The 57671-nt window shown below is 77.3% G+C and carries 47 protein-coding genes, 1 tRNA gene and 1 pseudogene (1 of these 49 running past the window's edge); 12 read left to right on the top strand and 37 right to left on the bottom strand.

Features of this window, described 5'->3' with window-relative positions:
* From ftsR to ACYQBY_RS00215, 7 genes are all read right to left on the bottom strand, one after another.
* Positions 1 to 66: the start of a transcriptional regulator FtsR gene (ftsR, locus tag ACYQBY_RS00245; RefSeq protein ID WP_459642420.1), read on the bottom strand. Its footprint begins 636 nt before the window's first position; the window shows 66 of its 702 coding nt (coding positions 1-66); the start codon lies at positions 64 to 66; its stop codon lies off the left edge, out of view.
* Positions 67 to 152: 86 nt separating this feature from the next.
* On the bottom strand, positions 153 to 674 hold the full coding sequence (locus ACYQBY_RS00240; protein WP_459641807.1) for an FHA domain-containing protein: 522 nt from the start codon (positions 672 to 674) through the stop codon (positions 153 to 155).
* Positions 675 to 840: 166 nt separating this feature from the next.
* The gene (gcvH, locus tag ACYQBY_RS00235) at positions 841 to 1227 is read right to left on the bottom strand and encodes a glycine cleavage system protein GcvH (protein ID WP_459641806.1); all 387 of its coding nucleotides are present in this window, start codon (positions 1225 to 1227) and stop codon (positions 841 to 843) included.
* A gap of 129 nt (positions 1228 to 1356) precedes the next feature.
* Positions 1357 to 2190 (bottom strand): DUF881 domain-containing protein, encoded by an 834-nt coding sequence (locus ACYQBY_RS00230; RefSeq protein WP_459641805.1) that lies wholly within the window; start codon positions 2188 to 2190, stop codon positions 1357 to 1359.
* A gap of 13 nt (positions 2191 to 2203) precedes the next feature.
* Positions 2204 to 2536, bottom strand: coding sequence for a small basic family protein (locus ACYQBY_RS00225; RefSeq protein ID WP_459641804.1), 333 nt, complete (start codon positions 2534 to 2536; stop codon positions 2204 to 2206).
* The gene (locus ACYQBY_RS00220; RefSeq protein ID WP_459641803.1) at positions 2533 to 3495 is read right to left on the bottom strand and encodes a DUF881 domain-containing protein; all 963 of its coding nucleotides are present in this window, start codon (positions 3493 to 3495) and stop codon (positions 2533 to 2535) included. The genes ACYQBY_RS00225 and ACYQBY_RS00220 overlap by 4 nt, the downstream gene beginning before the upstream one ends.
* Positions 3492 to 4127 carry a CDP-alcohol phosphatidyltransferase family protein gene (locus tag ACYQBY_RS00215; RefSeq protein WP_459641802.1) on the bottom strand — a complete coding sequence of 212 codons (636 nt, stop codon included), beginning with the start codon at positions 4125 to 4127 and terminating at the stop codon, positions 3492 to 3494. The genes ACYQBY_RS00220 and ACYQBY_RS00215 overlap by 4 nt, the downstream gene beginning before the upstream one ends.
* Positions 4128 to 4321: 194 nt before the next feature.
* On the opposite strand from ACYQBY_RS00215, the gene ACYQBY_RS00210 reads away from it, so the two are divergent.
* The 9 genes and pseudogenes from ACYQBY_RS00210 to ACYQBY_RS00170 all read left to right on the top strand — a co-directional run bounded on the left by ACYQBY_RS00210 (position 4322) and on the right by ACYQBY_RS00170 (position 15623).
* Positions 4322 to 5998, top strand: a complete 1677-nt coding sequence (locus ACYQBY_RS00210; RefSeq protein WP_459641801.1) for a carbamoyltransferase family protein — start codon at positions 4322 to 4324, stop codon at positions 5996 to 5998.
* Complete coding sequence (locus tag ACYQBY_RS00205; protein ID WP_459641800.1) at positions 5995 to 7584, top strand: HAD-IIIA family hydrolase; 1590 nt, start codon at positions 5995 to 5997, stop codon at positions 7582 to 7584. The genes ACYQBY_RS00210 and ACYQBY_RS00205 overlap by 4 nt, the downstream gene beginning before the upstream one ends.
* Positions 7581 to 8717: a glycosyltransferase family 9 protein gene (locus ACYQBY_RS00200; protein ID WP_459641799.1), complete on the top strand. Its 1137-nt coding sequence runs from the start codon at positions 7581 to 7583 to the stop codon at positions 8715 to 8717. Before ACYQBY_RS00205 ends, ACYQBY_RS00200 begins: the two co-directional genes overlap by 4 nt.
* Positions 8714 to 9700, top strand: a complete 987-nt coding sequence (locus ACYQBY_RS00195; RefSeq protein WP_459641798.1) for a glycosyltransferase — start codon at positions 8714 to 8716, stop codon at positions 9698 to 9700. Before ACYQBY_RS00200 ends, ACYQBY_RS00195 begins: the two co-directional genes overlap by 4 nt.
* Positions 9697 to 10917, top strand: a pseudogene (locus ACYQBY_RS00190) (glycosyltransferase); the annotation flags it as partial. The gene ACYQBY_RS00195 and the pseudogene ACYQBY_RS00190, both read left to right, overlap by 4 nt.
* Positions 10915 to 11628: a D-sedoheptulose-7-phosphate isomerase gene (locus ACYQBY_RS00185; protein WP_459642419.1), complete on the top strand. Its 714-nt coding sequence runs from the start codon at positions 10915 to 10917 to the stop codon at positions 11626 to 11628. The pseudogene ACYQBY_RS00190 and the gene ACYQBY_RS00185, both read left to right, overlap by 3 nt.
* Positions 11625 to 13127, top strand: coding sequence for a PfkB family carbohydrate kinase (locus ACYQBY_RS00180; RefSeq protein ID WP_459641797.1), 1503 nt, complete (start codon positions 11625 to 11627; stop codon positions 13125 to 13127). Before ACYQBY_RS00185 ends, ACYQBY_RS00180 begins: the two co-directional genes overlap by 4 nt.
* Positions 13124 to 14173: a glycosyltransferase family 9 protein gene (locus ACYQBY_RS00175; RefSeq protein ID WP_459641796.1), complete on the top strand. Its 1050-nt coding sequence runs from the start codon at positions 13124 to 13126 to the stop codon at positions 14171 to 14173. Before ACYQBY_RS00180 ends, ACYQBY_RS00175 begins: the two co-directional genes overlap by 4 nt.
* Positions 14174 to 14366: 193 nt before the next feature.
* Positions 14367 to 15623 carry a glycoside hydrolase 5 family protein gene (locus ACYQBY_RS00170; protein ID WP_459641795.1) on the top strand — a complete coding sequence of 419 codons (1257 nt, stop codon included), beginning with the start codon at positions 14367 to 14369 and terminating at the stop codon, positions 15621 to 15623.
* A gap of 44 nt (positions 15624 to 15667) precedes the next feature.
* Here ACYQBY_RS00170 and ACYQBY_RS00165 read toward each other — a convergent pair whose 3' ends face one another.
* From ACYQBY_RS00165 to ACYQBY_RS00155, 3 genes are all read right to left on the bottom strand, one after another.
* Positions 15668 to 16594, bottom strand: a complete 927-nt coding sequence (locus ACYQBY_RS00165) for a right-handed parallel beta-helix repeat-containing protein (protein WP_459641794.1) — start codon at positions 16592 to 16594, stop codon at positions 15668 to 15670.
* 89 nt (positions 16595 to 16683) lie between these two features.
* Positions 16684 to 17574 (bottom strand): right-handed parallel beta-helix repeat-containing protein, encoded by an 891-nt coding sequence (locus ACYQBY_RS00160; RefSeq protein WP_459641793.1) that lies wholly within the window; start codon positions 17572 to 17574, stop codon positions 16684 to 16686.
* A gap of 60 nt (positions 17575 to 17634) precedes the next feature.
* A complete protein-coding gene (locus ACYQBY_RS00155; RefSeq protein ID WP_459641792.1) occupies positions 17635 to 18654 on the bottom strand; it encodes a UDP-glucuronic acid decarboxylase family protein in 1020 nt (339 codons plus the stop codon).
* A 142-nt stretch (positions 18655 to 18796) separates the two neighbouring features.
* On the opposite strand from ACYQBY_RS00155, the gene ACYQBY_RS00150 reads away from it, so the two are divergent.
* Together ACYQBY_RS00150 and ACYQBY_RS00145 are read left to right on the top strand one after the other, a co-directional pair.
* Positions 18797 to 19702 (top strand): glycosyltransferase family 2 protein, encoded by a 906-nt coding sequence (locus tag ACYQBY_RS00150; RefSeq protein WP_459641791.1) that lies wholly within the window; start codon positions 18797 to 18799, stop codon positions 19700 to 19702.
* 145 nt (positions 19703 to 19847) lie between these two features.
* Entirely contained in the window at positions 19848 to 20750 is a 903-nt protein-coding gene (locus ACYQBY_RS00145; protein WP_459642418.1) for a glycosyltransferase family 2 protein, read from the top strand.
* A gap of 105 nt (positions 20751 to 20855) precedes the next feature.
* On the opposite strand, the gene hrpA is transcribed toward ACYQBY_RS00145, so the two are convergent.
* Together hrpA and ACYQBY_RS00135 are read right to left on the bottom strand one after the other, a co-directional pair.
* A complete protein-coding gene (gene hrpA, locus ACYQBY_RS00140) occupies positions 20856 to 25106 on the bottom strand; it encodes an ATP-dependent RNA helicase HrpA (RefSeq protein ID WP_459641790.1) in 4251 nt (1416 codons plus the stop codon).
* 72 nt (positions 25107 to 25178) lie between these two features.
* The gene (locus ACYQBY_RS00135) at positions 25179 to 26321 is read right to left on the bottom strand and encodes a pentapeptide repeat-containing protein (protein WP_459641789.1); all 1143 of its coding nucleotides are present in this window, start codon (positions 26319 to 26321) and stop codon (positions 25179 to 25181) included.
* Positions 26322 to 26475: 154 nt separating this feature from the next.
* Here ACYQBY_RS00135 and ACYQBY_RS00130 point away from each other — a divergent pair, with 154 nt between their 5' ends.
* Positions 26476 to 27423: a CARDB domain-containing protein gene (locus ACYQBY_RS00130; protein WP_459641788.1), complete on the top strand. Its 948-nt coding sequence runs from the start codon at positions 26476 to 26478 to the stop codon at positions 27421 to 27423.
* 114 nt (positions 27424 to 27537) lie between these two features.
* On the opposite strand, the gene ACYQBY_RS00125 is transcribed toward ACYQBY_RS00130, so the two are convergent.
* The 25 genes from ACYQBY_RS00125 to ACYQBY_RS00005 form a co-directional block, all read right to left on the bottom strand.
* Positions 27538 to 29868 (bottom strand): putative bifunctional diguanylate cyclase/phosphodiesterase, encoded by a 2331-nt coding sequence (locus ACYQBY_RS00125; RefSeq protein WP_459641787.1) that lies wholly within the window; start codon positions 29866 to 29868, stop codon positions 27538 to 27540.
* 333 nt (positions 29869 to 30201) lie between these two features.
* Positions 30202 to 30275 (bottom strand) — tRNA-Pro (locus ACYQBY_RS00120).
* 48 nt (positions 30276 to 30323) lie between these two features.
* Positions 30324 to 31886, bottom strand: coding sequence for a ribosome biogenesis GTPase Der (gene der / locus ACYQBY_RS00115; protein ID WP_459641786.1), 1563 nt, complete (start codon positions 31884 to 31886; stop codon positions 30324 to 30326).
* Positions 31883 to 32608, bottom strand: coding sequence for a lysophospholipid acyltransferase family protein (locus ACYQBY_RS00110; RefSeq protein ID WP_459641785.1), 726 nt, complete (start codon positions 32606 to 32608; stop codon positions 31883 to 31885). The genes der and ACYQBY_RS00110 overlap by 4 nt, the downstream gene beginning before the upstream one ends.
* Positions 32605 to 33351 (bottom strand): (d)CMP kinase, encoded by a 747-nt coding sequence (gene cmk / locus ACYQBY_RS00105; protein ID WP_459641784.1) that lies wholly within the window; start codon positions 33349 to 33351, stop codon positions 32605 to 32607. The genes ACYQBY_RS00110 and cmk overlap by 4 nt, the downstream gene beginning before the upstream one ends.
* A 77-nt stretch (positions 33352 to 33428) precedes the next feature.
* Entirely contained in the window at positions 33429 to 34523 is a 1095-nt protein-coding gene (locus ACYQBY_RS00100) for a prephenate dehydrogenase (protein WP_459642417.1), read from the bottom strand.
* Between the two features lie 125 nt (positions 34524 to 34648).
* Complete coding sequence (locus ACYQBY_RS00095) at positions 34649 to 35458, bottom strand: pseudouridine synthase (protein WP_459641783.1); 810 nt, start codon at positions 35456 to 35458, stop codon at positions 34649 to 34651.
* A 662-nt stretch (positions 35459 to 36120) separates the two neighbouring features.
* Positions 36121 to 36780 carry an SMC-Scp complex subunit ScpB gene (gene scpB / locus ACYQBY_RS00090; protein ID WP_459642416.1) on the bottom strand — a complete coding sequence of 220 codons (660 nt, stop codon included), beginning with the start codon at positions 36778 to 36780 and terminating at the stop codon, positions 36121 to 36123.
* A 128-nt stretch (positions 36781 to 36908) separates the two neighbouring features.
* Positions 36909 to 37925, bottom strand: a complete 1017-nt coding sequence (locus tag ACYQBY_RS00085) for a segregation and condensation protein A (RefSeq protein WP_459641782.1) — start codon at positions 37923 to 37925, stop codon at positions 36909 to 36911.
* A gap of 4 nt (positions 37926 to 37929) precedes the next feature.
* On the bottom strand, positions 37930 to 40506 hold the full coding sequence (locus tag ACYQBY_RS00080) for an AMP-binding protein (protein WP_459641781.1): 2577 nt from the start codon (positions 40504 to 40506) through the stop codon (positions 37930 to 37932).
* A 335-nt stretch (positions 40507 to 40841) separates the two neighbouring features.
* Positions 40842 to 41678: a ParA family protein gene (locus tag ACYQBY_RS00075; RefSeq protein ID WP_459642415.1), complete on the bottom strand. Its 837-nt coding sequence runs from the start codon at positions 41676 to 41678 to the stop codon at positions 40842 to 40844.
* 738 nt (positions 41679 to 42416) lie between these two features.
* Positions 42417 to 43373 carry a site-specific tyrosine recombinase XerD gene (locus ACYQBY_RS00070; protein WP_459641780.1) on the bottom strand — a complete coding sequence of 319 codons (957 nt, stop codon included), beginning with the start codon at positions 43371 to 43373 and terminating at the stop codon, positions 42417 to 42419.
* A 94-nt stretch (positions 43374 to 43467) separates the two neighbouring features.
* Positions 43468 to 44151 (bottom strand): NUDIX domain-containing protein, encoded by a 684-nt coding sequence (locus ACYQBY_RS00065; protein WP_459641779.1) that lies wholly within the window; start codon positions 44149 to 44151, stop codon positions 43468 to 43470.
* Positions 44148 to 45860: a CTP synthase gene (locus tag ACYQBY_RS00060; RefSeq protein WP_459641778.1), complete on the bottom strand. Its 1713-nt coding sequence runs from the start codon at positions 45858 to 45860 to the stop codon at positions 44148 to 44150. Before ACYQBY_RS00060 ends, ACYQBY_RS00065 begins: the two co-directional genes overlap by 4 nt.
* An 11-nt stretch (positions 45861 to 45871) precedes the next feature.
* Complete coding sequence (locus ACYQBY_RS00055; RefSeq protein ID WP_459641777.1) at positions 45872 to 47041, bottom strand: glycosyltransferase; 1170 nt, start codon at positions 47039 to 47041, stop codon at positions 45872 to 45874.
* Entirely contained in the window at positions 47038 to 48711 is a 1674-nt protein-coding gene (locus tag ACYQBY_RS00050) for a lipid II flippase MurJ (protein ID WP_459641776.1), read from the bottom strand. Before ACYQBY_RS00050 ends, ACYQBY_RS00055 begins: the two co-directional genes overlap by 4 nt.
* 5 nt (positions 48712 to 48716) lie before the next feature.
* A complete protein-coding gene (locus ACYQBY_RS00045) occupies positions 48717 to 49619 on the bottom strand; it encodes a hypothetical protein (protein ID WP_459641775.1) in 903 nt (300 codons plus the stop codon).
* Between the two features lie 11 nt (positions 49620 to 49630).
* Positions 49631 to 50623, bottom strand: a complete 993-nt coding sequence (locus ACYQBY_RS00040) for a copper transporter (RefSeq protein WP_459641774.1) — start codon at positions 50621 to 50623, stop codon at positions 49631 to 49633.
* Entirely contained in the window at positions 50620 to 51843 is a 1224-nt protein-coding gene (gene steA, locus ACYQBY_RS00035; protein ID WP_459642414.1) for a putative cytokinetic ring protein SteA, read from the bottom strand. The genes ACYQBY_RS00040 and steA overlap by 4 nt, the downstream gene beginning before the upstream one ends.
* 55 nt (positions 51844 to 51898) lie before the next feature.
* Entirely contained in the window at positions 51899 to 53755 is a 1857-nt protein-coding gene (recN, locus tag ACYQBY_RS00030; RefSeq protein WP_459641773.1) for a DNA repair protein RecN, read from the bottom strand.
* 124 nt (positions 53756 to 53879) lie between these two features.
* Positions 53880 to 54785: an NAD kinase gene (locus ACYQBY_RS00025; protein ID WP_459641772.1), complete on the bottom strand. Its 906-nt coding sequence runs from the start codon at positions 54783 to 54785 to the stop codon at positions 53880 to 53882.
* Positions 54782 to 55591 carry a TlyA family RNA methyltransferase gene (locus ACYQBY_RS00020; protein WP_459641771.1) on the bottom strand — a complete coding sequence of 270 codons (810 nt, stop codon included), beginning with the start codon at positions 55589 to 55591 and terminating at the stop codon, positions 54782 to 54784. The genes ACYQBY_RS00025 and ACYQBY_RS00020 overlap by 4 nt, the downstream gene beginning before the upstream one ends.
* 7 nt (positions 55592 to 55598) lie before the next feature.
* Positions 55599 to 55796: a hypothetical protein gene (locus ACYQBY_RS00015; protein WP_459641770.1), complete on the bottom strand. Its 198-nt coding sequence runs from the start codon at positions 55794 to 55796 to the stop codon at positions 55599 to 55601.
* Positions 55797 to 55844: 48 nt separating this feature from the next.
* Positions 55845 to 56936 carry an HAD-IIA family hydrolase gene (locus ACYQBY_RS00010; RefSeq protein WP_459641769.1) on the bottom strand — a complete coding sequence of 364 codons (1092 nt, stop codon included), beginning with the start codon at positions 56934 to 56936 and terminating at the stop codon, positions 55845 to 55847.
* Positions 56933 to 57370, bottom strand: a complete 438-nt coding sequence (locus ACYQBY_RS00005) for a tetratricopeptide repeat protein (protein ID WP_459641768.1) — start codon at positions 57368 to 57370, stop codon at positions 56933 to 56935. The genes ACYQBY_RS00010 and ACYQBY_RS00005 overlap by 4 nt, the downstream gene beginning before the upstream one ends.
* Positions 57371 to 57671 lie beyond the last annotated feature (301 nt).

Here is a 57671-nt window from a genome sequence, read left to right as displayed (position 1 = left end):
GATCTTGGAGATGGTGACGTCGGGGAACTCCCCCGACAGCTGCGCCATGACCTCCCCGATGGTCATGGCGCGCCGCGAGCCGCCGGAGCGGGCGGGCGCGGGCCCCGGACGGTCGGCGGCACCGCTCACCGCAGCGCTCCCGCCGGCACCGCTCAGCGCCCGGACCCGCCGGCGGGCGGGTCGTCGGAACGCCTGCTCGCGTGGAAGACCATCCGGAACTTGCCGATCTGGACCTCGTCGCCCGTGCGCAGCACCTTCTCGTCGATGCGCTCGCGGTCCACGTAGGTGCCGTTGAGGCTGCCGACGTCCCGCACCCGGAAGGTCCGGGTGTCCCCCGTCTCGTCCCCGCGGACGAACTCCGCGTGCTTGCGGGAGACCGTGACGTCGTCGAGGAAGATGTCGCTGCTCGGGTGCCGGCCCGCGGACGTGCGGGGCGCGTCGAGCAGGAAGCGGGCCCCGGTGTTCGGGCCCCGGCGCACGATCAGCAGCGCCGAGCCCGGGGGCAGCGCGTCGACGGAGGCCTTCTCGTCCGCGGACAGCCCCGCCTCGCCGTCGTGCGTCTCGACCGGCACCAGGCCGGCGAACGACATGGTCGTCTCGACCTGGCGCTCGGTCCCGGCCGGCGGACGGGCGCCCGGGCCGTGCGGTTCAGCACCGCCACCCTGCGGCGACATGGCACCACCCTCTCGCGACGCTGGCACTGGTGTGACCTGTCGGTGCTCCCCGTGGCACCGCGCGGCGATCACCGGACATCAGACTATCCACGGCACGACCGCCCGCTCCAGCGAGGCCCGGGAGCGGACCCGGCCGGAGCAGCACCCCGGCCGGCACGGTGCCTCCTCAGCCGACGTGGGCGGTGTACGCCTCCGCGTCGAGCAGTCCCTCCACCGCGGAGGCGTCCTGCGGTCGCAGCGTGAACATCCAGCCCTCGCCGTACGGGTCGGAGTTCACCAGGTCCGGGCGCGTCTCCAGGCCCGGGTTGTGCGACAGCACCGTCCCGGACACCGGGGCGGTGACCTCCGAGACGCTCTTGGTGGACTCCACCTCCCCGCAGGAGGAACCGGACTCCACGACCTCGCCCTCGGCGGGCAGGGAGACGTACACGACGTCCCCGAGCGCGGACTGGGCGTAGTCGGTGATGCCGATCGTCAGGGTGCCGTCCTCCAGGACGCGCACCCACTCGTGCTCGCTGGTGTAGCGCAGCTCGGCGGGCACGTCGTGCGGCATGGCGGCTCCCGGGTCACGCGGTGGTCTGGCTGCGCCCTGCACGCTACCCGCCCCGCCGCCGGGCCGCAGCAGGCCCTCCCCCCGCCGCGTGGCGGGACGCGCGGCGCGGCGGGCGCACCCGTCCGGTGCTCAGGGCGCCGGGGCCCGCGGTACCGGGCTCGCCCACCGCAGCGCCGGCGCGTCGGTCACGGCGTCGACGACCACCCGCTCCGCGGTCGTCACCTCGGCGCCGCCCCCGCGCGAGCGCACCGCCTCCAGGACACCGCCCGGGATGTCCAGGGCCGGGGCCAGGGTGTCCGGCTCGCCGATGGCGACGACCTCGTAGGGCGGGCGCACCAGCCGCGAGCCCACCAGGACACCGGCGGGGTCGTCGGTCAGCGCGGTGGAGGCCACCACCCGCGCCGGCCCGATCTGCAGGGCCTCCGCGCCGGCGTCGCGCAGCTCCTGCACGGCGTCCAGCAGCGTGCTGGCCCGCACCGCCGACACGCCGCCCTCCAGCCGCAGCACGATGCCCGGCCCCTCCGCCGGCACGGTGCCGGCGAGCAGCGAGTACGTCTCCAGGCGCTGGCGCGCGGCGCGCTCGGCGGCCTCGGCCCCGCCACCGGCGGTGAGCTCCGAGCGGGTCCGCTCCAGCTGCCGCGCCTCCTCCTCCAGCCGCTCGGCGCGGTCGGAGGTGTCGGAGAGGATGCGCACCAGCTCGCTCTCCCCGAGCTGCTCCAGGCCCTGCGCCTGCGTCTGCCGGACCTGCGCGACCACGGCGAACCCCAGGGCTGCGCACAGCACGCCCGCCAGCAGCTGCCCCCGGCTGGCGCGCGGGCGCGCGGCGCGGGCCAGGCGCGCCCACGGTGGGCGCCGCGTCCGCGGCGGGGCCGCCTCCGGCTGCGGGGCGGGCTCCGGTCCGGGTCCCGGCCGGGCGGCGTCCGCCCCGCCCACGTCCCCGCCCACGTCCCCGGGCCCGCTCACGCGCTCGCCCCGCTCACGCCGACAGCAGGTGCCGCCGGATCGAGGCGACGTTGGAGAAGATGCGCACCCCCAGCACCACCACCACGCCCGTCGAGAGCTGCGCGCCCACCCCGAGCTGGTCGCCCAGGTACACGATGAGCCCGGCGACCACGGCGTTGCTGGCGAAGGACGTGACGAACACGCGGTCGTCGAAGATGCCGTCCAGCACCGCGCGCAGCCCCCCGAAGACCGCGTCCAGCGCCGCGACGACCGCGATGGGCAGGTACGGCTGCAGCGCCGGGGGCACCTCCGGGCGCAGCAGCACACCGGCGACGACGCCCACGAGCAGGCCGAGGGCGGCGATCACGGGCGCTCCTGCCGCGAGGGGTCCACGGGCGGGAACGCTAGCGTCCCGGGCCCCTGCGCCGGGGCGGGGCCCGCCGGGACCGCCAGGCGCAGGTCCACGCTGTCCGCCGCCGGCAGCAGCAGCTCCTCGCGCCCGGCGACGGTGACGCCGATGCCGTAGTTGTCCTGCAGGGCGCTGAGGTAGCTGCCCGCCGGCGAGGCCGCCAGGCGCGTCTGCAGCGCCGTGGGGTCGCCGATCGCGCGCACCTCGTAGGGCGGCACCAGCGGGCGGTAGCCCACCAGGACCGCCGGGCCCGCCGAGCGGATCGCGGCCAGGGCGGTCAGGCGCTGCCCGTCGACCGCGACGGCCTCGGCCCCGGCGGCCCACAGCCCGTTGACGAGGACCTGCAGGTCCCGGTCGACCACGCGGCCCTCCCCCTCGCCGGCGCCCGCCGGGGCCTCACCCGCCTCCGCGCCCAGCGGGGCGGAGGCCGCGTCGGAGAGCACCACCTCCACCCCCGGCCCGCTCACCGCCGCGGCCCCCACGGCCGGGGCGAGCGCGTCGGCGCGGCCGGCGTCCGCGGCGGCCCCGGCACCGGCCACGCGCGACTGCAGCTCCTCGCCGGCGGCTCGCAGGGCGGCGGTGCGGCGGGCCAGCTCGTCGGCCTCGGCGGCGCGCTCGGCGACCCGCGCACGCAGCTCCTCCCGGCCGCGGTCGGCCTCCGGCCGCCCGGCGGCCTCGCGCGCCGCGGTGACCAGCAGGACGCCCAGCAGCGCCGCCAGCACGGCCGAGGTCGCGGCGCGGGCCCGCCGCGCGGCGGGGCGCACCCCTCCGGCGCGGCGGCGGGCGGCGTCGGCGTAGCCCGGGTCCAGCGGGGCGTCCATGAGGCCGTTGAGCAGGCTCATGGAGGCGTCGGGCCCGTCCCAGGGCGCGGCCGGGGTGCGCCCGCCCGCCGGCGCGGGCGGGCGGGCGGGTGTCACCCCGCGCCCCGGGCGGCCCCGCCCGCGACGAGGTCGCGCACCTGCCGCACGTACAGCAGCCCCGCCCACCAGTACAGGCCCGTGCCCCACAGGGCGAAGGCCCAGCCGAAGGAGCCCGCCACCTCCGCCAGCGCCGGCACGGCCTCCCCGAGCAGCAGCAGCGGGAAGGCGTACAGCAGGCAGAAGGTGCCCAGCTTGCCGAGGAAGTGCACCGGCAGGGGACCGTACCCCGCGCGGGTCAGGAACGGCACCGTCGCCGCGAGCACCAGGTCCCGCCCCACCAGGACCGCCACCAGCCACCACGGCACCATCCCCCGGTACGCCAGCCCGAGCAGCGCGGTGAGGATGTAGAGCCGGTCCGCGAAGGGGTCCAGCAGCTGCCCGAGGCGCGTGATCTGCTGCCAGCGGCGCGCCAGGAAGCCGTCGAGCCAGTCGCTGAACCCGCTGACGGCCAGCACCACCAGCGCCCAGCCGTCCTGCTCCCAGGCGATGAGGAAGGCGAAGACCGGCACGAGCAGCAGGCGCAGGAAGCTCAGCACGTTGGGGAGGGTCAGCACCCGGTCGCTGACCAGCCCGGGCCCGGGCAGCGGCACGCCCGCTGCGCCGCGGTGGTCGGCCGCGTCGGCCCCCATCTCCCCCTCCGTCCCCCTCCGCCGCGGCCTGGCGCCGCTCCGCGACACGCTCATGATCTCGCCGGGCAGGTGCACAGCGCGTCTGGCAGCCTACGTCGCAGCCGGCGGGCGGGGGGTGGCACGAGCTCCCCGCGGCGCCGCCGGCGTGGACCACGTGCGCACCGCGGAGGCGGTGGGCGGGACGGAAGGCACCCATGCGGATCCTCGGTGTGAACGCGATCTTCCACGACCCCTCGGCGGCGCTGGTCGTCGACGGGCAGATCGTCGCCGCCGCGGAGGAGGAGCGCTTCAGCCGGCGCAAGCACGGCAAGCGGCCCGTGCCGTTCTCGGCGTGGGAGCTGCCCGAGCAGGCGATGCGCTGGTGCCTGGCCGAGGCGGGCCTGCGCCCCCAGGACCTCGACGCGGTCGGCTACTCCTTCGACCCGGGGCTGACCAAGCCCGCGGAGGAGCTGGGCCTGCAGGACCCGTGGGACCACCTGCGGGTGACGTACGCGCAGGAGGCGCCCTCCGCCCTGGCCACGGCGCTGCGGGGCCTGTCGCCCGAGCAGGTGCGCTTCGTGCCCCACCACGTCGCGCACGCGGCGTCGGCGGCGCTGGCGGCCCCGGCGGCGGCCGCGGCGGGCGGCAGCAGCGTCCTGGTCCTCGACGGGCGCGGCGAGCGGGCCTCGCACCTGGCCGGGCGCTACCGCGGCGGGCGGCTGGAGGTCCTGGCCAGCCAGGAGCTGCCGCACTCCCTGGGCCTGCTGTACGAGACGCTCACCAGCCACCTGGGCTTCCTGCACTCCTCCGACGAGTACAAGGTCATGGCGCTGGCCTCCTACGGCACGCCGCGCTTCGCCGACGAGATCGCCGAGTTCGTGCACGCCACCGGCGACGGCGGCTTCGTCACCGAGGTCCCGGACTGGTCGCGCTGGGCGCAGGCGCTGGCCGACGGGGAGAAGTGGGACCCGCGCCGCGACACGGCGCAGGCCGACCTGGCCTCCTCCGTGCAGGAGGTGCTGGAGCGCACCCTGGTGGACCTGGCGCGCTGGGTCCACGCCCAGACCGGCGACCGGGTCCTGACGATGGCCGGCGGCACCGCCCTGAACTGCGTGGCGAACAGCCGCATCTGGCGCGAGACCCCCTTCGAGGAGGTGTTCGTGCAGCCCGCCGCCGGGGACGCCGGCACCGCCCTCGGCGCGGCGCTGCAGCTGTCCGCCGACGGCGGGGAGCTGCCCGAGCCGATGACCGACGCGGCGCTGGGGCGGGGCTGGTCCGACGACGACCTCGCCGCGTGGCTGCGCCGGGCCGCCGTGCCGTTCACCACCCCCGACGACCTGGCCGGGGAGGTCGCGGACGTGCTGGCGCGCAACGGGGTCGTGGCCTGGTTCGACGGCCGCGCGGAGTTCGGCCCGCGCGCCCTGGGGCACCGCTCCCTCATGGCGCACCCGGGGCACCGGGACAACCTGGAGCGCCTCAACGACGTCAAGGGCCGCGAGCAGTTCCGCCCCGTGGCGCCGATGGTGCTGGCCGAGCGCGCGCAGGAGATCTTCACGGGCGGGCCGTTCCCGAGCCGGTACATGCTCTTCGTGCACGACGTGCTGCCCGCGTGGCGCGAGCGCATCCCCGCCGTGGTGCACGTCGACGGCACCGCCCGCATCCAGACCATCCACGAGGAGCAGACCCCGCGGGTGGCGGCGCTGCTGCGGGCCTTCGAGCAGCGCACCGGCCTGCCGGTCGTGGTGAACACGAGCCTGAACACCGCGGGGCGGCCCATGGTGGACGACCCGCGTGACGCGCTGGAGCTGTTCGGCTCCGCGCCCGTGGACGCCCTGGTCCTGGGCCCGCACCTGGTGCTGCGCTCGCGGATCTTCGCCCGGGCCGGCGCGTGAGCGCACCCGCAGGGGCGGACGGCGCGGCGGCGGCGGGCGGCGGCACCGCGTACGCGGTGGTCGTGCCCACGGTCGGGCGCCCGAGCCTGGCGCGGCTGCTGGACACCCTCGCCGCCCAGGACGGCCCTGCGCCCGAACGGGTGGTCGTCGTGGACGACCGGCGCCCCGGTCCCGGCGGCCTGCGCGCCCCCGCGGCGCAGGACCCGTGCGAGCAGGCGTGCGCGGCGGCCCGGGACGCGGGCCTCGACGTGCTGCTCGTGCGCTCGGGCGGGCGCGGGCCCGCCGCCGCCCGCAACGCCGGCTGGCGCCGGGCGCGCACCCCGTGGGTGGCGTTCGTCGACGACGACGTGGAGCTGCCCTCCGGGTGGGCCACCGCCCTCGCGGCGGACCTGGCCGGCTGCGCGCCGGACGTCGGCGGGTGCCAGGGCCGCCTGGAGGTCCCCCTGCCGCCGGGGCGGCGCCCCACCGACTGGGAGCGCGGCACCGCGGGGCTGGCGACGGCCTCGTGGATCACCGCGGACATGGCGTACCGGCACGAGGCCCTCCAGGCCGTCGCCGGTTTCGACGAGCGCTTCCCCCGGGCGTTCCGGGAGGACTCCGACCTCGCGCTGCGCGTGCAGGACGCCGGCTGGCGGCTGGTGCGCGGCGGGCACACCGCCGTGCACCCGGTGCGCCCGGCGGACGCGATGGCCAGCGCCCGCCAGCAGCGCGGCAACGCCGACGACGTCCTCATGGGCGCGTTGCACGGGCCGCGCTGGCGCGAGCGCGCCGACGCGGCGGTGGGCCGCCTGCCCTGGCACGCGGCGACGGTGGCCGCGGCCGCGGCGGGCCTGGCCGGTGCCGCGGCGCGCCGGCCGCGCCTGGCCGCGGCGGGCGCCCTGGCGTGGGCGGGCCTGTGCGCGGACTTCGCGTGGCGGCGCATCGCCCCGGGCCCGCGCACCGGCGGGGAGGTGGGCCGGATGCTGCTGACGAGCGCCGTGATCCCGCCGCTGGCGGTGTGGCACCGGGTTCGGGCGGAGCTGCGCCTGCGCGGCGCGGGGGCACCGGCACCGTGGCCGCCGCCGGTGCGGGCGGTGCTGTTCGACCGCGACGGCACCCTCGTGCACGACGTCCCCTACAACGGCGACCCGGAGCTCGTGAAGCCGGTGGACGGCGCGGCGGAGGCGCTGCAGCGGGTGCGCGCGGCCGGGCTGGCCACGGCGGTCGTGAGCAACCAGTCGGGCATCGCCCGCGGCCTGCTCACCGCGCAGCAGGTGGACGCCGTGAACGAGCGCGTCGCGGAGCTGCTCGGCGGGTTCGACGCCGTCCTCTACAGCCCCCACGGCCCCGACGAGCCCTCCAGCACCCGCAAGCCGGAACCCGGCATGGTGCTGGAGGCGGCCCGCCGCCTCGGGGTGTCGCCCGCGGAGTGCCTGCTGATCGGGGACATCGGCGCCGACGTGGAGGCCGCGCTGTCCGCGGGGGCCCGGGCGGTGCTGGTGCCGACGCCGGTGACGCGGCCGGAGGAGGTCGCGGCCGCGCCGGTCGTGGCCGCCACCCTCACCGGGGCGGTCGAGGTGGCCCTGGCCGCGGCGGGCACCGCGTGAGCCGCATCCTGGCCGCGCGGCTGGACAACGACGGCGACGTGCTGGTGACGGGCCCGGCGCTGCGGGCGCTGGCCGCCACGGCCCGCGCGGGCGGGGGCCGGCTGGACGTGCTGGCCTCCCCGGCCGGTGCCGGGGCGGCGCGGCTGCTGCCGGGGGTGGAGGAGGTGCTGGTGTTCGACCCGCCGTGGAGCGGCTTCTCCCCCGCGCCGGTGGACCCGGCGGCGGTGGAGGCCCTCGTGGCGCGGGTGCGGGCGGGCGGCTACGACGAGGCCGTGGTGTTCACCTCCTTCCACCAGAGCCCGCTGCCGCTGGCGCTGCTGCTGCGCCTGGCCGGCGTGCCGCGCGTGTGCGCCACGAGCGAGGACTACCCCGGCTCGCTGCTGGACGTGCGCCACCGCCGGGAGGTGCCCGGCGCGCCGGAGCGCCACGAGGTGGAGGCCGCGCTGGACCTGGTGCGGGCGGCGGGGCACGACCTGCCCGCCGGCGACGACGGGCGCCTGCGGCTGCGCGGGCCGCTGCCGCAGGTGCCGGCCGGGCTGCCGCACGCGGGCGGGTTCGTGGTCCTGCACCCGGGCGCCTCGGTGCCGGCGCGGGCGCCCTCCCCCGAGCAGGCCGCGCAGGTCGTGGCGGCCCTGGCGGAGGCGGGCTGGACGGTCGCGGTCACCGGCGGGCCGGGCGAGCGGGAGCTGACCGCCCGGGTCGCCGGCGGCGCCGGGGTGGACCTCGGGGGCCGCACGAGCCTGCCGGAGCTGGCCGCGGTGCTGGCCGCCGCGGCGGTCGTCGTCGTCGGCAACACCGGCCCGGCGCACCTGGCCGCGGCGGTGGGCACGCCCGTGGTCTCGCTCTTCTCCCCCGTGGTGCCCGCCGCCCGGTGGGCGCCCTGGGGCGTGCCGGTGGAGCTCCTCGGCGAGCAGGGCGCGCCGTGCCGGGGCAGCCGCGCCCGGGAGTGCCCGGTGCCGGGCCACCCGTGCCTGACGGGCGTGCCGCCGGCGGCGGTGGTGGCGGCGGTGGCCCGGCTGGCTGCGGTCGCGGATCACGCGGCCACGGGGCAGCCTTCGCAGTTCGATCACCCCGGCCCGGCATCGGGCACGGCGGTGCACCAGCAGACGATCTCGGCAGGAGGACGGCGATGAGGATCCTCGCCTGGCACGTGCACGGCTCGTGGATGACGGCGTTCGTGCAGGGCCGCCACGACTACCTCCTCCCCGTGGTGCCCGGCCGCGGCCCCGACGGCCGCGGGCGCGCGCGCACCTGGACGTGGCCGCAGGCGGCCGTGGAGACGACCCCGGAGGAGCTGCGCGAGGCGGACCTCGACGTGGTGGTGCTCCAGCGGCCGGAGGAGCTGGAGCTGGTGGAGCGCTGGACGGGCCGGCGCCCGGGCGTGGACGTGCCCGCCGTCTACGTGGAACACGACGCCCCCCGGGCCGGCGCCGCCGACAGCCGGCACCCCCTGGCGGAGCAGAGCACCATCCCCGTGGTGCACGTGACGCGGTTCAACCGGACGTTCTGGGACTGCGGCTCGGCCCGCACCCGCGTGGTGGACCACGGCGTGCTGGACCCGGGGTACCGCTACACGGGGGCCTCGGCGTCGCTGGCGGCCCTGGTGAACGAGCCGGTGCGGCGCTGGCGGATCGCGGGCACGGACCTGCTGCTGCGCGCGGCGGAGGAGCTGCCGGTGTCGCTGTACGGCATGGGCGTGGAGTCCCTGGCGCGGCAGGTGGAGGGCACCGCCGCCGGCAAGAACCTCACGGTGCTGGAGGACCTGCCGCAGGCGCGGGTGCACGAGCTGGTGGGCGAGCACCGGGCGTACCTGCACCCCTACCGCTGGACGAGCCTGGGGCTGTCGCTGATCGAGGCCATGATGATCGGCATGCCGGTGCTGGCGCTGCCGGCGACGGCCGCACCGGAGGCGGTGCCGCCGTCGGCGGGGGTGCTCTCCAGCGACCCGGACGTGCTGCTGGCCGCGGCGCGGCGCTGGGTGCACGAGCCGGAGGAGGCCCGCGAGCGGGGCCTGGCGGCGCGCGAGCACGCCCTGGCGGCGTTCGGGGTGGAGCGCTTCCTGCGGGACTGGGACGACGTGCTGGCCGACGTCGTGGCGGAGTGGAGGTCGGCATGAGGATCGCGATGGTGTCCGAGCACGCCAGCCCCCTGGCGGTGCTCGGCGGGGTGGACGCGGGCGGGCAGAACGTGCACGTGGCGGCGCTGGCGTCGGCGCTGGCCGACCGCGGTCACACCGTGGACGTGTACACCCGCCGGGACGCGGCGGACCTGCCCGAGCGGGTGGAGATGCGCCCGGGGGTGACGGTCGTGCACGTGCCGGCGGGCCCGCCGGCGGCGCTGCCCAAGGACGAGCTGCCGCCGTTCATGCCGGCGTTCGGCCGGGAGCTGGCGCGGGTGTGGGGCGGGGCGTCCCGCCCGGACGTGGTGCACGCGCACTTCTGGATGTCGGGGATGGCGGCGGCCAAGCCGGCCGCGGCCCTGGGCATCCCGCTGGTGCAGACGTTCCACGCCCTGGGCGCGGTGAAGCGGCGCTACCAGGGCGCGGACGACTCCAGCCCGCCGGAGCGCATCGGCGTGGAGCGCCGCCTGGCGCGGGAGGCCGACCTCGTCATCGCCACCTGCAGCGACGAGGTCGCGGAGCTGGACGCGGCGGACGCCACACCGCGGCGGGTGCGCATCGTGCCGTGCGGGGTGGACACGGACGCCTTCACCGCGGACCGCAGCCCCCGCGCCACGGTGCCGCTGCGCCGGCGCGGCGGTGGCGGCCGGCTGCTGTCGGTGGGCCGGCTGGTGCCGCGCAAGGGCGTGGACCTGGCGGTGCGGGCGCTGGCGCTGCTGCCCGGGGCGGAGCTGGTCGTGGCGGGCGGACCGGACGCGGCGGAGCTCGCGCGCGACCCGGAGGCGGTGCGGCTGCGGCAGCTCGCGGAGGACCTGGGCGTGGCGGACCGGCTGCGGATGCTGGGCCGGGTGCAGCCGGAGCACCTGCCGGCGCTGATGCGCTCGTGCGACGTGGTGCTGGCCACCCCCTGGTACGAGCCGTTCGGCATCGTGGCGCTGGAGGCGATGGCGTGCGCCCGCCCGCTGGTGGCCACGGCCGTCGGCGGGATGCTCGACACCGTCGAGGACGGCGTGACGGGGCGGCTGGTCCCGCCGGGGCACCCGCGCACGCGCCCGGACGCGACGGCCGCCGACGTCGCCGAGGCGGTGCGGGAGCTGCTGGCGGACCGGGACCTGCTGCACCGGATGGGCGCGGCCGGCCGGGCGCGTGCGGTGCAGCGCTACGACTGGCGGCGGGTGGCCGCGGCCACGGAGGCGGCGTACCTGGAGCTGGTGCGCCCCTCGCGCACGCTGCCGCGGCCCTCCACGGAGGCGTGGGTGCGCGGGCACGTCGTGGAGCTGCGCGAGGTGGTCGCGTCGCTGTCCGCGGAGGCGGAGCGGCTGGACCGCTGGGGCCGGCACCTGGTGGACGTCGTGGACGCGGGGGGCCGGCTGCTGGTGGCGGGCAACGGCGGCAGCGCCGCGGAGGCGCAGCACCTGACGGCGGAGCTGGTGGGCCGCTTCGAGGGCGAGCGCCGGCCGCTGTCGGCGATCGCGCTGCACGCGGACACCTCCACGGTCACCGCGGTGGTCAACGACTACGGCGGCGAGGAGGTGTACGCCCGCCAGGTCCAGGCGCACGGCCGTGACGGTGACGTGCTGCTGCTGCTGTCCACGAGCGGGCGCAGCCCCAACCTGCTGCGCGCGGCGGAGCGGGCCCGGGAGGTGGGCGTGACGGTGTGGGCGATGACGGGACCGGTCCCGAACCCGCTGGCGACGCTGGCCGACGACGTGCTGAGCGTCCCGGTGCCCTCGACGTCGGCGGTGCAGGAGGGCCACCTGATGCACGTGCACGCCCTGTGCGCGGCGGTGGAGGCGCACCTGCCCGCGGAGCGGCCCGCGGTGGTGGACGTGCGGGTGCCGGTGACCGGGGTGGTGGACGGGGCGGCGCAGCCGGAGCGGCAGCCGGCCTCGGAGCTGCAGCCGACGTCGGGGGTGCCGGCGTGAGCCGCGCGGGGGGCCCGCGACGGGTCGTGGTCGTCGGGGACGTGGTGCTGGACCGGGACGTGGAGGGCACGGTGTCCCGGGTGGCGCCCGATGCGCCGGTGCCGGTGCTGGACGTGGCGCGGGTGCGCGAGTCCCCGGGCGGGGCGGGGCTGACGGCGGTGCTGTGCGCGCTGCCGCCGGCGGGCCCGGCGGCCGAGGTGGTGCTCGTGGCGCCGGTGGCGGACGACGAGGCCGGCGCGCGCCTGCGGGAGCTGCTGGCCGCGCGCGGCGTGCGGGTGCTGGCCCTGCCGCACGCGGGCGGCACCCGCCGCAAGAGCCGCATGCGGGCGGCGGGGCAGTCGCTGCTGCGGGTGGACGACGGCGGCCCGGGCACGCCCGGGGACGTGGACGGGGAGCTGCTCGGGCAGGTCGCGGCGCTGCTGGCGCAGGCCGATGCGGTGCTGGTGTCGGACTACGGCGCGGGCACGACGCGGCACGAGGGGCTGCGCGAGCTGCTGGCGGAGGTGGCGCGGCGCCGGCCGGTGGTGTGGGACCCGCACCCGCGCGGCGGGGAGCCGGTGGCGGGCTGCACGGTGGTGACTCCGAACCTGGCGGAGGCCCGGGCCGCGGCCCCGGGGGCGGGCGGGGAGCCGGACGTGGTGGCCGGGGTGCTGCGCGGGGTCTGGACGGCGCGCTCGGTGTGCGTGACGGCCGGCGACCGGGGCGCGTTCCTCGCCGCGGACGGCACGGAACCGCTGTACCTGCCGGCCCCGGCGGTCGCGGCGACGGACCCGTGCGGCGCCGGTGACCGGTTCGCGGCGACGGTGGCGCTGTCCCTGGCGGCGGGCCGGCTGCTGTCGGAGTCGGTGGCGGACGCGGTGGCCGACGCCTCGGCGTGGGTGGCGGCGGGCGGCTCGGGCGGGTTCTGGGCGCGCGCCGCCGCGGGGGCGGGCGTGCCCGCGCAGGACCGGGCGCGGGGCGGGGTCCCCGCCGCGCCACCGGCCGGGTCGCCCGCGGAGTCCCCGGCGGAGTCCCCGGCGGAGTCCCTGGCGGAGGTCGCGGCGCGGCTGCGGCGGCGCGGCGGGACGCTCGTGGCCACGGGCGGCTGCTTCGACGTGCTGCACGCCGGGCACGTGGCGTGCCTGGCGGCGGCGCGGCGCCTGGGCGACGCGCTGGTGGTGCTCATCAACTCCGACTCCTCGGTGCGCCGGCTGAAGGGCCCCACGCGCCCGGCGGTGACGCAGGCGGACCGGGCCCGGGTGCTGCTGGCCCTGGAGAGCGTCGACGCGGTGGCCGTCTTCACCGAGGACGACCCGCGCCGGGCCCTGGCCGAGCTGCGCCCGGACGTGTGGGCCAAGGGCGGCGACTACGGCGGCGCGGAACTGCCGGAGGCGGAGCTGGTGCGCGGCTGGGGCGGGCGGGTGGTGCTGCTGCCGTACCTGGACGGGCGCTCCTCCAGCCGCATCCTGGGCGACCGCGCGGGCGCCCCGGTGGCGGGGCCGCTCGCCGGCCCGGCGTGAACCCCCCGGACCCCGCCCCCGGGGAGGGACCCGGTGCGGGCGCCGCGGAGGACCCCGGCGCGGGCACCGGGCGGGCGGGCGACGTCCTGGTGCTGCGCGCGCTGGGCCTGGGGGACCTGCTCGCCGGCGTGGCACCCCTGCGGGGGGTGCGCAGGCGCTGGCCGGGGCGCCGGCTGGTGCTGGCGGCCCCCGCGGGCATCGGGGGGTTCCTGCAGCGCCGCGGTGTCGTCGACGAGGTGCTGGTGACCTCCGGCCTGCGCCCCCTGCGGGGGGCGGAGGCGGTGCTGCGCGCACCGGGGACGCACGTGGCGGTGGACCTGCACGGCAAGGGGCCGGAGAGCCAGGAGCTGCTGCTGCAGACGGACCCGGCGGAGCTGCTGGCCTTCCGCAGCCCCGCAAACCCGGCGGGGCCGGACTGGTGGCTCGACGAGCACGAGGTGACCCGCTGGTGCCGGCTGCTGGGCTGGTCCTCCCCGCGCTCGGGCGGGGTGTGGTGCGGGCCGGACGACCTGCGGCTGCGCCCGCGCCCGCTGCTGCCGCCGGCCGGGCCGGTGGTGGTGCACCCCGGTGCGGCGTTCCCCTCGCGGCGCTGGCCGGTGCCGCGGTGGGCGCAGGTGACGCGGGAGCTGGTCGGGGCCGGGCACCCCGTGGTGCTGACCGGCTCCCCCGACGAGCGGCACCTCACGGAGGAGCTGGCGGCGCTGGCACCGGGGGCGCTGGACCTGGGCGGCAGGCTGGACCTGGAGGGCCTGGCGGACGTGGTGGGCCGCTCCCGGCTGGTGCTGTCCGGCGACACGGGCACCGCGCACCTGGCCACGGCCCTGGGGGTGCCGTCGGTGACCCTGTTCGGCCCGACGCCGCCGCACTGGTGGGGCCCGGCGCTGGACGCGGACCGGCACGTGGTGCTGTGGCACGGGGACCCCTCGGCCACGGCGTACGTGGGGGACCCGCACGGGACCTCGCTCGACCCGACGCTCGGGCGCATCCGGCCCGCGGAGGTGCTGGCGGCGGCCGAGCGCCTCCTTCCGCGGGAGGCGGAGGTCTGAGACGCCCCGCGCGGCCCCCGGGGGCGGCGCGGCGTGTGACCGGCGGTGCACGCTCGGAGTTTCCGCGCGGAATCTACTGAACCGGTATTGCTGTCATCGCGCGGCTCTGCCTACGATCCGTCGGCCACCGCGCAGGCGGGGCGGTGCACGCCTGCGCGCGGGCACCGGGACATCGACGACGATGAGGCCCTCCATGGCACCGCAGCACCCCGCCCTCGACCCGACGCGCCGCTCCCCCGCGGCCCTGAGCCGCCGCGCGCTCTTCCTCGGCACCGCGGGGACGGCCGCGGCGGCCGCCGCGGCCGCGGCCCCGCCCGCCACCGCGGCACCCGGGCGCGGCCCGCAGCCGCGCCGGAACCGCTCGTTCGTGGGCGTCCAGGGCGTGCACCTCACCGTCGACGGCGCGCCGTGGCGTTTCGCCGGCACGAACTGCTACTACCTGCACCAGAAGTCGCACTACATGATCGACAGCGTCCTGAACGACGCCGCCGCGATGGGGCTGCGCGTGGTGCGCGCGTGGGCGTTCGCGGACGGCACCGAGCGCACGGAGAAGGCGCTGCAGCCGGAGCCGTTCGTCTACGACGAGGCGGCGTTCGACAGCCTCGACCACACCGTCGCCAGGGCCGGGGAGCTCGGCCTGCGCCTGGTGCTGCCGCTGACGAACAACTGGAAGGACTACGGCGGCATGCCGCAGTACCTGCAGTGGTTCCGCGGCCTGGACCTCGCGGCCGCGGAGGACGAGGCCAACCACGACCTGTTCTACACCGACCCCGAGATCGAGCGGTGCTTCCGGGCGTGGGTTCGGCACCTGCTGACCCGCAGGAACCGCTACACCGGCCTGCGGTACACCGACGACCCGACCGTCATGACGTGGGAGCTGGCCAACGAGCCGCGCTGCCGCAGCGACAAGAGCGGCCGCACGCTGCTCGCCTGGGCGGACCGCACGTCCCGCTACGTGAAGAAGCTCGCGAAGGACCAGCTCGTCGCGGTCGGCGACGAGGGTTTCCTCGGCATCCCCGACCACCCCGAGTACCCGTACTCCGCGTACGAGGGCGCGCGGTGGGCGGACCTGACGAACCTGCCCGCGGTGGACTACGGCACGCTGCACCTCTACCCCGACTACTGGATGGGCGGGCTGACCAAGGCGCAGCGCATCGAGTGGGGCACGAGGTACATCCGCGACCACGTCGACCACCCCGCCGTCGCCAAGCCCGTCGTGCTGGAGGAGTACGGCATCACCGAGGTCACCGACCAGGCGTTCGCGGCGTGGACGGCGGCGGTGGAGGACGGCGGCAACGGGGACCAGTTCTGGATCCTCACCGGCCGCGAGGACAGCGGTGCGCTGTACCCGGACTACGACGGGCACCGCGTGGTGTACCCCAGCCCGACGGCGGACCTGCTGTCGGCGCACGCGCGGCGGATGGCGCAGAACCCGGCCGGCTCGCGCTGAGCCGACCCGGTGCTCCGTGCCGTTGCGGCACGGGGCACCGGGTCTCACGGGCAGGGCGGCACCGGGATGTCGCCGAGCCTGTCGCGGGGGATGAAGCGCACGCACTCCAGCGTGTACCTCGGGGTGCGGGTGTCGACCTCCCCCCCGACGTGCCAGGAGTTCCACAGGAACGCGGAGTTCCGGACCGTCCACCACCCGCAGTGGTGGTCGTCGTAGCCCCTGAAGTTGCGCTGCAGGGTGGTGCGCTCGATGAGGATCCGTGCCACGGGTGAGGAGCAGTCCACCCCCGCCTCGGTGGATCGGCGCACGACGCTGTCGCGCAGCACGAAACCGCCGTCCACCGGATCGGTGCCCATGACCAGCAGCCCGATGAAGTTGCGGTCCGCGGTGGTGCGCTGCACGAGCAGCCTGCCGCCCCACACCGTCGCGCCGGCCAGGGTGTTGCCGACCAGCCAGGAGTCCTCCACGGTGACCGCCGCACCGGCACCGGCGAGGGTGCCCCAGCGGTTCTCCTGCAGGCGCAGCCCGCGCAGCACGGCGCCGGTCGGCGGCTCACCCCCGCCGTCACCGCTGTCCGCCCCGACCCGTACGCCGTAGCCCCATGCCGCGACCGTGCCGTTGCGGACCGTCACGCCCCGGCCGCGGACGTCGAGGCCGACGTGCGGCGCCGGGGTGCCCGCCTCACCGGCACCGGGGCCGGTGAGGGTGTGGCCGTTGAGGTTGACGTCCACGCCGTCGGCCGCGACGACGATCCCCCGGCCCGCGGGGCAGGTGAGGTCCGCGGCCAGTCGCACGCTGCGCAGCAGGACGTCCCCGCAGCGCAAGAAGTCCGCCCGCGGGGCGCCGGCGGGTACCTGCTCCGCCGGGCCGGGTGGCGCGGCGGAGCCCGGGGCGGCGCCGGCGAGGACGAACACCGCGCAGGACAGGGCTGCGAGCACGTGGGCCGCGACGGCTCTGCGCGCACCTGGCATGGCGACCTCCTGGACGGCGGGCCTCGGGCGGTCCGCAGCCTACGCCCAGCTCGTCACGCTGCGTAAGGGCCGGACCGCGGTCCACGCGCTCACGCGCAGGGCAGGACGGGCAGGTCGATCGGGCGCGAGCGCGGCAGGAACGTCGTGCACTCGATCGTGTAGTTGGGCGCGAAGAGGTCCCCCGCCACGTGCCAGGTGTTCCACTGGAACACCGAGTCGCGCACCGTCCACCACCGGCAGCCGTAGTCGTCGTAGCCGAACTGGTTGCGCTGCAGCAGGCTGCGCTCGATCAGGATCGTCCCGGCGGACGTGAAGCAGGACACGCCCGCCTCGCCGGAGCGCAGCACCCTGCTGTCGCGCAGCACGAACGCCTCCTGCCGGGGGGCGGCGCCGAAGACGAGGAAACCGTTGCCGTTGCGGTCGGCGGTGGAGTTCTCCACGCGCAGGGTCCCGCCCCACATCGCGGCGCCGGTCACCAGGTTGCCGACGAGCCGGGAGCGGTCGAGCGCCAGCGCCGCACCGGGGTGGGCGACGGCGCCCCAGCGGTTCCCCTCGAGCAGCAGCCCGCGCAGGACGGCGGAGGCGACAGGGGTCTCCGGGCCGTCGACGACGCCGGCGCGCACGCCGACACCCCAGTTCCTCAGCCGCCCGTTGCGGATGGTGACGTCCTCGGCGTCGACGCGGATGCCGACGTGCTCCTCCCAGTCCCCGTCGGTGCCGGCTCCGGTGAGGGTGTGACCGTTGAGGTTCACGTCGACCCCGTCGGCGGCGACGGTGAGGCCGCGGCCGTCGGGGCAGACGAGGTCGGCGGCGAGCCGGACGCTGGCGGTCACGACGTCGCCGCACCTCAGGAGGGCCGTGTGCGACGTCACCGCGGCCGGCGGGACGCTCCCCGGTGGGGCGGCGGGCGCGGAGGTGGCGCCCGCGCAGGCGAGGACGGTGCCGAGGACGGCGGCGGCTGCGACCCGGGCGTGCTGCATGACGACCTTCTTCGGACGGCGGGCCCCGAGAGGTCCGCAGTCTACGCCCGGGCCTTCACCCTACGTAAGGGCCTTGCTGCCTTCGGTGAGGTCGACGGCACCGTCCGGGACGTTGGCGCGGAACCAGGCGACGGTGCGGGCCAGACCCTCCTCCCACGGCACGCGCGGTTCCCACCCGAGCAGGGTGCTCGCCAGCGTCGTGTCGGGCCGGCGCACCTGCGGGTCGTCCACGGGCCGGTGCACGAACCGGATCTCCGAGGACGAACCCGTCGCGGCGATCACGTCCTGCGCGATGCGCAGCACGCTCAGCTCGGTGGGGTTGCCGATGTTCACCGGCCCCGGCTCCCCGGAGCGGGCGAGGGCGAGGATGCCGGCGACCAGGTCGTCGACGTAGCAGATCGAGCGGGTCTGCTCCCCGTCCCCGGCCACCGTCAGCGGCTGTCCGGCCAGCGCCTGCCGGATGAAGGTGGGGATCGCCCGGCCGTCGTGGGGGCGCATGCGCGGGCCGTAGGTGTTGAAGATCCGCACGATGGCGGTGTCGACGCCGTGGGTGGCCCGGTACGCCGTCGTCAGCGCCTCCGCGTAGCGCTTGGCCTCGTCGTACACCCCGCGCGGGCCGATGGGGTTCACGTGGCCCCAGTACGTCTCCGGCTGCGGGTGCACCTGCGGGTCGCCGTACACCTCGGAGGTGGAGGCCAGCACGAACCGCGCGCCCTTGTCCTTGGCCAGGCCCAGGGCGTGCCAGGTGCCCGTCGCACCCACCTTCAGCGTCTGCAGCGGCAGCTTGAGGTAGTCCACCGGCGAGGCCGGGGAGGCGAAGTGCAGCACCAGGTCGACCTCGCCCGGGACGTGCACGAAGTCGGTGATGTCGCAGCGCTGCAGGCGGAAGCCGTCACGCTGCAGGAGGTGCTCGACGTTGGCCGGGCCGCCGGTGAGGAAGCTGTCAAGGCAGACGACCTCCACCCCCGCGTCCAGCAGCGCCTCGCACAGGTGGGAACCGAGGAAACCCGCGCCGCCCGTGACGACCGCGCGCCTGGTGGTGCGGGCCCCGAGCGTCCCGGCGATGGTCGTTCCCGTCACGTCCCCTCCTCCGTGTCCCGCCGGCCGCGCACCGGGCCGCCGGACGTGTGCACCTGCCCCGGGACCGCCCCGGTTCCGGCGCAGTCAAGCACCCGCCGTGCCGCCGCGCCCGGCGGGACGCGGGGCGCTAGCGTCTGCGCACGTGCCCGAACCCGCGCCCTCCTCCGCGCCCGCCCACCGCGTGAGCGTCGTCGTGGCCACGCGTGACCGCGCCGCCGACCTGCGCGCCACCCTGCACCGCCACGAGGCCCCGGTCGTGGTGGTGGACAACGGCTCCACCGACGGCTCCCTGGACGTCGTCCGCGCCGAGGCCCGCCGCCGGCAGGAGGCCGGGGAGCCGGGGCTGCGGCTGCTGCAGCCGGGCCGCAACCTGGGCGCGACCGCGCGCAACCTCGGCGTGGAGGCCGCCCGCACCCCGCTGGTGGCCTTCGCCGACGACGACTCCTGGTGGGAGCCGGGAGCCCTGGGCCGCGCGGTGGAGCTGTTCGACGCGCACCCGCGCACGGCACTGCTGGCCGCCCGCATCCTCGTGGGGCCGCAGGAGGAGCTGGACCCGATCTGCGCGCAGATGGCCGCCGCGCCGTGGGGCAGGGCGCCGGACCTCCCCGGGCCGGACGTGCTGGGCTTCGTGGCCTGCGCGAGCGTGCTGCGCCGCGACGCCTTCCTCGCCGTCGGCGGGTTCGACGAGGTGAACTTCTTCGCCGGGGAGGAGGAGCGCGTCGCCTACGACCTCGTGGGCGCCGGGTGGGGCCTGGCCTACGTGGACTCCCTGGTGGCCCACCACCACCCCTCCCCCGCGCGCTCCAGCGCCGCGGTGCGCGCCCGGCGCATCCACCGCAACATCGTGCTCACCGCCTGGATGCGCCGGCCGGTGGCCTCGGCCGCCCGCAGCACGGCGTGGCGGCTGCAGGCGGGGGGCCCGGAGCGGGCCGGCGCCGTGGAGGCCCTGCGCATGCTGCCGCGGGCGCTGCGGATGCGCCGGGTCAACGACCCCGAGGTCGAGCGCAGGCTGCGGGTCCTGGCGGCCGTAGGAGGCGGCGTTGCCTGAGCAGGCCGTGGACGGGGAGCCGGGGACGGGGTCCGGGACGGGGTCGGGGGCAGGACAGCGGGCGGGCCGGGTTCCCGGGCAGTTCACCGGGCCGCAGCGGGCCCCGTGGCCGGAGCAGCCGCTCGACGGCCCGCCCGATCACCGGGTGACCGTGGTCGTCATCACCTGGCAGCGCCGGGAGGAGGCCCTGCTGGCGGTGCGCAGGCTGCTGGCCCTGCCGGAGCGCCCGCGCGTCATCGTCCTGGACAACGCCTCCACCGACGGCACGAGCGCCGCGCTGCGCGCCCAGCACCCCGCGGGGTCCCCTGGCGCCGACCGCCTCGACGTCATCACCCTGCACCGCAACGAGGGCGCGGTGGCGCGCAACATCGGCGTGGCCTCCGCGCACACCCCCTACGTGGCGTTCTGCGACGACGACACCTGGTGGGAGCCGGGGTCGCTGCGCCTGGCCGCGGACGTCCTGGACGCCGACCCCCGCGTGGCGGTGCTCACCGCGACGATCCTCGTGGAGCCCGGCGGGATCGACGACCCCATCAACGCCGAACTGCGCGAGTCGCCCGTGCGCGGCGCCCCCGGGCTGCCCGGCCCGGCGCTGGGCAGCTTCCTGGCGGGGGCCTCCGTGGTGCGCCGCGACGCGTTCCTGCGGATCGGCGGGTTCTCCGAGCGGCTCTGGCTGGGCGGGGAGGAGGAGCTCATGGCCGCCGACCTCGCCGCCGCCGGCTGGGAGCTGTGCCACGTCCAGGACATGGTGGTCCACCACCAGGCGTCCGTGCTGCGCGACGCCCACCGCCGCCGCCGCGACGGCATCCGCAACACCCTGTGGTTCACGTGGCTGCGCCGCCCGGCCCCGGTGGCGCTGCGGCGCACGGCGTTCCTGCTGCGCACCGTGCCCCGGGACCGCGTCTCCGCGCTCGCGGTGCTCGACGCGGTGCGGGGCGCGCCGTGGGTGGTGCGGGAGCGGCGGGTGCTGCCCGAGCACGCCGAGGCCCGCTTCCGGGCGCTCGAGGCGGCCCAGGAGGCCTCCACGGCCCGGCAGTACGTGAGCTGACCAGCGCGGCCGCTCCCCGCCCATCTCCGGGTTTCGGTGGGCACAAGCACCCCCGACCCCGCCCATCTCCGGGTCTCGGCGGGCAGCGGCGGGCCGCGGCAGGGCTCAGCCGAGCTCGGCCAGCGCTTTGAGGACCCGCTCCTCCGAGACGGGGTGCGCGGTGCCGACCTGCTGGGCGAACTTGGAGATGCGCAGCTCCTCCAGCATCCAGCGCACGCGCCGCACGCCCTCGGGCACGTCGTCCCAGTCGCCGGAGCGGGCGCGCACGGCGTCGTAGGAGGCCCGCACGCGCGCGAGCTCAGCCATCCGCACCCGGTCCCGCTGGGGGTTGGCGGGCAGCGCCTCCAGGCGCCGCTGGGCACCACGCAGGTACCGCAGCAGGTCGGGCAGCCGGTCGTGGCCGGCGGCGGTGACGAACCCGGGGCCGACGAGGTCGGAGAGCTGGGTGCGCACGTCAGACAGGGACGGCAGGACCGCGAGGCTGGTGGTGCGGGAGAGCGCCCGTTCGACCTCCGCGGCGGCGGTGAGCACGCGCATCGTGCGCTGCAGGGTCTCGGCGGCGCGCTGCGGGAGCCCGGCGCGCACGCGCGCGGCGAGCTCGGCGAACCCCTCCCGGGTGCGGACGGGCCCACCGGCGGCGGCCAGCAGGGAGTCCACCGAGCAGGTGACGCAGTCCTCCAGCACGGCGGCTGCGCTGCCGTGCGGGGCGCGGGCCAGGAGCAGCTTGGCGTCGTTGGGCAGGTCGGCCTGCAGGGCCCGCGCCGGGGAGGGCAGCGTGAGCAGCAGCAGGCGCCGGGTGCCGCGCCACATCGCCCGCTCGGCCTCGGCGGCGGTGGGGAAGGTCCGGACGCCGACGGCGTCCCCCTCGTCGACGAGCGCCGGGAAGCCGGTGACCTCCACGCCGGCACGGGTGGAGGTGTGCGTGGCGGGGATCTCCTCGGGCAGCTCCGCCCAGCTCGTGGCGCCGCTGCGCTGCAGCTCGTCGGAGGCCTCCTCCAGCGTCTCCTGCACCTGCTCGGCCAGCGAGGCGCGCAGCGCGGCGAAGTCCTTGCCCTCGGCGAGCACGGTGCCCTCCGCGGCGTCCGGGGAGTCGTCGAGGACGCGGAACGTCATGCGCAGGTGGCCGGGGACCTTCTCCACCTCGAAGTCGTCCTCGTACAGCTCCACGCCGCTGCCCAGGCGCGGCAGCTCCCGCGCCAGCGCCGCGGTGAGCGGTTCGGTGTGCGGGCGCAGGCGGCGCAGCACCGCGGCGGCGCAGTCGGGGGCGGGCACGAAGTTCACCCGCAGCGCCTTGGGCAGGGAGCGGATGAGCGCGGTGACGAGGTCCTGGCGCAGGCCGGGCACCTGCCAGGCGAGGTCGTCGGCGTCGAGGCGGTTGACGACCCCCAGCGGCACGTGCACGGTGACGCCGTCGGCGGCGCTGCCGGGCTCGAACTGGTACGTCAGGCGCAGCGCGAGGTCGCCCTGCCACCACAGGTCGGGGTAGTCCTCCTCGCGGACGGTGCCGGCGCCCTCGGCCACCAGCATCGCGGGGTCGAACGTCAGCAGCTCCGGCTGCTCGCGGCGGGTGCGCTTCCACCAGGAGTCGAAGTGCCTGCCGGAGACGACGTCGGCGGGGACGCGCGCGTCGTAGAAGCGGAACAGCGTCTCGTCGTCGACGACGATGTCGCGGCGGCGGGCGCGGTGCTCCAGCTCCTCCGCCTCCTCCAGCAGCTCGCGGTTGCGGGCGAAGAACTCGTGCCGGGTCTCCCAGTCCCCCTCCACGAGGGCGTGCCGGAGGAACAGCTCGCGCGAGAGCTCCGGGTCGATGCGGCCGTAGGCGACGGTGCGGCCGGGCACGATCGGCACCCCGTAGAGGGTGACGCGCTCGGTGGCGACGACGGCGGCGCGGCGGCGCTCCCAGTGCGGCTCGGAGTACTGCCGTTTCACGACGTGCTCGGCGAGCGGCTCCACCCAGCGCGGGTCGATGGTGGCGACGACCCGCGCCCACAGCCGGGAGGTCTCCACGAGCTCGGCGGCCACCACCCACGCGGGCTGCTGCCGGCCGAGGGAGGAGCCGGGGAACAGCGCGAACCGCGCGCCGCGCGCACCGAGGTACTCCGTCTGCGGCCGGGTGACGGTGCGCGTGCCCTTGGTGGGCAGCTCCTTCATCCCGATGTTCGCGAGCAGCCCGGCCAGCAGGGAGCGGTGCAGGCCGTCGGCGTCCACCGACGCGGCGGTGACGGCCTCCGAGCCGCTCCCCGCGGCGCCGGCCCGCTCCTCGGGGAGCTCGGGGATCTCCGGGACGCTCACGTCCAGCTTCAGGTCCCGCGCGACGCGGCGCAGCTGCTCGAAGGTGTCCTGCCACTCGCGCACCCGCAGGACGTGCAGGAACTCCTGCTTGCAGCGGCGCCGGAACGCGGAGGAGGACAGGTCCCGCTGCTGCCGCTTGAGGTACCACCACAGGTTGAGGTACGTGAGGAAGTCGGACTGCTCGTGGCGGAAGCGCGCGTGGGACTGCGCGGCCTGCTGCTTCTGCTCGTGCGGGCGCTCGCGGGGGTCCTGCACGGACAGGGCGGCGACGACGACGAGGACGTCGTGCAGGCAGCCGTTGCGGGAACCCTCCAGCACCATGCGGGCCAGGCGGGGGTCGATGGGCAGGCGGGCGAGGTCCCGCCCGACCGGGGTGAGGCGCGGCACGCCGCTGGTGGTGCCGGGCTCCAGCGCGCCGAGCTCCTGCAGCAGGTGGACGCCGTCGGTGACGGCGCGCTTCTCCGGTGGCTGCACGAAGGGGAAGGCGGCGATGTCCCCGAGGCCGAGGGAGGTCATCTGCAGGATGACGGCGGCGAGGTTGGTGCGCAGGATCTCCGGGTCGGTGTACTCGGGCCGGGAGAGGAAGTCCTTCTCGGAGTACAGCCGGATGCAGACGCCCTCGGCGACGCGGCCGCAGCGGCCGGCGCGCTGGTTCGCCGACGCCTGGGAGATGCGCTCCACCGGCAGGCGCTGGACCTTCGTGCGGTGGCTGTAGCGGGAGATGCGGGCGGTGCCGGCGTCGACGACGTAGCGGATGCCGGGCACGGTGAGGGAGGTCTCGGCGACGTTGGTGGACAGCACGATCCGGCGGTGCGCCGAGCGGGAGAACACGCGGTGCTGCTCGGCGGCGGACAGCCGCGCGAAGAGCGGCAGGACCTCGGTGCCCGTGAACTGCCGCTCCCGCAGCAGCGGCTGCAGCGCGTCGGCGGTCTCACGGATCTCCCGCTCCCCGGAGAGGAAGACGAGGATGTCGCCGGGGCCCTCGGCGGCGAGCTCGCGCACCGCGTCGACGATCCCCTCGCTCTGGTCGCGGTCGCTGTCGCGCGCGGCGAGGGCGTCCTCGGGGGCGTGCCCGACGCCGTCGTCGTCCTCGTCGTCGTCCTCCTCGTCCTGCTCCTCCGCCTCCGCCGCCAGCAGGGGGCGGTAGCGGACCTCCACGGGGTAGGTGCGCCCGGAGACCTCCAGCACGGGCGCGCCGCCGAACGCGGCGGAGAAGCGCTCGGTCTCGATGGTGGCGGAGGTGATGACGAGCTTGAGGTCGGGCCGGCGCGGCAGGAGCTGGGCGAGGTAGCCGAGGAGGAAGTCGATGTTGAGGCTCCGCTCGTGGGCCTCGTCGAGGATGATCGTGTCGTAGCGGCGCAGCTCCCGGTCGCGCTGGATCTCGGCCAGCAGGATGCCGTCGGTCATGACCTTCACGAGCGTGTTCTCGCCCACCTGGTCGGTGAAGCGCACCGCGTAGCCGACGGCCCCGCCGAGCTCGGATCCGGTCTCCTCGGCGACGCGCTCGGCGACCGCGCGGGCGGCGATGCGCCGCGGCTGGGTGTGCCCGATGGTGCCGCGCACCCCCCGGCCGAGCTCCAGGCAGATCTTGGGCAGCTGGGTGGTCTTGCCGGAGCCGGTCTCCCCCGCCACGACGACGACCTGGTGCTCGCGCAGGGCCTCGGCGATGCGGTCCTTGTCCTGGCTGACGGGCAGCTCCGGCGGGTAGGACAGGACGGGCACGGCGGCCCGTCGTGCCTGCAGCCGCGCCTCGGCGCGCTCGACGTCGGCGGTGATGGCGCTGAGCTGTTCCTCGAAGCGCTGCGGGTCGCGCTGGCCGGAGAGGGCGTGCAGGCGGCGGAGCAGGCGCTGCTCGTCGCCGAGGGTGCAGCCGGTGAGGCGGGCGGCGAGGTCGGCGGCGCGCGAGTCGTCGGGGAGGGTGGCGGGGCGGTGCCCCGCGGAGGCCGGGCCCCGCCCGGGGGTGCCGCGGCGGTCGCGGGCCTCCTGGCGGGCCGTCGGGCGACGGCTGGTGCGGGGGCCGCCCGGTGGGCTGCCCTGCGGTGCACGACTCCCCGGCTGCGGCATGACGGGTGCGAGTCTACGTGCCGCCCGCGGGCGGGGCCTCCGGGTTCCCGGGCGGGCGCCCGCCCCCGCCGATCAGGGACGGCGCCGGCGCGCGCGCCCGCCGGGGCCGGGGCGCCGGGGCCTGCCCCGCCGCACGGCCGGGTCGGGCAGCGCGACGGGCCGGGAGGCCGCGCCCCAGTGCGCGGGCGCCTCCAGGTGCGCGGGCACCCGGGTGGTCGCGTCGCCGGTGGCGGCGGCGAGCTGGGGGCGGGCGCAGAACAGGCTCGTGGACAGCTCCGCACCCTCCAGCCGGGCGCCGCGCAGGTCCGCCCCGAGCAGGTCCGCCAGGCGCAGGTCCGCGCCGCGCAGGTCCGCGCCCAGCAGCCAGGCGCCGCGCAGGTCCGCGCCGCGCAGGTCCGCGCCGCGCAGGCGGGCACCGGCGAGGTCGGCGCCGCGCAGCGAGCGGGAGCCGGGGACCGCGGCGCGCGCCCGGGCGCTGACCCGGGCGAGCAGCTCGCCCACCCGGGCGTGGTGCGGCGCGACGTCCGGCAGCTCCCCGCCCGCCGACACGGTGTCCACCAGCCGCTGCACGCCGGCGAGGGCGCGGCGCACCTCGGGGTGCAGGGCGGGGACGTCGAGCAGCAGCGCCTGGGCGAGGTGGAAGAGCAGCTCGTGCAGCCGGCGCTGCGCGGCGAAGAGCGCGGCGACGTCGGGCGGGGACGTGGTGGACCGCGCCGTGGAGGGTGCGGTGGACGGCGCCGTGGACGGCGCGGTGGAGGTGTCGCGGGTGACGCGCTGCCCGGCGCCGTAGCAGTCGAACACCGTGCAGCCGGTGTACCCGCGTGCGCGCAGCTCACCGTGGATCCCGCAGCGGTGACCGGTGGTCAGGTGGCGGCAGGGGGTGCCGGCGGGCTTGTCGACGGGGAAGTCGGCGGAGGCCGTGAACGGCAGGACGGTGCAGCACAGGGCGGAGCAGGCCTCGCAGTCCCCGCGCAGGGACGCCAGGAGCGCTGCCGGGTCCGGGCCCCTGGGCGGGCCCGGGGGCGGGCTCGGGGGCGGGTCCGGACGCGGGTCCGGGGCCGTTGCGGGGTGCCGGCCGCCGCCGGGCGGGTGGGGGTCGTGGCGGGGCAGCGGGTCCTCCTGCGTGCTCGGCGGGGCGGGTTCGGCGGGCGGTGCGCAGCGTACGGCGGGGGTCCCGGCGCCACGGCCCGTCACACCGCCCCGAACTGCCCTCACCCGATCGGAGTAACTACGAGTCACCTTTCCTAACGCAGCGCAGCGACCGGCCGATGGAGGGTTGCCGGACGCGGACCGGGGCAACGCCCCCGGGACACCACGCGGAAGGCACACACAGCGGCCACAGGCCAGAGAACACCACGGGGGACACACCATGAACCGCATCGCTCGCGCTCTGCTCACCGCCGCCACCGGCGCCGTCCTCGCCCTCGGCGCCGCTCCGGCCGCCCAGGCCACCGGCACCCCGGACCTGGTCGTCACCGCGGTCACCTGGAACAGCGCGTCCCCCGCCGCCGGCTCCGCCGTCACCTTCTCCGCCACGATCAAGAACACCGGTACCGCCGCCACCCGCGCCGGCGTCATCCACGGCGTGCAGTTCAAGGTCGACGGCGCGATGGTCACCTGGTCCGACACCTCCACCGCCTCCCTGGCCCCCGGCGCCAGCCGCACCGTCACCGCCAACTACGGCCCGGCCCGCACCGCGACCTGGAAGGCCACCGCCGGCAGCCACGTGGTCACCGCCGAGGTCGACGACGCCCGCCGCATCGCCGAGGGCAACGAGACCAACAACAAGCGCGACCGCTCGCTCTCCGTGGCCACCGCCACCGCCACGACCACCGCCGCCGCCTCGGGCACGGTCGACCCCACCGCCCGCGTCGGCACCGACGCCCAGGGCCAGCAGCGCGTCCTCGTCGACGCCGTGCTCGGCTCCTCCGGCCAGGCCACCTACGTCCACTCGGCCGTCAGCGGCACCGTCACCGTCGGCTGCTTCCGCGAGGGCGTGCTGGTCGCCGGCACCGAGCAGGCGATCGGCACCCGCACCGTCGGCGTCCTCGGCGCCGACCGCTACGCCGCCTCCACCGTGGACTACGTCACCGCCGACGCCGCCGCCGGCGCGACCCGCGCCACCGCCCAGACCTTCCACGAGTCGATCCTGCGCTCCGACTACGGCGCCCCGTCCTCGATCACCTGCGCCGCCGGCACCACCGCGGACTTCTCCCGCTGGCAGATCAGCCGCGTGGAGTCCCGCCGCTACGCCGCCGCCACCGGCGCGCTGGTCTCCAGCGCCGCCAAGTCCGTCAGCGTGAACTTCGCCCTCTGAGAACTCCCGCCCACCCAGCACGACGCGCAGAGGGCGCCGGCCACGCGGCCGGCGCCCTCCGCGCGTGCTCCGTTCCGGCAGCCCAGCACACCCCGCCGGCGCCTCCGCGGGCGCTCAGCGCGCGACCGGGCTGCCCGCGGCGAGGACGGGCCCGAGGTCGGCCGCGGGCACCGGGCGCCCGAAGAGGTAGCCCTGGGAGACCTCGCAGCCCAGCTCGCGCAGCACGGCGTGCTGCCCCTCCTCCTCCACACCCTCCGCGACCACCGACAGGTCCAGGGCGTGGGCCATGGAGACGATCGCCGCCACCAGCCGGGTGTCGCTGAGGTCCTGCCCGAGCCCGCGGACGAAGGAGCGGTCGACCTTGACCACGTCCACGGGGAGGCTCTTGAGGACGGCGAGGCTGGAGTAGCCGGTGCCGAAGTCGTCGAGGGCGACCCGGACCCCGAGCCGCCGCAGGCGCGTCAGCGTCGCCCGCGCGGCCTCCGGGTCCGCCATGACGGCCGTCTCGGTGATCTCCAGCCCCAGTGCGGCGCCGGGCAGGCCGGTGGCGTCGAGGGCGTCGGTGACCGTCGCGACGAAACCGGGGTCGGCCAGCTGGTGGGGCGAGACGTTGACCCACATGGTCACCCCCCGGGTGGCCGGGTGGCCCGCGCGCCAGCTCGCCAGCTGCCGGCAGGCGTCCAGGAGCACCCGGCGGCCGATCTCCACGATCAGGCCGTTCTCCTCCGCCACGGGGATGAAGTCGGCCGGCGAGACGGTGCCGAGGCCGGGCGAGGTCCAGCGCAGCAGCGCCTCGAACCCCACGAGCTCCCCGGTGACCGTGTCGACCTCCGGCTGGTAGACGAGGTGCAGGGCGTCGGTGCCGACCGCCTGCCGCAGGGCCAGGTCCAGCCGCAGGCGGGCGGAGGCGCGCGCCCGCAGCGCCCCGTCGCAGGCCTGCACGCGCGCCCGCCCCGACCGCTTGGCGTGCCGCATCGCCAGGTCGGCGTCCCGGAGCAGGACGTCCAGGTCCGCGGTGCCGCTCAGCTCCGTGGTGGACAGCCCCACGCTCGCGGACAGCTCGATGGTGTGGCCGGGGACCCGCACGGGCCGGGTGAAGCAGGCCGTCACGCGCTCGGCGACCACCCGGGCCGTGGCCGGCGGCACGTCGGGGACGAGGACCGCGAAACCGTCCCCGGCGAACCGGCAGACCACGTCACGGGGCCGCAGCGCGGTCCCGAGCGCGTCGGCGACCGCCGCCAGGTAGAGGTCCCCGGCGGTGTGCCCGAGGGAGTCGTTGACCGCCTTGAAGTGGTCCACGTCGCAGGAGAGCAGCGCGTGCACCGTCCCGGCGGCCGGAGCGCGGGCCAGCACGTCCCCCGCCGCGGCGAAGAACGCCGCCCGGTTGAGCAGGCCCGTCACCGTGTCGCGGGTGGCCAGGCGGGTCAGCTCGCGCCGGGAGCGGTCCCGTTCGACGGCGACGCGGGTGAGGTCGCGGAAGCTGTCGACCGTGGCGGCGTCCGGTGCCCCCGCCTCCCCCGCCTCGCGGCGGTACAGGGCGAAGGTGCCCAGCACGGTGCCGTCGGCGCCCAGCACGGGCAGGGAGGTGCAGGAGGCCAGCCCGTGCTCCGCCGCGAGGTCGCGGAACCCTGCCCACTTGGGGTCGGTGGCGATGTCGGCGACGACCACGGTCTCGCGCCGGTGCACGGCCGTCCCGCACGAGCCGACGCCCTCACCGGCGCGCACCCCGTCGATGGCCGCCCGGTACGCCGGCGGCAGGTTCGGCCCCGCCCCGTCGCGCAGGGTGACGCCGTCCTCGTCCAGCAGGAGGACCGAGCACAGCAGACCGGGGCCGAGCAGCGCCTCGACGTGCCGCGCGAGACGGTCCAGCACCTGCGGCAGCGGGCGCCCGGCGGCGACCGCCTCCAGCACGTCGCGCTGGGCCTCCTGCTCCCGCCTGCGCAGGCGCTGGGCGAGCAGGGCGCTGCCCTGCTCCGCCAGCGCCGCCAGGTGCCCGGCGACGCGGTCGTCGACCTGCGGCCGCGGGGAGGGGTCGAGGACGCAGAGCGTCCCGAGCACGTGGCCGCCGGCGTCCCGCAGCGGCGCCCCGGCGTAGAAGCGGACGTCCCCGCACCGCACCGCCGGGGCGGCCCCGAAGCGCTCGTCGGCCGCGCAGTCGGGCACGACGAGGGGCTCCCCGCCGGCCACCACGTGCGCGCAGGCGCTCGCCTCGTCGGGGACGTCCGCCTGCGGGGGCACCGAGCGGTCGGTGGCGGCCGCGACGACCACCCGTCCCGGCAGGACGAGGGTCACGCAGCCCACCGCCGCGCCGGTGACGGCCGCGGCGAGACCCGCCAGCCGCGCGAAGTCCTCGCGCAGCTCGGGCAGCAGCGACTCCAGCTGTGCGAGCGCCGCCGTCCGCGCGGGTGCGGCGACGGCCGCGCGCACCTGCGAGCCCTGGAGCACCGTCGACCACCACCCTCCCCGGTCCCCGCCCGGAGAGGCGGCCTCGCCTCCTGTATCGGCTTCCGGCGCACCGCCTCGATGCGGCGACCGGGTGACGCGCGGGGCACCGGTCCCACGATGCACCTCCCGGCGCCGGGTGCCCACCCGACGCGGGAGCGGCGGCGCACGCCCGACGGCGGGGTCCGGGGCGCCCGCGCCGGCGACGACGCGCGGGAGGTGGCAGAGGGCGCCGCCGGAGCGGAGCAGCCGGCGCGACGGTCAGGCTCCGCGGGAACGCAAGGAGCGGGCCCCACCCCGGAGGGCGAGACCCGCTCTGACCTGCTGCTGAACCTGTCGGGCTGACAGGATTTGAACCTGCGACCCCTTGACCCCCAGTCAAGTGCGCTACCAAGCTGCGCCACAGCCCGATCGGCCCGGGACACGCTCGCGCGTTCCGGACCGGGTGAGAGCTTACCTCACCGCTTGCGCTTCTCCCGCACCCGCACGCTCACCTCGATCGGCGAGCCCACGAAGCCGAACGTCTCCCGCAGCCGGCGCTCGATGAAGCGGCGGTAGCCCGCCTCCAGGAAGCCGGTGGAGAAGATGACGAAGCGCGGGGGGCGGGTGGAGGCCTGCGTGCCGAACAGGATGCGCGGCTGCTTGCCGCCGCGCACCGGGTGCGGGTGCGCCGCCACCAGCTCACCGAGGAACGCGTTGAGCCGGCCCGTCGGGACCCGGGTGTCCCAGGACTCCAGGGCGGTGTCCAGCGCGGGCACCAGCTTCTCCACGTGCCGGCCGGTGAACGCCGAGACGTTCACCCGCAGCGCCCACTGCGTCTGCACCAGCTCCCGCTCGATCTCCCGCTCCAGGTAGATCCGGCGCTCCTCGTCGGTGAGGTCCCACTTGTTGTAGGCCAGCACCAGGGCGCGCCCGGACTCCTGCACCATGCTCACGATGCGGATGTCCTGCTCCGTCAGCGGCTCGCTGGCGTCGAGCAGCACCACCGCCACCTCGGCCTTCTCCAGCGCCGCCTGCGTGCGCAGGGACGCGTAGAAGTCCGCGCCCTTCGTCTGGTGCACCCGGCGGCGGATGCCGGCGGTGTCCACGAACCGCCACTGCCGCCCGCCCAGCTCGATCAGCTCGTCCACCGGGTCCCGCGTCGTGCCCGCCGTGGGGTCCACGACCACCCGCTCGGAGCCGGCGAGCTTGTTGAGCATGCTCGACTTGCCGACGTTGGGCCGGCCCAGCAGCGCCACGCGGCGCGGGCCGCCCGTCGCGACGGCACCGCCGACCTGCGAGACCTGCGGCAGCAGCGCCACCGCCGCGTCCAGCAGGTCACCGGTGCCGCGCCCGTGGATCGCCGAGACCGGGTACGGCTGCCCCAGCCCCAGGGACCACAGCGCCGCCGCGTCCGCCTCACCGCGCTCGTCGTCGACCTTGTTCGCGGCGAGCACGACGGGCCTGCCGGAGCGGCGCAGCAGGCGCACCACCTCCTCGTCGGTGGCGGTGGCCCCGACGGTGGCGTCCACGACGAACACGACCGCGTCGGCCAGCTCGATCGCGATCTCCGCCTGCTCCGCGACGCGCAGGTGCAGGCCCACGACGTCGCGCTCCCAGCCGCCCGTGTCGACGAGGGTGAAGTCCCGCCCCGACCAGTCCGCCTGGTACATCACGCGGTCGCGGGTGACACCCGGCACGTCCTCCACGACGGCCTCGCGGCGGCCGAGGATGCGGTTGACCAGCGTGGACTTGCCCACGTTGGGCCGCCCGACGACGGCGAGCACCGGCAGCGGGCCGCGGGGGGCGTCCTCCTCGCCGTCGGAGCCACCGCCGTGCAGGAGGGCGAGGTCCTCCTCGGACAGCTCGTACTCCTCCAGGCCGGCGCGCAGCGCCCGCTCCCGGCCCGGCCCGTCGCCGCCGGGCCCGCCGTCGAGCTCCTCTCCGGCGTCGAGCTGTCCCGGGGCGTCGAACTCCTCGGGCACGTCCTGCTCCGGCACCTCGTGCACGTCCCCACGCATCCCGTCGTCGCCCGGCCTCATCGCTGCCCTCCCGGCACGTCCCCGGACGCCAGCTCGCCCAGTCCCAGCTCATCGCCCGCCATGTCCTGCGGCAGCGGCATCCCCAGGCGCTGCATGGAGCCGAGCACGTGGCCCGACAGCCGCGTGCGCACCTGCTCGGCCGCGGCGGCCAGCGCCACCCGGCCCGGCACGCCCGCCTCCCTCGTCACCGTGAACGGCTCCCCGAAGGCGAAGTGCAGCCTGCGCCGCGGCGGGGGCAGCTTGCGCTCCCGCTCCCCCGGCAGGTGCGCGCCGAGGCAGGCCACCGGCACCACCGGGGCCTGCGACTGCAGCGCCAGCCACGCCACGCCCGAGCGCACCGAGGAGGCGTCCCCGCGCCCGCGGGTCCCCTCGGGGAACACACCCGCCGCGCCGCCCTGCTGCAGCACCGACAGGACGGCGCTGAGGGCGCCGCGGTCGCCGTGGCTGCGGTCGATGGGCACCTGCCCCGCCCGCGTCAGGGCCCAGCCCACCACCCCGGTGAACATCTCCCGCTTGACCAGGAAGTGCACGTCCCGCGGGGCCACCGCGAACAGCAGCGGACCGTCGAGGATGGAGGCGTGGTTCGCGGCGAAGAGCACCGGCCCGGTGCGCGGCACGTCCTCCGCGCCGTGCACCGCGGAGTTCCACACACCGTGCGCGAGGAACGTGCCGACGTGCTTCGTCCAGCGCCGGGGGGTCTCGACGGTGACGTCGGCGCTCACCGCGCCACCGCCACGGCGCGCCGCACGATCGAGAGCAGGGCCTCGACGGTGCCCTCGAGGTCCAGGTCGCTGGAGTCGAGCGTCACCACCCCGTCCGCGGCGGCCAGGAAGTCCGTGGTGCGCGAGTCCACGCTGTCCCGGCGCAGCACGCCGTCGCGCACGGCCTCGAGCGCGCCCTCGTCCGCGGCACCGTGGTCCTGCCGGGCCCGGCGGGCCAGGCGCACCTCCTCGCGCGCCGTCAGCAGCACCCGCACCGGTGCCTGCGGGGCCACGACCGTGGTGATGTCGCGGCCCTCCACGACGACACCGGGCTCGAACCCGGCGGCCGGCGCGGCGCACGCGGCGTCGATGAGGGCTCGCTGGCGCAGGATCAGGTCGGCGCGCACCTCGGGGACCGCGGCCACGGCGCTGACCGCGGCCGTCACCTCCGCGCCGCGCACGGCCCCGGTGACGTCGACCGCGCCGACGTGGGTGGTCGCGGCGGCCGGGTCGGTGCCCACGACGAGGGCGACGGAGCGCACGTGCCGAGCGATCGCCGCGGCGTCGGCCAGGTCGACCCCGGCCTGGAGGCAGGACCAGGTCACCGCCCGGTACATGGCCCCGGTGTCGAGGTAGGCGGTCCCCAGCCGGGACGCGGCGGCGCGGCACACGCTGGACTTGCCGGAGCCGGAGGGGCCGTCGACGGCCACGACGAGCGGCGCCGCTGCGGACGCGGAGGAGCTGGGGCGTTCGGGCAGGGGCACCGTCGAAGGTTAGTCGAAAGCGCGCGGGCCCCCGCACACCCGCCGCTGCGGGGCGCCCCTCCCGCACCGGTCCCGCGTCAGTCCGGGACGGTCCAGCCGCGCGCCCGCAGCTCCTCCTTGAGCCGCTCCGCGGCCGCGGGCAGCACCGCGACCTCCGCCAGCGCCACCCGCTGCCCCGGGGAGTGCTCCAGGCGCAGGTCCTCCAGGTTCACGCCGACGTCGCCCACGTCCCCGAGCAGCCGGGCCAGCTGCCCCGGCGCGTCGGGCACGACCACCGTCACCGTGGCGTACCGCGTGGGAGGGGTGCCGTGCTTACCGGGGATCCGGTCGCGGCCGGCGCCTCCGTCGGCGATGGCCCGGGCCAGCTGCCCGCGCGCACCCACCGCGGCGGGGTCGGCCGCGAGCGCCTCCAGCGCCCCGATGACGCGGTCGAGGTCCTCGCGCAGCGCCCGCAGGACGTCCGCGACCGGCCCGGCGTTGCCGGTGAGGATCTGCGCCCACAGCGCGGGGTCGCTCGCGGCGATGCGCGTCACGTCCCGCAGCCCCTGCCCCGCCAGGCCCACGGCCGCGTCGGGCGCGTCGCGCAGCCGCGCCGCCACGAGGCTCGCCGCGACCTGCGGGGTGTGGGAGACGAGCGCGACGGCGTGGTCGTGCTGCTCCGGCGGCATCTGCACGGGGCTCGCGCCGCAGTCCAGCGCCAGGGCCCGCACGGCGTCGACCGCCCGGGCCGAGGTCTCCGGGGCGGGGGTGATGGCCCAGGGGCGCCCGACGAAGAGGTCACCGCGGGCCGAGACCGCCCCCGAGCGCTCCCGGCCGGCCATCGGGTGCCCCCCGGCGTAGCGCGACAGGTCCGCACCTGCCGCCCGCAGGACCCGCAGCGGGTCCCCCTTGACGCTGGCGACGTCCGTGACGAGCGCGGCGGGCCAGCGGGTCAGCTCCTCGGCGACGACGCCGGCGACGACGTCCGGGGGCGCGGCGACCACCACGAGGGAGGGCGCCGGGGCGCCGGGGTGCTCGGCGTGCACGCGCCCGGCACCCATGTCCCGCGCCAGGGCCGCCGCCGTCGGCGAGGGGTCGGACAGCAGCACGTCCACCCCGCGCGCGCTCAGCGCCAGGCCGATGCTGCCGCCGAGCAGGCCCGTGCCCACCACGCGCACGCTCCCCCGGGTCAGCGGCGGGCTGGTGTGCGCGCCGTCCGGGGGGAGGGGGAGGTCCGCTGCCGCGCCTGTCACGGCGTGCCATCCTGCCGCGCCCCGGTCCGGTGTGCCGGGCCGGGGCGCCGCGGGCGGGCGGACCGCTACAGCCCGGCGGACTTCAGCAGCTGCTGCACCTCGCCCTTGGTCAGGCGCCGGTTGCGGCCGGGCTTGAGGTCGCCGAGGACCAGCGGACCGATCTGGGTGCGCACCAGCTTCAGGACCGGGTAGCCCTCGGCCTCCAGCAGGCGCCGGACCACGTGCTTGCGGCCCTCGTGCAGGACCACCTCCACGAGCGCGTACCCGGGCTTGGAGTCCACGAGCCGGAAGGAGTCGACGGTCACCGGCCCGTCCTCCAGGTCGATCCCGGCGCGCAGGTTCTTGCCGAGCTCCTTCTTCACGGGGCCGCGCACCTCCGCCAGGTACGTCTTCTGCACCCCGAAGGAGGGGTGCTGCAGGCGGTGGGCGAGCGCGCCGTCGTTGGTGAGGAGGATGAGCCCCTCGGTGTCCATGTCGAGGCGCCCGACGTGGAAGAGCCGCTCCTCGCGCGGGCCGACCATGTCGGCGAGGTTGAGCCGGCCGTCCTCGTCGTACATGGTCGAGACGACGCCCGTGGGCTTGTTGACGAGGATGTAGACCAGGTCGTCGTCCACCTGGAAGCGCAGGCCGTCGACGTGCACGACGTGCCGGGCGGGGTCCACCCGCACCCCGAGCTCGGTGACGACCTCGCCGTCGACCGTGACGCGGCCGGCGGCGATCATCTCCTCGCAGGCGCGCCGGGAGCCGGCCCCGGCCTGCGCGAGGAGCTTCTGCAGGCGGATGCCGGCGGGGTCGTGGACGTCCGCGTCGCGGCGGCTGCTGGGTCGCGGTGCGCGGCGCGGCGGCTGCGGGGCGGGGGTGATGTCGTCGGTCATGCGCTTGGCGGCGCCCCGGCGCGTCCCGGCCCGGCCGCCGGCGACCGCCTTGCCGGGCGCGCCCGCCGCGGTGGGACGCCTGGTCGCGCCCCCGGCCGCGGGACGCCTGCCCGCCGCGCCTCCTGCGGCGGGACGCCTGCCCGCCGCGCTCCTGGCGGCGAAGGCCTTCGCGGCGGGGCTCTTGGCGGCAGGGCTCTGGCCGGCGGGCCTGCCGGTGGCGGGCCTGCTGCCCGTGGCTCCGCTGCCCGTCTCCCTGCTGCCCGTCTCCCTGCTGTCCGTCGTCGCGCCGCGCGCCGTGGCCTCGTCGCGGGTCGACCTGCCGGTCCCCGCCCCACGCCCGGTGGCGGGTCCACCCGCACGCCCGGTGGCGGGTCCACCCGCACGCCCGGTGGCGGGCCTGCCGGTTCCCGTCCCGCGCCCGGTGGCCGCGCCGCTGCCGGCGCCCCGCCCAGCAGAACCACGTCCAGCAGCACCACGTCCAGCGGCACCACGTCCGGGGGCGCCCCGTCCGGCGGCGCCGGATCCGTCGCTGCCGCCGGTCCCGCGCGCGGCGGGCTTGCCGCCCCGTCCGGTGGCCGGCCTGCCGGTTCCGCCGGAGGCGCGCCGATCACCGCCGGGTCGTCCTGACGACGTACCCCCGCCGCGGCGGGGTGGGGTCGGGCTCATCGGTCCTCCTCGTCGGCGGGCCCGGCGTCCGGGCCCGTCGTCAGCTGTTCGTCGTCGTCCGCGCCGGGGTCGTCCCCGGCCTGCGGCCCGTGCTCCTGCGCCGTGCCCGCCGCGGGGGGCTCCGCACCGGCGAGCACCTCGGGCGCCTCCAGCTCCTGCAGCACCGCGTCCACCTCGGTGAGCTCCGGCAGGAACGGCGCCAGCGGCGGCAGCTCCTCCAGGCTCCTGAGGCCCATGCGGTGCAGGAACTCGTCCGTGGTGCGGTACAGCGTGGCACCCGAGGTGGCCTCCACCCCCGCCTCGCACACCAGCCCGCGGGTCAGCAGGGTGCGCATCACGCCGTCCACGCTCACCCCCCGCACCGCCGAGACCCGGGCCCGGCTGACCGGCTGCCGGTAGGCCACGATGGCCAGGGTCTCCAGCGCTGCCTGGGTGAGCTTGGCGGTCTGCCCGTCCAGCAGGAACGCCTCGACGACCCCGGCGTGTTCCGCGCGGGAGAACATCCGCCAGCCGCCGGCGACCTCGCGCAGCTCGAAACCGCGCCCGGCGTCGGAGTACTCCCCGGCGAGCTCGCGCAGCACCGCGAGCACGGTGGTCTCCTCCGAGCCGGTGGCGCGGGCCAGGGCCGCGGGGGCGACCGGCTCGTCGGCGACCATGAGGACGGCCTCCAGCGCGGGGCGCAGCCCCGCCGCCTCGTCCTGCGGCGCCGCACCCGGCTGCGCCCGGGCCCCGTCGTCCCCGGGCGCAGCCTGCGCCACGGCCCCGTCCGCTCCTGCGGTCGCGCTCACGCCTCTCCCGTCCCGTCGTCCCCGCTGCCCGGCCCGGCCCCGTGGCCGCTCCCGTCGTGCCCGCTCGAGTCCTGCCCGCCCGCGTCGTGCCCGTCCGCACCCGGCGGCGTCTGCCGCTGCCCGTCGCGCGGCGCCGGCGGCACCTCCGGGCCCGTCCCGTCGAACTCGTCGACCCCGGCGAGCACGTCCACGCCGCTGAGGGCGCCCGCCTCCGGCTGCCAGTGCACCGTCAGCGGTCCCAGCGCCTCCGGCTGCTCCAGCGTGACCTGCCGCTCGCGGAACAGCTCCAGCAGCGCCAGGAACCGGGCGACCACGACCAGCGTGGCCTCCGGCCCGGAACCCGCGTCGGCGACGAGGTCGGCGAACGTGGCGCTGCCGCGCGAGCGCAGCCGGGCCACGACGACCGCCGCCTGCTCGCGCACGCTCACCGTGCTCGTGTGCAGGTGGTCCAGCCGCACCGCCGGCACCGGCTTCGGCGTCAGCGCCCTCGCGGCCACCGCGGCGAACTGCTCCGGGGTGACGGTCAGCACGAGCTCGGGCAGCAGGCGTTCCAGGTGCGGCTCCAGGGCCACCGCGCGCGGCACGCGGCGTGAGCCCTCGGCCATGCGCGCGGCCAGGACCTCCGCCACCTGCTTGTAGGCGCGGTACTGCAGCAGCCTGGCGAACAGCAGGTCCCGCGCCTCCAGCAGCGCGAGGTCCTCCGCGTCCTCGACGTCCGCGGCGGGCAGCAGCCGCGCCGCCTTCAGGTCCAGCAGCGTCGCGGCCACCACGAGGAACTCGCTGGCCTCGTCGAGGTCCCAGCCCTGCCCGGCGGCGGACGTCGCGCGGATGTGCGCGATGAACTCGTCGGTGACGCGGGCGAGCGCCACCTCGGTGATGTCGAGCTGGTGCTTGCCGATCAGGCCCAGCAGCAGGTCGAAGGGCCCCGTGAAGTTCTCCAGGTGGACCTCGAACGCGGGGCCGCCCCTGCCGTCACCGGTCCGCGCGGAGGCGGTGGTCGGCGGGGTCAGCACCCCTTCACGGTACCGACCGTTCAGCCGTGGTCCCGGCCACGCCCCCGCGCTGCGGGGGGACGGTGGGGGCTTCGCCGCCGGGTGCCCCGTCGTCGCCGTCGAGGGCACCGAGGGCGGCCTCGACCGCGGCGGCCATGGCCTCGACGTGCGGCTCGCGCAGGATGGACATGTGGTCGCCGGGGATGCGCACCATCGACCAGTCGCCCATGAGGTGGCGCTGCCAGCGGGAGCGGGCGGCGGTGTCGACGTCGTCGGTGGCGACCACGACCAGGGTGCGCCCGCCGTAGGGGGCGCACCGGTACATCTTGTGCAGCAGCATGCCGTGCCGGTGGAAGCGCCGGTAGTGCCCGCCGACGCGGTCGGGGATGAACCCGGTGCCCATGACGGTCACGACCGTCCTGGCCTTCTGCCAGGCGGAGCCCTCCAGGACGGGCGGGGCGAGCTGCGGGTCCGGCGGGAAGGAGTCCAGGACCGCCAGCAGCTCGACCTCCTCCCCCGCGGCCCGCAGCTGGTGGGCCATCTCCAGGGCGACGAGCCCGCCGAGGGAGTGCCCGCCCAGGCGGTACGGGCCGCGCGCCTGCACGCTGCGCACCGCCTCGACGTGGCGGCGCGCGACGCGGCGGATCGACCAGTCCGGCAGGCCACCGCTCTCCAGGGCGTGGGCCTGCAGGGCGTAGACGGGCTGCTCGTCCGGCAGCCGCTGCGCCAGCGGACGCAGGGCGATCGCCACACCGCCGGCGCCGGCGACGAGGAACAGGGGGCGGCGGGTTCCGGTGCCACGCAGGGCGACCGGCCCGCCGGGAGCGTCCCGGCGGGTCTCGCGCAGGGCGGCGGTGAAGCCGGCGACGGTCGGGGTGCTCACCAGCATGGAGGTGGACAGCCGGTCGTCGTCGATGCCGGTCTCTTCGGCGACGGCGGCCATGAGGGCCTCGGCCGCGAGCGAGTCGCCGCCCAGGGCGAAGAAGTCGTCGTGGATGCCGACCCGGTCGAGCTCCAGGACGCGGGCGAACAACTCGGCGACGATCCGCTCCAGGTCGGTGCGCGGCCCGCTGCGCCCGATGACGACCTCCGGCGGCGTCGGCAGCGCCGAGCGGTCGAGCTTGCCGCGCTCGGTGCGGGGCAGTGCGTCGAGGAACACGACCTGCTCGGGCACCATGTGGGCGGGCAGGGCGGCGCGCACCGCGGCGCGCAGTGCGGCGACGGACGGGGGCTCCCCGTGCGGCACGACGTACGCGACGAGGCGCATGCGGCCGCTGGCGGGTGAGGGGGCCCCCACCACCAGGGCCTCGCGCACCTCCGGCAGGGCGAAGAGCACGGCGTCGATCTCCCCGGGCTCCACGAGCAGACCGCGGATCTTGACGCTGTGGTCGCTCCGGCCCAGCAGGCGCAGGCAGCCGTCGGCGGCGATGCTGCCGACGTCGCTGGTGCGGAAGGACCGCGTGCCGTCGGCGTTCTCCGTGTACGAGGCCCCGGTCAGGTCGTCGGCGCCCCAGTACCGGGTGCCCAGCCAGCGGGAGGTCAGGACGATGCGCCCGGTCCCGCTGTCGCAGCGCTGCCCGTCCTCGGTCTCCACCTGCAGCCGCACGCCGGGGACGGCCCACCCGACGGGGGTGGCGCCCTCGGGTGCGGGGTCGCCCGGCGCCAGGAGGTACTCGCTCATCAGCCACGTCTCGGTGGAGCCGTAGCGGTTGCGCAGCACGCAGTCCGGGCCGACGGCGGCGCGGACGGCGGCCAGCTCGGCGCCGTGCACGGTCTCCCCGGCCATGGTGACGACGCGCAGGCCGTCCATGCGCTCCCCGGCCGGCAGGGCGGCGAGGGCACCGCGGAGGATGGCGGGGCTGGCGAGCAGTGCGGTGGCGCGGATCTCGCGCAGCCATGCGGGCAGCTCCGCGGCGGAGCGGACGCGGGGGTCGAACAGCTCCTGGCGCGCCCCGGAGAGCAGGCATGCCAGGGTGACGCCGATCCCGGCGGAGAAACCCAGGGGCAGCACGTGGGCGACGGTGTCACCGGCGCCGTAGCAGCCGGTGCCGACGGAGTTCGTCCACGCGTCGTGCAGGACGGAGCGGTGGTCGCAGGCGACCGCCTTGGGGCGGCCGGTGGAGCCGGAGGTGCAGACGATCAGGGCGGTGTCCGTCGGCTCGCGCGGGACCGCGCTCAGCTCGCGGACGGCGGCGTCGACGTCGGCCCCGGCGGGGTCGGCCGCTCCGGCGGGGTCGGCCACGGGGATGCCGAGCTCGGCCGCGGTGGCGGCCAGGGCGGCGTCGGTGATGCACAGGCGCGCCCCGGCGCTCTCGACGAACTGCCGCAGCCGGGGGGCGGGGGTGCGGGGGTCGAGGACGAGCAGCGGGGCACCGGAGGAGACGACGCCGAGGGCGGCCGCCACGGCGCCGGCGTCGTGCCCGCGCAGGACCGCGACGGGCGAGCCGGTGGCGTCGGCGGCGCGCACGGCGGCGCAGACGGCGGCGGCGCCCAGGAGCAGGTCGCGGCCGGTCAGCCGGGTGCGGGCGTCACCGACCAGGACGCGGTCGAGGTTCCACAGCGCCACGTCCACGGCGCGGTGGCCGACGAGCCCCTCGGCCATCTCCTCCGCGAGCTCCGGTGCACCGGCCCGCCGCCCCGGGCGCCTGGCCCGGTTCCGTACCTCTGTCGCCACGAGGCCCCCCTCTGCTCGGAAGGAGAAGGATAGTGCTCTTCCGGAAATCCTTCGCACGGAGATCTCCGGAGCAAAACCCTCCCCTCGCGGCAGTGTCGGAATTCGCTGACACGGCGGAATCGAATTCTCACCCACCGTGCCGAAAATGGCGGTCGGGTATTCCCACGAGCTCCCCAGGAGAACTCTGCGTCAGCTTTCCGACACCCGGAGTCCGCACCGGGGACCGACAGGGCGAATGCTGCGGGCGGAGCAACCCGCCCCGCTCAGGCGGCGTCCCCGCGGGCGATGAGCTCGCGGGCCAGCTGCCGGTACGCCTCCGCACCGGCGTGCTGCCGCGCGTAGGAGGTGATGGGCTCGGCGGCGACCGTGGCGTCGGGGAACTTCACCGTGCGCCCGATGACCGTGTGGAACACGTCGTCCCCGAACGCGTCCACCACCCGCGTCACCACCTCGCGGCTGTGCAGCGTGCGGCCGTCGTACATCGTGGCGAGGATGCCGTCGATCTCCAGCGCCGGGTTCAGCCGCTCCCGGACCTTCTCGATCGTCTCCACGAGCAGCGCCACACCGCGCAACGCGAAGAACTCGCACTCCAGCGGGATGATCACCCCGTGCGCGGCGGTGAGCGCGTTCACGGTGAGCAGGCCCAGCGAGGGCTGGCAGTCGATCAGCACGACGTCGTAGTCCTGCAGCACCGGCCGCAGCGCCCTGGTCAGCACGCTCTCGCGGGCGACCTCCCCCACCAGCTGCACCTCGGCCGCGGAGAGGTCGATGTTGGCCGGCAGCAGGTCCAGGTTCTCCACCGCGGTCTCGCGGACCACCGAGCGCACGTCCGTGCCGCGCTCCATGAGCACCTGGTACACCGTCAGGTCCAGCTCGTGCGGGTTGACGCCCAGACCGACGGACAGCGCGCCCTGGGGGTCGAAGTCGACCAGCAGCACCCGGCGGCCGTACTCCGCCAGCGCCGCCCCCAGGTTGATGGCGGTCGTGGTCTTGCCGACACCGCCCTTCTGGTTGCACATCGCGATGACGCGGGCCGGGCCGTGCTGGGCGAGCGGTCCCGGTGCGGCGAAGCGGGGGACGGGCCGTCCCGTGGGCCCCAGCGCCTCGGGGCGGGCCTGCGGCGCGGGAGCGTCGCCCTCCGGCTCCCCGGCCTCCGGCTCCCCGGCGGGTGCACCGGCGTCGGGCGCCGCGTCCGCGACCGGCGCGGGCTGCGGCGGCGCGGGCTGCGGCGGTCCGTCCCCCGGCGCCGGACGCCCGGGCACCACGGCCTCGGGCACCGGGACCCGGAGGGCGGAGACCTCCGGCACGGGCACGTGCGGCGCCTCGACCTGGGCCACCTCGACCTGGGCCACCTCGACCTGCGCCACCTCGACGGGGGCCGCCTCGACGGCCTGCGCGCCGTCGGCGCCCGCTCGCGGCTCCTCCCCCGGCGTTCCTGCGACACCGTCCGCGGCCGGGCCGGCGTGCACACCGAGCCAGCCCACCGGCGCCGCCGCCGGGGCGGAGTGGTCCCGGGGCCAGCCCAGGGGCTGCCCGCCCGGCTGACCGTGCGGCTGCTCGCCGCCGGGCGCGGGGACGGCCGACTCAGGATCGCTGCTCACGGGTGCGGCTCTTCCTCGTGTTGACGTCACCCGCACGGGCGGGTGTTCGGCTCAGCCCGCGGGGCGGGCGTTGGGACTCTACCCGCGGCGCGGGACGGGGCTCCGCGCCCCCCGTGGGCGGCCGGCCCGCCCGCGCCTCCCGGACCTGCCGGGGCCGCGCCGCTCCGTGGACGGGGCGACCCTAGTCCTGCCCCGCGACCGGGTGACACCCCCGGGGTCCTGCGCCGGGCCGCCGCCTCAGCGCAACGCCCGCGGGTGCGTCGCCGCGTGCACCTCGCGCAGGGAGTCGACCGTGACCAGCGTGTACACCTGCGTCGTCGTCACCGAGGCGTGCCCCAGCAGCTCCTGCACCACCCGCACGTCCGCGCCGCCCGCCAGCAGGTGCGTCGCGAAGGAGTGCCGCAGCGTGTGCGGGGAGACGCGGCTGCCCAGCCGGGCGCGCACCGCGGCGGACTGCAGCACCGCCCACGCGCTCTGCCGGGAGAGCCGGCCCCCGCGGGAGTTCACGAACAGCGCGGGCGTCCCGCGGCCCGCCGCCACCAGCGCCGGCCTCGCCCGCACCAGGTACTCCTCCAGCGCCACCCGCGCGTAGGAGCCGACCGGCACGATGCGCTCCTTGGAGCCCTTGCCCCGCAGCCGCACCACACCGTCCTCGCCGACGGCGGCGGCCACCACGTCGTCCACGTCCAGGCCCACGGCCTCGCTGATGCGCGCCCCGGAGCCGTACAGCAGCTCCAGCAGCGCCCGGTCCCGCAGTCCCGCGGGTGGCCCGGCGGCACCGGCGGCGTCCAGCAGCCGGGCCACCTCGTGCACGTCCAGCGCCTTCGGCAGGCGGCGCGGCGGCACGGGCGGGCGCACCCCGGTGGCCGGGTCGTCGCTCGTGCGGCCCTCCTCCAGCAGGAAGCGGTGCCACCCGCGCACCGCGGAGGCCGCGCGCGCCGCGGAGCTCGCCGTCAGCGCCATCCGGCCGTCGGAGCCGCTGCGCAGCGCCGAGACGAACGCCGCGACGTGCTCCTCGCGGACCGAGGCGGCGTCGCCGATGCCCCCCGCCGCGAGGAAGTCCACGTACCGCTGCAGGTCCCGCCGGTAGGCGCCCAGGGTGTTCTGCGCCAGGCCCCGCTCGACCGCCAGGTGCCCCAGGTAGTCCTGCACGGCCCGCTCCAGCGGGCTCGGCGCGGCGGCGGCGGGGGGCACGGGCCGACAGTAGCTGCCGTCCCGCCCGCGCCCCGGCCGCGCCACACCGCCCGCCGCCAGGCGGACCCCGGCCCGGCCCGCCGCCGGGCGGGCCTCAGCCCAGGCGCGGGTGCTCCGGCCACGGCGCGTCCGCCGGCCGCAGCGTCGACCAGCCCTGCGCCCGTGCCGCCGCGGCGGCCAGCACCCCCACCACCGCGCCCGGGTTGTGCACCCGCCCGGCGAGCACCGCGTCGCGGGCCTCCTCCAGCGGCACCCGCACCAGCGGCATGTCCGCCTCCTCGTCCTCGCGGACGTGCCGCTCCGCGTGCGGCACCGGCGTCAGGTGCCGCGCCACGTACACGCGCAGCGCCTCGTCCGAGCCGCCCGGGGAGTTGAACCAGTCCACCAGCACCGCCCAGCTGCCCGCGCGCAGGTCCGCCTCCTCCGCCAGCTCGCGCTGCGCCGCGGTCAGCGGGTCCTCCCCCACCACGTCCAGCAGGCCCGCGGGCAGCTCCCACAGCTCGTGCCGCACGGGGTGGCGGTACTGGCGCAGGAAGAGCACGCGCTCCTCCTCGTCGAGGGCCAGGACGGTCACCGCACCCGGGTGGCGCTGGAACTCCCGGGTGACGCTCTGCCCGCCGCCCTCCCCCGGCAGGACGACGTCCTCGGACACCACGTCCCACACGCGCCCGGAGAACACCACCTCCGAGCGTGTCACGGCCCGCTCCACCGGGCGGTCGGCGAGCTGCTCGCCCGACGCCGGGGTGCCGGGCAGGTCCTCGCTCACGGAAGGGCTCACGGGAGGGCCACCTCCACCACGGGGGCGGTCTCCACGTCCACGAGGCGCTCCTCGCGCTGGCGGTCCAGGGCCGCGGCGACCAGGCCGGAGAACAGCGGGTGCGCCTTCGTCGGGCGCGAGCGGAACTCCGGGTGCGCCTGCGTCGCGACGTAGTACGGGTGCGCCTCGCGCGGCAGCTCCACGAACTCCACCAGCCCCAGCTCCGGGGCGGTGCCGGAGAACACCAGGCCCGCGTCGGTGAGCCGGTCCAGGTAGGCGTTGTTGACCTCGTAGCGGTGCCGGTGCCGCTCGGAGATCCGCTCGGCGCCGTACGTCTGCGCCACCACCGACCCGGGGGTCAGCGCCGCCTCGTACGAGCCCAGGCGCATGGTGCCGCCCAGGTCCCCGGCGCCGGCCACGATGTGCTTCTGCTCCTCCATGGTCGCGATGACCGGGTGCGCGCAGTCGGGCTCGAACTCGGTGGAGCTGGCCCCGGCGAGGCCGGCGACGTTGCGGGAGTACTCGATGACCATGCACTGCAGGCCTAGGCACAGCCCCAGGGTGGGGATCCGGTTCTCCCGCGCGAAGCGCAGCGCGCCGAGCTTGCCCTCGATGCCGCGCACCCCGAAACCGCCGGGGATGCACACCGCGTCCACGTCCTGCAGGGCCTTGCGGGCGCCCTCGGGGGTCTGGCAGTCGTCGGAGGCGATCCAGCGGATCGACACCTTCGCGTCCTGCGCGAAACCCCCGGCGCGCAGCGCCTCGGTGACCGACAGGTACGCGTCGGGAAGGTCGATGTACTTGCCCACGAGGGCGACCTCCACCCGGTGCGCGGGGTGGTGCACCCGGCGCAGCAGGTCGTCCCACGTGCGCCAGTCCACGTCGCGGAACGGCAGGCCCAGCTTGCGCACCACGTACGCGTCGAGACCCTCGCGGTGCAGCACCTTGGGGATGTCGTAGATCGAGGGCGCGTCGATCGCGGCGACCACGGCCTCCTCGTCCACGTCGCACATCGAGGCGATCTTGCGCTTGACGCTGTCGGGGATGTCGCGGTCGGAGCGGCACACGATCGCGTCGGGCTGGATGCCGATGCTGCGCAGCGCCGCCACGGAGTGCTGCGTCGGCTTCGTCTTCAGCTCCCCGCTGGGGCCGATGTAGGGCACGAGGGAGACGTGGACGAAGAAGACGTTGCTGCGCCCGAGGCGCTGGCGCACCTGCCGCGCCGCCTCCAGGAAGGGCAGGGACTCGATGTCGCCGACGGTGCCGCCGACCTCGGTGATGATGACGTCGATGTCGTCGCGGGCCTGCGCGCGCATCCGCTCGACGATCTCGTTGGTGATGTGCGGGATGACCTGCACGGTGTCGCCGAGGTACTCCCCGCGCCGCTCCTTGGCGATGACCGCGGAGTACACCTGCCCGGTGGTGACGTTCGCGGCGCCGTCGAACTTCACGTCGAGGAAGCGCTCGTAGTGGCCGATGTCCAGGTCCGTCTCGGCGCCGTCCTCGGTGACGAAGACCTCACCGTGCTGGAACGGGTTCATGGTGCCGGGATCCACGTTGATGTAGGGATCCAGCTTCTGCATCGCGACGCGGAGTCCGCGTGCCCGCAGGAGGCGACCGAGGCTGGAGGCCGTCAGCCCCTTGCCGAGGGAGGACGCCACACCCCCGGTCACGAAGATGTGCTGCGTCGTGCGCTGGTTGGGGTTCTGCTGCGAGGTGCGGTCCGCCACGGACTTCGAGGTTACCCCACAGGCCGTCGTGTGCCCGTCGCCTGGGCGTAGGCGCGTGTCACCTGGGCGACGGCGTCGGCCTCCGAGGGCAGCCGGGCGGCCCGCGCGAGCGCCCGCCCGCTCAGCTCCGCGCGCGCCGCCGGGTCCGCCAGCAGCTCCCGCACCGCCGACGCCAGGGCCTGCGGGTCGCCGTACGGCACGAGCACCGCCGCCTCCCCGACGAGGTCGCGCACACCCCCGACGTCGGTCAGGACCAGCGCGGCACCGGCCCGCAGCGCCTCCTGCACCAGCAGCGGCTGCCCCTCCCAGGCGCTGGGACCCACCACGACGTCCGCGGCGGCCAGCAGTTCCGGCACGTCGGAGCGCGCCCCCAGCCAGCGGACCGCGAGCCCGTCCGCCTGTGCACGGGCCGCCAGCTCCGCCCGCAGCGGCCCGTCCCCGGCCACCGCGGCCACCGGGGCCGGGTGCACGTCCCGCAGCAGGCCCAGGGCGTCCAGCAGCAGCGGCAGGCCCTTCTGCGGGGCCAGGCGCGCCACGGTGAGGACCAGCGGGGCCCCGGCCGCACCGAGCTCCGCCCGCACCGCCGCCCTCCCCCCGCCGCCGTCCCCGCCCACACCCGCGCCCCCGTCCACGCCGCGCGCCGCGCGCCGCGGGGCGGGCACCAGCGCCCGCTCCACGCCGCGCGCCCCCGCCGCCCGGGCGCGGGCCGCCAGGTCCGGGGAGACGGCGAGCACCACGTCCGCGCCCCGCGCCACGAGCCGCTCCGCGACGCGGCCCAGCAGCCCGCGCGCCCCGCCGGCCAGGACCGCGTTGTGCAGCGTCACCACCAGCGCCGGCCGGCGCGGGGCGGGCACCGTCCGCACGGCCGCCAAGGCCACCAGCCCGGCCCGGACCCCGTGGGCGTGCACCACGTCCCGCGCACCGAGGTCCCGCAGCAGGGCGCGCAGCGCCCGCACGGCCCGGGCGTCGGCGCGCAGGTGCGGCGCGGCGGGCACCTCCACCACCGCGCAGGCGGCCAGCGCGGGCAGGCCGAAGTGCTCCAGCGTCGCGCGCGGCGCCGCGACCCGCGGTCGCCAGCCCGCCGCGGCCAGTCCCGGCAGCAGCCCGGCCACGTGCCGGCCCACCCCGCCCGCGCTCGTGGCCAGCACCAGCAGCACCTGCCGCCCCTCCGCAGCGCTCACGCGCCTCCTCCAGCTCGTCCGCGATCCCGTCCGCCGCCCCGCCCACCGGGCACCAGGGCACCCAGCCGCCCGGCCAGCACCGCCACGTCCCGCCGGTCCAGCAGCGCCACCACGGCCGCCCACACCGCCAGGGCCACCACCGCGCAGGCCGCCGCGGAGAGCACCTCCGCGGCCCTGCCGGCGGACGGCAGCACGGGGGCGAGCACCTGCCCCGCCGCTCCTCCCGCGGCCGCGGCCACCGCGCCCGCGGCCGCCGCCCGCACCAGCCCCGCCAGGGCCGCCGCCCCGCACGCCGAGCGCACGGCCACCGCCAGCAGCACACCCCCGGCGGTCAGGCCCACGGCGTGCGCCAGCGCCAGCGCCGAGACCACCCGCGCACCTGGCCACGCCGCCGCCAGCACCGGCGCGAGGACCAGCACCACCGCCCACCCGGTGGTGCCCGCCAGCGCCGCCGACCTGCCGCGACCCACCGCGTACAGGGCCCGCACCAGCAGCGCGGTCAGCCCGAACCCCAGCAGCGCCGGGGCCAGCAGCACCAGCGCACCGGCCAGGTCCGCCGCGGCGGCACCGTCGACCCGGCCCGTCCTGTCCAGGGCGAAGAAGCGCGCCGTGGGCACCGCCGCACCGGCCAGCACCGCCGCCCCCGCCGCACCGGCGAGCACCACCAGCCGCGAGGTGCCCGCCAGCAGCGGCGCCAGCGCCGGGTCCCCCGCGCCGCCCGCCGCGGCCAGCCGCGGGAAGACCGCCGTGGCCACCGGCACCGCCAGCACCGCGTACGGCAGCAGGAACAGCGTCCAGGCGTAGCTCCAGCGCACCACCGCGCCCTCGCCCGCCCCCTGGGACAGCGCCAGCAGCACCGCCACCACGGACACCGCCTGCTGCGCCAGCAGCACCGCCAGCCCGGCCGCGGCCAGGCGCCGCAGCCGGGGCCCGTCGCCCGCGGCGGCACGCAGGGCGGGGCGCCAGCGCACCTGCGAGCGCAGGGCGGGCAGGTGGGTGAGCACCATCGCCAGCACCCCGAGCGTGGTGCCGCCCGCCAGCACCGCCAGCGCCGTGCGGGGCACCTCGGCCAGCGCCCCGGCGTCCGGGTCCACCCCGGCCGGCAGCAGCGCCGCGAAGAGCAGGTAGGCGCCCGCCACGACGAGGCTGCTCACCAGCGGGGCGGCGGCGGGGGCGGTGAAGCGGCGCTGGGCCTGCAGCGCCCCGCCCAGCACGACGGCGATGCCGTACAGCGGGACCTGCGGCAGGAACACGTACAGCAGGAAGAGCGCCACCGGCGCGGGGTCCGAGCCGCACCCGCCGGTGCGCTGCCACTCCAGCAGGGCACCGACGACGGGACGCGCGAGCAGCGCCGCGACGGCGGAGACGGCGAGGAGGGCGAGCACGCTCCAGGTGAGGACCGCCGAGGCGGTGCGCGAGGCCCGCTCCCGCTCCCGCGCGTCGCCGGAGGCCAGCGGCCCGGCCAGCAGCGGCACGAGCACCCCCGCCAGCACCCCGCCCGCGACGACCTCGAAGAGCACGTTCGGCACCAGGTTGGCCGCGGTGTACACGTCGCCGAGGCAGTTGTCGCCCACCGCGCCGTCGAACACCACGACGCGCCCGAACCCGGCGGCGCGGGCCAGCACGGTGATCGCGGCGACCGACGCGGCGGCGCCCGCGAGGGTGCGCACCGCCCTCATCGGGCCGGTCGCCGACCCAGCGCGTCCAGCTCGCGCAGCACCGGCGTGGCGGCGATGACGGCCGAGAAGCTCACCCGCTCGCTGGCCAGGGTCAGCGCGCTCACCGCGGTGAGCACCCCGCCGCGGCCCCGGCGCCCGCAGCGGGCCAGCACCGCCACCCCCAGCAGGGCGCCCAGGGCGTTGGACCCGGTGTCACCCAGCATGCTGCGCTCGGCGAGGTCGGCGGGCAGCGCGGCTGCCGCGGCACCGGCGGCCGCACCGGCCAGGGCGCAGGCCGCGCGCTGCCGCGGGCCCGGGACCGGCGCCGGGTGGGCCAGCACCGCCGCGGCGGCGAGCGTCACCTTCAGGGCCCGGCCGGGGCGCAGGTCGAAGAGGTTCACGAGGTTCGCGCAGCCGGCCACGAGCGCGCCGGCCACCGCGACGTCCACGGCACGGGTGAGGGTCCCCGCCCGACCGGTGGGAGGACCGGCGGGGGGCGCCGCGACGGCGGCGAGCAGTCCCGTGGCGCCGATGCCCGCCACCTTCAGCGCTCCGGTGGTGACCCGCCCCCGGCGCAGCGCTGCCAGGTGCCCGCGCAGCCCGCGCGCGCCGGCCGCCCGCTCCCCCGCACCCTCGGTGAGGTCGTCGACGGCGCCGAAGACCGCCGCGCCGGTGCAGGCCCCCGCCGCGGCCAGCCGCCAGCGCAGCGGCACCGAGGGCACCGCCAGCGCCCCGGCCACCGCGGCGAGGGCCACGGCCGGTCCCTCCAGCAGCGTCACCGGCTCACCGCGGTGGTTCGTGCGCTCCCAGCGCGCGGCACCGCCCGGGGGCCGGCGCCGCAGCGCGCCGGCGGCCGTGGCGCCACCGGCCAGCGCGGCCAGCCCCGCCGCGGCGCAGGTGCGCGCCGCCGCGGCACGCACGCCGCCCACCCTCACGGCACGGGCGCCGGGGTGGGACGGGCCGGCGCCACCGCGTCCGCGGACGTCGCGATGCCGTAGTGCCCCGCCGCACCCCGCGCCTGCTCCGCCAGTGCCATCGCCACGCTCACGCGGCCCATCGGCACGTCCGCGTCGTCCACGGTGCTCACCGCCTCCGAGACGGCGTCCTGCGCGCGGATCTCCGCGATGAGGCCCTCCTCGGCGCTGGCCGCCATCGGGCCGGCGACGACGGTGCCGGTGGAGGCGGCGTCGAGCTGTGCCGCCAGGGCCAGCAGCGACGCGCTGCGCGCCTCGGTCTGCGGGGCGCTGGGGTCGGTGTCGGCGGGCGCGGCGACCACGACCGCCAGGGTCGCCGGCCGGGACACCTCACCGGTGACGAGACCCGCGCTCAGCAGGGGCGCCACGGCGGCACCGGCGGCGGGGTCGGGTGTCGCCGTGGGTGTGGGGTCACCGGCGGGGCGCGCCGGCAGGTCGATGACGATGCCGCGCGCGAGGGCCGCGGCGAGCTCCACCTCGTCGCTGCGGCCGCCCGAGGGGGAGGCGCTGGGGAACGGCTCGTCCCGCGCCCTGGCCTGGGCCGCGACGGAGGCACGCGCGGCCTGCTGCTCGGGGTCGGTCCAGCTGTCCTGGATGCTGACGCGGCCGGTGACGGCGCCCCCCGCCACCTCCACGGCCGCGGCGACACCGTCGGCGAGGGCGGGCTCGGCGCCCGGCAGCAGCACGAGGACGACGTCCCGCCCGGTCAGGGTGCCGGTGAGCAGCTCGGGGGTGACGGCCTCGCTCCACTCGTCGCGTGCGGCGATCGCCCGGTCGGCGGCGTCGAGCTGGCTACGCAGGTCGGCCTTCTCCGCGGTGAGCTGGCGCACCTGGTCGGTGACCCCGGCGTCGATGCCCTCCTTGAGCGGCCCGGCGCCGAGCACGATGCCCACGGCCAGGGCGAGGAAGACGGAGACCAGCGACACCAGGTGGTAGCGGAAGTCGATCACGGGCGGGTGCCTCCGGTGGCGGTGCGCACCGTGTCCGTCGGCAGGCCGGGCAGCCAGCCCGTCAGCAGCGCCCACACGTCGCCCAGGCGGGCGCCGACCACCGCGAGGATCGCCTGCCCCGTCGGGGTGACCGCCAGCGCCGCGACGAGGGCCAGCAGGCCGGCGAGCACGAGCAGGAGGACCTGGGAGTTGGAGATGCGCGAGCGGTACAGCCGGGAGACGCCCTTGGCGTCCACGAGCTTGCCGCCCACCCGCAGGCGGGTGAGGAACGTGCTGGCCATGCCGGCCCGGCCCTTGTCGAGGAACTCCACGAGGGTGGCGTGCGTGCCGACCGCCACGATGAGCGAGGCGCCCTTGTCGTCGGCCAGGAGCATCGCGACGTCCTCGCTGGTGCCCGTGGCGGGGAAGACCACCGGCTCGATGCCCAGGGAGCGGACGCGCTCCAGGCCGGGGGCGCGCCCGTCGCGGTAGGCGTGCACGACGACCTCCGCGCCGCAGCGCAGCGTCGCGTCGGAGACGGAGTCCATGTCCCCGACGATCATGTCGGGCTTCCAGCCGGCCTCGAGGATGGCGTCGGCGCCGCCGTCCACCCCGATCAGCACCGGCCGGTACTCGCGCACGTACGGCCGCAGCGCGACGAGGTCCTCCTTGTAGTGGTACCCGCGCACGACGATGAGGGCCTGGCGCCCCTCCAGGGAGGTGCGCACGTCGGGCACGCCGACACCGTCGAGCAGCAGGTCGCGCTCGCGGCGCAGGTACTCCATGGTGTTCGCCGCGAACGCCTCCAGCTGCACGGACAGGCCCGCGCGCGCCTCGGCCATCGCGGCGGCGACGGAGACCTCGTCGAGGAGGCGGCCGCGCGCGACGACCTCCTCGCCCACGAGGAGCTCCTCACCGCGCAGCCGGACCGGCCTGCCCTCCGCGAGGGCGGTCACCACGTCCTCCCCGACCGCGTCGAGCAGCGGGATGCCGGCGGCGACGAGGATCTCCGGGCCGAGGTTCGGGTAGCGCCCCGAGATGCTGGGTGCCGCGTTGACGACGGCGGCCGGGCGGCAGGCGACGAGCGCCTCGGCGGAGACGCGGTCGATGTCGACGTGGTCGATGACGGCGACGTCCCCGGGCTGCAGCCGCTTGGTGAGGCGCTTGGTGCGCCGGTCGATCCGGGCGGGACCGGTGGCGCCGGCCGGTTCCGCCGTCGACTGCACCGCCGGCGGGGTCACCGCCTTCTCCCGCCGCCGCCCGCGCACGCCCGCGCTCCTCACCGCCGTCCCCGCCTCATCCCGCCGATCGTCCCACGCGCTCCGGGGCGCTCTGCGCCGCACCCGCCGCCGGTGCGCCACCGCGTCGGCGGCCCGCCGAGCCCTTGCGCCGGCCGGGCGGTGCCGCGGGCGCGCCGCCCCGTCCGCCGGGAGCCGCGTCCTCCTCCACCTGCACGCGGGAGGAGTCGAGCAGCTCCTCGGCGTGGGCGCGCGCGGCGTCGGAGTCGGCGCGTCCGGCGAGCATCCGGGCCAGCTCCCGCACCCGGCCGTCGTGGTCGAGCCGCACCACCCCGGACTCGGTGACGCTGCCGTCGTCGGTCTTGACGACGGTGTGGTGCGCGTCGGCGAAGGCGGCGACCTGCGGCAGGTGCGTCACCACGAGCACCTGGGTGGTGCGGGCGAGGCGCGCCAGGCGCCGGCCGATCTCCACGGCCGCCCGGCCGCCGACGCCCGCGTCGACCTCGTCGAACACCATGGTCGGCACCGGGTCCGTCCCGGCGAGGACGACCTCCAGGGCCAGCATGACGCGGGAGAGCTCACCACCGGAGGCGCCGCGGCCCAGGGGGCGCGGCACCGCCCCCGAGTGCGCCGCGAGGAGCAGCTCCACCTCCTCGCGGCCCGACGGGCCGAAGTCCGCGCCCGTGCGCACGTCCACCTCGACCCGGGCGCCGCCCATCGCCAGCTCCGCCAGCTCCTGCCCCACCCGCTCGGACAGCTCCCGCGCGGCGGCGCGGCGCGCGGCGCCGAGGGCGTCGGCGTACCCGGCCAGACGTGCCTCGACGGCCGCCACCTGCGCGCCCAGCTCCTCCGTGCGCCCGTCGTCGTCCAGCTCCTGCAGGCGCAGCGCCGCGCCCCGTGCCCAGGTCAGCAGGCCGTCGACGTCGGCGGCGCCGCTGAGCGCACCGCAGCGCCGCACCAGCGCCGACAGCTCGGCCCGGCGGTCCTCCACCGCGGCCAGCCGCGCCGGGTCGGCCTCCACGCCCGCGGCGTAGGCGGCCACCTCCACCGCCACGTCGCCCAGCAGGTACGCCACCTCCCCGAGGCGGCCCTCCAGCGCGGCCAGCGCGGGGTCGTGCTCACCGGCGGCGGCCAGCGCGCGGCGCGCCGCGTCGACGAGGACGTCCGCACCGGGGCCCTCGTCGGCGCCGTCGGCGCCCCCGGCGAGGGCGGCGTGGGCGGTCGCCGCCGCGGTGCGCAGCTGCTCCACGTGCGACAGCCGCGCCGCCTCCTCGCGCAGCTCGTGGTCCTCCCCGGGCTGCGGGTCGGTGCGCTCGACGTCGGCCAGGACCAGGCGCAGCCGCTCCGCCTCGGCGGCACGCTCCTGCGCGTGGGTGCGGATGTCCTCAAGCTCGGACCGCAGCTCCCGCCAGCGGGTGTACTCCGCGGTGTAGCCGGCCAGCGGCTCGCGCACCGCGGTCCCGGCGAAGGCGTCGAGGACCCGCAGCTGCTGGGCCGGGGCGCGCAGGCGGAGCTGGTCGGTCTGCCCGTGCACGGCGACGAGGTGCTCGGCCAGCTCGGCCAGGACGCTCACCGGGGCGCCGCGGCCCCCGACGTGGGCACGGCTGCGTCCCTCCGCCGCGACCGAGCGGGCCAGCACGAGCACGCCCTCGTCGACGTCCCCGCCTGCGTCGAGGGCACGGGTGGCCGCGGGGCCCCCCTCCTCGACGAGGACGCGGCCCTCCACCACGGCGGTGGCGGCGCCCCGGCGCACCGCCGCCGGGTCCGCCCGCTGGCCGAGGAGGAGCCCGAGCCCGGTCACGACCATCGTCTTGCCGGCCCCGGTCTCCCCGGTCAGCACCGTCAGGCCCGGCCCGAGCTCGAGCCGGGCGTCGCGGATGACGCCCAGCTCGCGGATGCGGATCTCCTCGATCACCGTGCCCCCCTCCCGCGCCGTGCCCGCCGCGTGCCCGCCACCGCTCTCGCCAACGTCCACGTCCCCGCCGGTGTCCCCGCCGGTGTCCCCGCCGGTGTCCCCGCCCGGTCCACCGGGTGCGCCGTCATCCCTGGGGCGCGGGGCCGCGCCAGCCCTGCACGGGCAGCCGGAACTTCGCGACCAGCCGGTCCGTGAACACCCCGCGCGTCAGGCGCGCCAGCCGCACCGGCTGCGGGGAGCGCCGGACCTCCACCCGGGCCCCCACGGGCACGTCGAACGTGCGGCGTCCGTCGCACCAGAGGACGCCGCCGTCGCCCATCCCGGGCAGGACCTCGAACGCCACCGTGCTGGTCGGGGCGATCACCAGGGGCCGGGCGAACAGGGCGTGGGCGCTGAGCGGCACCACGAGCATCGCCTCCACCTCGGGCCAGACGATGGGGCCGCCGGCGGAGAAGGCGTAGGCCGTGGAACCCGTGGGCGTCGCGGCGATCATGCCGTCGCAGCCGAAGCGGGACAGCGGGCGGCCGTCGACGTCGACGACGAGCTCCAGCATGCGCTCCCGGTTGGCCTTCTCCACGGACGCCTCGTTGGCCGCCCAGGACCGGGCGATCACCCGCCCGGCGTGCATGACGCGCACGTCGAGGGTCATGCGGTGCTCGACGCGGTAGTCGTGCGCGACCACGCGCGCCACCGTCTCGTCGAGGTCCTCCCGCTCGCTCTCGGCGAGGAAGCCGACGTGACCCAGGTTGACGCCCAGCAGGGGCACGTCGGTGCCCCGGACGAGCTCGGCCGCGCGCAGGATGGTGCCGTCACCGCCGAGCACGATGACGAGCTCGGCGTCCCGCACCCCGGCCTCGATGCTGCACACGTCGAGCAGGGACTTCTCCGCCGTCCCGAGCGCCGCGGCCTCCTCCGGCACCATGACGGTGCGGATGTTCGCCGCGGTGAGGAGCCGGACGACCTGGGTGGCGGCGGTGACCGCCTCGGCCCGCCCGGTGTGGGCGAGCAGGAGCACCCTGCGCGCGCTCACGCCAGCCCCACCTGGGGACCCTCGGCGACCGCGCGCTGCAGGTCGTCCTCGTCGAGCGCCGGTGCGCCGGCGGCCAGCCACAGGAAGTACTCCACGTTGCCGCTGGGCCCGGGCAGCGGGCTGGCGGCGACCCCGCGCACGCCGAGGCCGTGCTCGGCGGCGGCCCGCGCCACCCCGCGCACCGCGTCGGCCCGCAGCGCCGCGCTGCGCACGACGCCACCGGAGCCGAGGGCCTCCCGCCCCACCTCGAACTGCGGCTTGACCATGAGCACGTGGTCCGCGGCCGGGTCGGCGCAGGCCGCCAGGGCGCCCACGACCAGGGTGAGGGAGATGAAGGACAGGTCCGAGACGACGAGGTCCGGGGCCGGGGCCACCTGCCCGGGGGTCAGGTGGCGGACGTTGGTCCGCTCCATCACGCGCACGCGGGGATCCTGCCGCAACCGCCACGCCAGCTGCCCGTAGCCCACGTCCACGGCGAGGACCGAGGCGGCACCGCGGCGCAGCAGGACGTCGGTGAACCCGCCGGTGCTGGCACCGGCGTCCAGGCAGCGCCGGCCCGCCACCGGCACGCCGGGTGCGAAGGCGTCGAGCGCCCCGATGAGCTTGTGCGCCCCGCGGCTGACGTACTCCTCCTCGGCCGCGTCGGCCACGACGATGGCGTCACCGGTGCCGACCTGCGTCGCGGGCTTGGTCGCGACCGCTCCCGCCACCTTCACCCTGCCGTCGCCGACGAGCTCGGCGGCGTGCTGCCGCGATCTGGCGAGCCCCCTGCGGACCAGCTCGGTGTCGAGGCGCTGTCGGCGCACGGGCGCCTCATCCCTCGGCCGTGGCCAGCCGCCCGCGCAGCGCGCGGTCGACCTCCTCGAAGGCGGGGACGTGGTCGTGCACGGGGACGGCGCCCAGGGCGTCCAGGCGCGCCAGCGCCTCGCCGAGCTCCTGCCCGGAGCGCGCCGGCGGAGGGGTGGTGGGAGGGCCCGGGACGGGGCGGGGACGCTGGTCGGGCTCGGTCACGCGGTCACGCTACCCGCGCTGGGCGACATCTCCCGCGGGGCGCCCCGGTCAGCGCTGCGCGAGCTGCGGGCCGCCGACGCGCCGCACGAGGAGCGTCAGGGCCGCGACGTCCGCGTCCTGCCCGGCGTCGGCCAGCGTCCAGGCGGCCACCGCGGCGGCGCGCAGCACGTCCACGCCGTCCGCCGTGCCGGGTGCCGGGGCGTCCCACACCCCGCCGGAGCGCACGACCCGGGCGTGCCGGCACCGCACCTCCAGCCGGTCGCCGTCCCACCCCACGACCACCGCGGGGTGCTCCTCGAGCAGGCCGCCGAGGTCTCGCGCCACCTGGGTGGGGCGCTCCCCGGGGTGGGCTTGCAGCAGCTCGCGCACCCCGCTGACCCCGGTGAGCACGAGCAGGCCTGGCATGCCGGCCCGCCGGGCGCCCTCCAGGTCGGTGTCGAGGCGGTCCCCGACCACCAGGGGGCGCTCCGCGGAGCAGCGGCGGACGGCCTCGGTGAAGAGCGCCGGCTCGGGCTTGCCGACGACGTGCGGCTCCACACCCGAGGCGGTGCGCACCGCGCCGACCAGGGTGCCGTTGCCGGGGGCGGGACCGCCGACCACGGGCACGGTGAGGTCCAGGTTGGTGGCGACCCACGGCAGACCGGAGCGGACGGCGCGCGTGGCCTCGGCCAGGTGCCGCCAGGTGAGGTCGGGGGAGAACCCCTGCACGACCGCCACCGGCTGCTCCTCCAGGGAGTCCACGGGTACCAGACCCTCCTCCTGCAGGGCGCGGGTGAGCCCGGCCCCCCCGATGCGCAGGACGGGCGAGCCCGCCGGGAGCGAGGTCCGCAGGTGGTGCGCCGCCGCCTGGGCCGAGGTGACGACGTCGTCGGCGGCGCAGTCGACCCCGAGGTCGCGCAGGTGCTCGGCGACGGTCTCGGGCGGGCGGGAGGCGTTGTTCGTCACGAACACGAGCCGGGCTCCGGTCCCGCGTGCGTGCTGGAGGTGCTGCGCCGCACCGGGAACGGCGTCCGGGCCGATGTACACGACCCCGTCCAGGTCGAGCAGGACGACGTCGTGGCCCGCGACGAGCGGCCCGGTGGACGGCTGCAGCAGGTCCGCGGCGGTGGCGCTGACGGTGCGGTGGTGCGTGTGGCTCACGTGCTCCCCGGTGTCCGCCGCGCCGCAAGCGTGGCGCGGACCTGTCGCAGGCGGTCGGCGTACTCGGCGCTGTGCGGCGCCATGGCGTGCGCCATGGCGAGGTGCTCCACCGCGAGGGCGAAGCGTCCGAGCCGGCTCAGGCTCAGGCCCAAGCCGAAGTGAGCGTAGTCGGCGTCGGGACGGCGCTGGACCAGCTCCTCGAAGGAGTCCGCGGCGCCTGCGAAGTCCCCGGAGTCGTAGCGGGCACGTGCCAGGGTCTCGAGCACGGCGCTGGAGGTGGGGTCCACCTCGTGCGCGTGGCTGAGCAGGGTGACGGCGGCGGCGGCGTCGCCCCGGCGCAGCAGGTCGGTGCCGCGTTGCACCCAGTCGTAGAGGGTTCCGGCGGGGCGGCCCTCGCGCTGGTCGTCCACGTGCTCCTCCGACACCCTCGCCACCGGCGGACTCCGGTGGCACCGCTCGCGGGGGCACCGGATCCTGTCGGGACGACCGTACGACAGCGGTGCGGGCGTCGCCGAGGTGAACCACGGGACGGCGGACGGAAGGCCTGCCCGGTCGATCATCGGCCGACGACACACCTGGCCGTCGGGTCGTCTTCCTCGGGAAATGGTGGAGGCCCCACCCCCCTGCCCACGTGGTGTGGTAGGGGGTGGGGCCTGTCACGGGTAGTCCGGCGGTGTCCTACTCTCCCACCCCCTCTCGGAGGCAGTACCATCGGCGCTGGTGGGCTTAGCTTCC

Source organism: Kineococcus anabasis, assembly GCF_054590795.1.
The sequence above is the reverse complement of the archived record's forward strand: the minus strand, read 5'-3'. Positions and strand labels throughout refer to the sequence as shown.

Bases quoted from the DNA above. Each gene is read 5' to 3' on its own strand.
- hrpA (WP_459641790.1), bottom strand. From the start codon at position 25,106: ATGCCGCAGCCGGGGAGTCGTGCACCGCAGGGCAGCCCACCGGGCGGC.
- ACYQBY_RS00195 (WP_459641798.1), top strand. From the start codon at position 8,714: ATGAGGATCCTCGCCTGGCACGTGCACGGCTCGTGGATGACGGCGTTC.
- ACYQBY_RS00240 (WP_459641807.1), bottom strand. From the start codon at position 674: ATGTCGCCGCAGGGTGGCGGTGCTGAACCGCACGGCCCGGGCGCCCGT.
- ACYQBY_RS00080 (WP_459641781.1), bottom strand. From the start codon at position 40,506: ATGGCCGAGGGGCTCGTCGGCCACCGCGCCGTGGACGTGGCGCTGTGG.
- ACYQBY_RS00210 (WP_459641801.1), top strand. From the start codon at position 4,322: ATGCGGATCCTCGGTGTGAACGCGATCTTCCACGACCCCTCGGCGGCG.
- ACYQBY_RS00165 (WP_459641794.1), bottom strand. From the start codon at position 16,594: ATGCCAGGTGCGCGCAGAGCCGTCGCGGCCCACGTGCTCGCAGCCCTG.
- ACYQBY_RS00095 (WP_459641783.1), bottom strand. From the start codon at position 35,458: ATGACCGACGACATCACCCCCGCCCCGCAGCCGCCGCGCCGCGCACCG.
- der (WP_459641786.1), bottom strand. From the start codon at position 31,886: ATGAGGCCGGGCGACGACGGGATGCGTGGGGACGTGCACGAGGTGCCG.
- ACYQBY_RS00170 (WP_459641795.1), top strand. From the start codon at position 14,367: ATGGCACCGCAGCACCCCGCCCTCGACCCGACGCGCCGCTCCCCCGCG.
- ACYQBY_RS00215 (WP_459641802.1), bottom strand. From the start codon at position 4,127: ATGGGGGCCGACGCGGCCGACCACCGCGGCGCAGCGGGCGTGCCGCTG.
- scpB (WP_459642416.1), bottom strand. From the start codon at position 36,780: ATGGTCGCCGACGAGCCGGTCGCCCCCGCGGCCCTGGCCCGCGCCACC.
- gcvH (WP_459641806.1), bottom strand. From the start codon at position 1,227: ATGCCGCACGACGTGCCCGCCGAGCTGCGCTACACCAGCGAGCACGAG.
- ACYQBY_RS00160 (WP_459641793.1), bottom strand. From the start codon at position 17,574: ATGCAGCACGCCCGGGTCGCAGCCGCCGCCGTCCTCGGCACCGTCCTC.
- ACYQBY_RS00130 (WP_459641788.1), top strand. From the start codon at position 26,476: ATGAACCGCATCGCTCGCGCTCTGCTCACCGCCGCCACCGGCGCCGTC.